The 55,900-nt window shown below is 66.5% G+C and carries 52 protein-coding genes (2 of these 52 running past the window's edge); 26 read left to right on the top strand and 26 right to left on the bottom strand.

The features are described from left to right. The 5 genes from arcD to fabY all read left to right on the top strand — a co-directional run. Positions 1-1,111 carry the 3' portion of an arginine-ornithine antiporter gene (arcD, locus tag FOC67_RS28070; RefSeq protein ID WP_009314462.1) on the top strand. It extends 338 nt beyond the left edge of the window, so only the last 1,111 of its 1,449 coding nucleotides appear in the window; the start codon falls outside the window, past its left edge; it ends in the stop codon at positions 1,109-1,111. 21 nt (positions 1,112-1,132) lie between these two features. Beyond that, a complete protein-coding gene (gene arcA, locus FOC67_RS28065; RefSeq protein WP_003111744.1) occupies positions 1,133-2,389 on the top strand; it encodes an arginine deiminase in 1,257 nt (418 codons plus the stop codon). A gap of 79 nt (positions 2,390-2,468) precedes the next feature. Further along, on the top strand, positions 2,469-3,479 hold the full coding sequence (locus FOC67_RS28060) for an ornithine carbamoyltransferase (RefSeq protein ID WP_003096197.1): 1,011 nt from the start codon (positions 2,469-2,471) through the stop codon (positions 3,477-3,479). 60 nt (positions 3,480-3,539) lie between these two features. Continuing rightward, positions 3,540-4,472: a carbamate kinase gene (arcC, locus tag FOC67_RS28055; protein WP_003096199.1), complete on the top strand. Its 933-nt coding sequence runs from the start codon at positions 3,540-3,542 to the stop codon at positions 4,470-4,472. 448 nt (positions 4,473-4,920) lie between these two features. After that, positions 4,921-6,825 (top strand): beta-ketoacyl-ACP synthase FabY, encoded by a 1,905-nt coding sequence (fabY, locus tag FOC67_RS28050; protein WP_009314463.1) that lies wholly within the window; start codon positions 4,921-4,923, stop codon positions 6,823-6,825. A 26-nt stretch (positions 6,826-6,851) separates the two neighbouring features. On the opposite strand, the gene FOC67_RS28045 is transcribed toward fabY, so the two are convergent. The 4 genes from FOC67_RS28045 to nudE all read right to left on the bottom strand — a co-directional run bounded on the left by FOC67_RS28045 (position 6,852) and on the right by nudE (position 9,634). Then, positions 6,852-7,103 carry a hypothetical protein gene (locus FOC67_RS28045; protein ID WP_223193920.1) on the bottom strand — a complete coding sequence of 84 codons (252 nt, stop codon included), beginning with the start codon at positions 7,101-7,103 and terminating at the stop codon, positions 6,852-6,854. A 59-nt stretch (positions 7,104-7,162) separates the two neighbouring features. Next, complete coding sequence (locus FOC67_RS28040) at positions 7,163-7,864, bottom strand: hypothetical protein (protein ID WP_009314464.1); 702 nt, start codon at positions 7,862-7,864, stop codon at positions 7,163-7,165. A 385-nt stretch (positions 7,865-8,249) separates the two neighbouring features. Then, positions 8,250-9,071 carry a 3'(2'),5'-bisphosphate nucleotidase CysQ gene (cysQ, locus tag FOC67_RS28035; protein ID WP_009314465.1) on the bottom strand — a complete coding sequence of 274 codons (822 nt, stop codon included), beginning with the start codon at positions 9,069-9,071 and terminating at the stop codon, positions 8,250-8,252. Further along, positions 9,068-9,634 carry an ADP compounds hydrolase NudE gene (gene nudE, locus FOC67_RS28030; RefSeq protein ID WP_003096206.1) on the bottom strand — a complete coding sequence of 189 codons (567 nt, stop codon included), beginning with the start codon at positions 9,632-9,634 and terminating at the stop codon, positions 9,068-9,070. The genes cysQ and nudE overlap by 4 nt, the downstream gene beginning before the upstream one ends. Before the next feature lie 125 nt (positions 9,635-9,759). Between nudE and yrfG the strand changes: the two genes are divergently transcribed. Then, entirely contained in the window at positions 9,760-10,425 is a 666-nt protein-coding gene (gene yrfG, locus FOC67_RS28025) for a GMP/IMP nucleotidase (RefSeq protein WP_003135990.1), read from the top strand. 51 nt (positions 10,426-10,476) lie between these two features. Here yrfG and lysM read toward each other — a convergent pair whose 3' ends face one another. Then, on the bottom strand, positions 10,477-10,914 hold the full coding sequence (gene lysM / locus FOC67_RS28020; protein WP_003096210.1) for a peptidoglycan-binding protein LysM: 438 nt from the start codon (positions 10,912-10,914) through the stop codon (positions 10,477-10,479). A 173-nt stretch (positions 10,915-11,087) separates the two neighbouring features. Between lysM and FOC67_RS28015 the strand changes: the two genes are divergently transcribed. The 5 genes from FOC67_RS28015 to FOC67_RS27995 all read left to right on the top strand — a co-directional run bounded on the left by FOC67_RS28015 (position 11,088) and on the right by FOC67_RS27995 (position 16,565). Beyond that, the gene (locus tag FOC67_RS28015) at positions 11,088-12,008 is read left to right on the top strand and encodes a LysR family transcriptional regulator (protein WP_003096212.1); all 921 of its coding nucleotides are present in this window, start codon (positions 11,088-11,090) and stop codon (positions 12,006-12,008) included. Positions 12,009-12,066: 58 nt separating this feature from the next. Then, positions 12,067-12,906, top strand: a complete 840-nt coding sequence (gene fdhD / locus FOC67_RS28010; protein ID WP_003135991.1) for a formate dehydrogenase accessory sulfurtransferase FdhD — start codon at positions 12,067-12,069, stop codon at positions 12,904-12,906. 7 nt (positions 12,907-12,913) lie between these two features. Further along, a complete protein-coding gene (locus tag FOC67_RS28005; protein WP_009314466.1) occupies positions 12,914-15,235 on the top strand; it encodes an FdhF/YdeP family oxidoreductase in 2,322 nt (773 codons plus the stop codon). Between the two features lie 309 nt (positions 15,236-15,544). Then, positions 15,545-16,060: a hypothetical protein gene (locus FOC67_RS28000; protein WP_003096217.1), complete on the top strand. Its 516-nt coding sequence runs from the start codon at positions 15,545-15,547 to the stop codon at positions 16,058-16,060. A 97-nt stretch (positions 16,061-16,157) separates the two neighbouring features. After that, entirely contained in the window at positions 16,158-16,565 is a 408-nt protein-coding gene (locus tag FOC67_RS27995) for a glycine zipper domain-containing protein (protein ID WP_003109974.1), read from the top strand. Between the two features lie 68 nt (positions 16,566-16,633). Here the strand turns inward: FOC67_RS27995 and FOC67_RS27990 are convergent, their stop codons facing one another. Beyond that, positions 16,634-16,849 carry a carbon storage regulator gene (locus FOC67_RS27990; RefSeq protein ID WP_009314467.1) on the bottom strand — a complete coding sequence of 72 codons (216 nt, stop codon included), beginning with the start codon at positions 16,847-16,849 and terminating at the stop codon, positions 16,634-16,636. A gap of 223 nt (positions 16,850-17,072) precedes the next feature. On the opposite strand from FOC67_RS27990, the gene FOC67_RS27985 reads away from it, so the two are divergent. Further along, complete coding sequence (locus FOC67_RS27985) at positions 17,073-17,630, top strand: chorismate mutase (RefSeq protein ID WP_003118024.1); 558 nt, start codon at positions 17,073-17,075, stop codon at positions 17,628-17,630. Here the strand turns inward: FOC67_RS27985 and FOC67_RS27980 are convergent. From FOC67_RS27980 to FOC67_RS27965, 4 genes are read right to left on the bottom strand one after another with little or no spacing between them, the layout of a single operon-like run. Beyond that, a complete protein-coding gene (locus FOC67_RS27980) occupies positions 17,612-18,055 on the bottom strand; it encodes a thioesterase family protein (RefSeq protein WP_003096230.1) in 444 nt (147 codons plus the stop codon). The two genes, FOC67_RS27985 and FOC67_RS27980, sit on opposite strands and share 19 nt — an antisense overlap. A 22-nt stretch (positions 18,056-18,077) precedes the next feature. Continuing rightward, complete coding sequence (locus FOC67_RS27975; protein WP_009314468.1) at positions 18,078-19,241, bottom strand: iron-containing alcohol dehydrogenase; 1,164 nt, start codon at positions 19,239-19,241, stop codon at positions 18,078-18,080. A gap of 26 nt (positions 19,242-19,267) precedes the next feature. Further along, positions 19,268-21,058, bottom strand: coding sequence for an acyl-CoA dehydrogenase C-terminal domain-containing protein (locus FOC67_RS27970; RefSeq protein ID WP_009314469.1), 1,791 nt, complete (start codon positions 21,056-21,058; stop codon positions 19,268-19,270). Position 21,059: 1 nt separating this feature from the next. Continuing rightward, complete coding sequence (locus tag FOC67_RS27965) at positions 21,060-22,295, bottom strand: 3-hydroxyacyl-CoA dehydrogenase (RefSeq protein WP_003109978.1); 1,236 nt, start codon at positions 22,293-22,295, stop codon at positions 21,060-21,062. Between the two features lie 142 nt (positions 22,296-22,437). On the opposite strand from FOC67_RS27965, the gene FOC67_RS27960 reads away from it, so the two are divergent. Beyond that, positions 22,438-23,346, top strand: coding sequence for a LysR family transcriptional regulator (locus tag FOC67_RS27960; RefSeq protein WP_003096239.1), 909 nt, complete (start codon positions 22,438-22,440; stop codon positions 23,344-23,346). Positions 23,347-23,360: 14 nt separating this feature from the next. Here FOC67_RS27960 and FOC67_RS27955 read toward each other — a convergent pair whose 3' ends face one another. Further along, positions 23,361-23,963 (bottom strand): nitroreductase family protein, encoded by a 603-nt coding sequence (locus FOC67_RS27955; RefSeq protein WP_003136000.1) that lies wholly within the window; start codon positions 23,961-23,963, stop codon positions 23,361-23,363. Between the two features lie 252 nt (positions 23,964-24,215). Here FOC67_RS27955 and FOC67_RS27950 point away from each other — a divergent pair, with 252 nt between their 5' ends. Beyond that, positions 24,216-24,572, top strand: coding sequence for a hypothetical protein (locus tag FOC67_RS27950; RefSeq protein WP_003141916.1), 357 nt, complete (start codon positions 24,216-24,218; stop codon positions 24,570-24,572). 57 nt (positions 24,573-24,629) lie between these two features. Here the strand turns inward: FOC67_RS27950 and FOC67_RS27945 are convergent, their stop codons facing one another. Continuing rightward, complete coding sequence (locus FOC67_RS27945) at positions 24,630-26,171, bottom strand: phosphoenolpyruvate carboxykinase (RefSeq protein WP_003141918.1); 1,542 nt, start codon at positions 26,169-26,171, stop codon at positions 24,630-24,632. A gap of 115 nt (positions 26,172-26,286) precedes the next feature. Further along, a complete protein-coding gene (hslO, locus tag FOC67_RS27940; protein ID WP_003109983.1) occupies positions 26,287-27,180 on the bottom strand; it encodes an Hsp33 family molecular chaperone HslO in 894 nt (297 codons plus the stop codon). 112 nt (positions 27,181-27,292) lie between these two features. On the opposite strand from hslO, the gene FOC67_RS27935 reads away from it, so the two are divergent. After that, the gene (locus FOC67_RS27935; RefSeq protein ID WP_003109984.1) at positions 27,293-28,096 is read left to right on the top strand and encodes a phosphatase PAP2 family protein; all 804 of its coding nucleotides are present in this window, start codon (positions 27,293-27,295) and stop codon (positions 28,094-28,096) included. Between the two features lie 37 nt (positions 28,097-28,133). On the opposite strand, the gene FOC67_RS27930 is transcribed toward FOC67_RS27935, so the two are convergent. Beyond that, positions 28,134-28,529 (bottom strand): RNA-binding S4 domain-containing protein, encoded by a 396-nt coding sequence (locus FOC67_RS27930; protein WP_003136003.1) that lies wholly within the window; start codon positions 28,527-28,529, stop codon positions 28,134-28,136. Between the two features lie 209 nt (positions 28,530-28,738). On the opposite strand from FOC67_RS27930, the gene FOC67_RS27925 reads away from it, so the two are divergent. The 3 genes from FOC67_RS27925 (at position 28,739) to FOC67_RS27915 (ending at position 31,324) form a co-directional block, all read left to right on the top strand. Continuing rightward, positions 28,739-29,173 (top strand): ATP-dependent zinc protease, encoded by a 435-nt coding sequence (locus FOC67_RS27925; protein ID WP_003123679.1) that lies wholly within the window; start codon positions 28,739-28,741, stop codon positions 29,171-29,173. Positions 29,174-29,304: 131 nt separating this feature from the next. Then, positions 29,305-30,210, top strand: coding sequence for a 30S ribosomal protein S6--L-glutamate ligase (rimK, locus tag FOC67_RS27920; RefSeq protein ID WP_009314470.1), 906 nt, complete (start codon positions 29,305-29,307; stop codon positions 30,208-30,210). Positions 30,211-30,400: 190 nt separating this feature from the next. Beyond that, on the top strand, positions 30,401-31,324 hold the full coding sequence (locus FOC67_RS27915; RefSeq protein ID WP_003109987.1) for an LD-carboxypeptidase: 924 nt from the start codon (positions 30,401-30,403) through the stop codon (positions 31,322-31,324). Positions 31,325-31,400: 76 nt separating this feature from the next. Here FOC67_RS27915 and amgS read toward each other — a convergent pair whose 3' ends face one another. Continuing rightward, on the bottom strand, positions 31,401-32,720 hold the full coding sequence (gene amgS, locus FOC67_RS27910; RefSeq protein ID WP_003109988.1) for a two-component system sensor histidine kinase AmgS: 1,320 nt from the start codon (positions 32,718-32,720) through the stop codon (positions 31,401-31,403). A 94-nt stretch (positions 32,721-32,814) separates the two neighbouring features. Then, on the bottom strand, positions 32,815-33,558 hold the full coding sequence (gene amgR / locus FOC67_RS27905) for a two-component system response regulator AmgR (protein ID WP_003096259.1): 744 nt from the start codon (positions 33,556-33,558) through the stop codon (positions 32,815-32,817). A 188-nt stretch (positions 33,559-33,746) separates the two neighbouring features. On the opposite strand from amgR, the gene FOC67_RS27900 reads away from it, so the two are divergent. From FOC67_RS27900 to gshA, 3 genes are all read left to right on the top strand, one after another. Then, positions 33,747-36,086, top strand: coding sequence for a Tex family protein (locus FOC67_RS27900; RefSeq protein WP_003109989.1), 2,340 nt, complete (start codon positions 33,747-33,749; stop codon positions 36,084-36,086). A 38-nt stretch (positions 36,087-36,124) separates the two neighbouring features. Further along, entirely contained in the window at positions 36,125-36,487 is a 363-nt protein-coding gene (locus FOC67_RS27895; protein ID WP_042115369.1) for a PaaI family thioesterase, read from the top strand. 206 nt (positions 36,488-36,693) lie between these two features. Next, positions 36,694-38,277 carry a glutamate--cysteine ligase gene (gene gshA / locus FOC67_RS27890; protein ID WP_003141926.1) on the top strand — a complete coding sequence of 528 codons (1,584 nt, stop codon included), beginning with the start codon at positions 36,694-36,696 and terminating at the stop codon, positions 38,275-38,277. 42 nt (positions 38,278-38,319) lie between these two features. Here the strand turns inward: gshA and argA are convergent, their stop codons facing one another. After that, on the bottom strand, positions 38,320-39,618 hold the full coding sequence (gene argA / locus FOC67_RS27885) for an amino-acid N-acetyltransferase (RefSeq protein ID WP_003096265.1): 1,299 nt from the start codon (positions 39,616-39,618) through the stop codon (positions 38,320-38,322). Positions 39,619-39,954: 336 nt separating this feature from the next. On the opposite strand from argA, the gene FOC67_RS27880 reads away from it, so the two are divergent. After that, positions 39,955-40,656, top strand: coding sequence for a MarC family NAAT transporter (locus FOC67_RS27880; protein ID WP_003096266.1), 702 nt, complete (start codon positions 39,955-39,957; stop codon positions 40,654-40,656). On the opposite strand, the gene argE is transcribed toward FOC67_RS27880, so the two are convergent. The 3 genes from argE to FOC67_RS27865 form a co-directional block, all read right to left on the bottom strand. Further along, on the bottom strand, positions 40,629-41,783 hold the full coding sequence (argE, locus tag FOC67_RS27875) for an acetylornithine deacetylase (RefSeq protein WP_003136032.1): 1,155 nt from the start codon (positions 41,781-41,783) through the stop codon (positions 40,629-40,631). The two genes, FOC67_RS27880 and argE, sit on opposite strands and share 28 nt — an antisense overlap. Before the next feature lie 99 nt (positions 41,784-41,882). Next, positions 41,883-43,151 (bottom strand): inorganic phosphate transporter, encoded by a 1,269-nt coding sequence (locus FOC67_RS27870; RefSeq protein WP_009314471.1) that lies wholly within the window; start codon positions 43,149-43,151, stop codon positions 41,883-41,885. Positions 43,152-43,197: 46 nt separating this feature from the next. Then, positions 43,198-43,875 (bottom strand): TIGR00153 family protein, encoded by a 678-nt coding sequence (locus tag FOC67_RS27865; protein WP_003096272.1) that lies wholly within the window; start codon positions 43,873-43,875, stop codon positions 43,198-43,200. A 113-nt stretch (positions 43,876-43,988) separates the two neighbouring features. Between FOC67_RS27865 and FOC67_RS27860 the strand changes: the two genes are divergently transcribed. The 4 genes from FOC67_RS27860 (at position 43,989) to FOC67_RS27845 (ending at position 48,310) form a co-directional block, all read left to right on the top strand. Continuing rightward, a complete protein-coding gene (locus FOC67_RS27860) occupies positions 43,989-45,353 on the top strand; it encodes an inorganic triphosphatase (protein WP_009314472.1) in 1,365 nt (454 codons plus the stop codon). Between the two features lie 37 nt (positions 45,354-45,390). Continuing rightward, positions 45,391-47,175 carry a GspE/PulE family protein gene (locus FOC67_RS27855; RefSeq protein WP_003096276.1) on the top strand — a complete coding sequence of 595 codons (1,785 nt, stop codon included), beginning with the start codon at positions 45,391-45,393 and terminating at the stop codon, positions 47,173-47,175. Between the two features lie 221 nt (positions 47,176-47,396). Next, on the top strand, positions 47,397-47,849 hold the full coding sequence (locus tag FOC67_RS27850; RefSeq protein ID WP_009314473.1) for an NfeD family protein: 453 nt from the start codon (positions 47,397-47,399) through the stop codon (positions 47,847-47,849). A 131-nt stretch (positions 47,850-47,980) separates the two neighbouring features. Beyond that, the gene (locus FOC67_RS27845; protein WP_003118034.1) at positions 47,981-48,310 is read left to right on the top strand and encodes a DUF2388 domain-containing protein; all 330 of its coding nucleotides are present in this window, start codon (positions 47,981-47,983) and stop codon (positions 48,308-48,310) included. 34 nt (positions 48,311-48,344) lie between these two features. Here the strand turns inward: FOC67_RS27845 and gcvP are convergent, their stop codons facing one another. The 6 genes from gcvP to FOC67_RS27815 form a co-directional block, all read right to left on the bottom strand. Then, entirely contained in the window at positions 48,345-51,221 is a 2,877-nt protein-coding gene (gcvP, locus tag FOC67_RS27840) for an aminomethyl-transferring glycine dehydrogenase (protein WP_031627610.1), read from the bottom strand. Positions 51,222-51,394: 173 nt separating this feature from the next. Continuing rightward, complete coding sequence (gcvH, locus tag FOC67_RS27835; RefSeq protein ID WP_003107397.1) at positions 51,395-51,784, bottom strand: glycine cleavage system protein GcvH; 390 nt, start codon at positions 51,782-51,784, stop codon at positions 51,395-51,397. 46 nt (positions 51,785-51,830) lie between these two features. Beyond that, positions 51,831-52,913 (bottom strand): glycine cleavage system aminomethyltransferase GcvT, encoded by a 1,083-nt coding sequence (gcvT, locus tag FOC67_RS27830; protein ID WP_009314477.1) that lies wholly within the window; start codon positions 52,911-52,913, stop codon positions 51,831-51,833. A gap of 150 nt (positions 52,914-53,063) precedes the next feature. Further along, on the bottom strand, positions 53,064-54,683 hold the full coding sequence (locus FOC67_RS27825; RefSeq protein ID WP_003099178.1) for an iron ABC transporter permease: 1,620 nt from the start codon (positions 54,681-54,683) through the stop codon (positions 53,064-53,066). 67 nt (positions 54,684-54,750) lie between these two features. Beyond that, the gene (locus FOC67_RS27820) at positions 54,751-55,749 is read right to left on the bottom strand and encodes an extracellular solute-binding protein (protein WP_003096289.1); all 999 of its coding nucleotides are present in this window, start codon (positions 55,747-55,749) and stop codon (positions 54,751-54,753) included. A gap of 67 nt (positions 55,750-55,816) precedes the next feature. Then, positions 55,817-55,900 carry the 3' end of a LysR family transcriptional regulator gene (locus FOC67_RS27815; RefSeq protein ID WP_009314480.1) on the bottom strand. 831 nt of this gene lie beyond the right edge of the window, so only the last 84 of its 915 coding nucleotides appear in the window; the start codon falls outside the window, past its right edge; the stop codon is at positions 55,817-55,819.

Here is a 55,900-nt window from a genome sequence, read left to right as displayed (position 1 = left end):
CCTCGGCTACTTCTTCCCGATCTTCGGCAAGGGCGACACCGTCGCCGCGATCGTCTGCGCCTCGGTCCTGCTCTGGGCCCTGCATTTCCTGGTGCTGCGCGGGATCAAGGAGGCGGCGTTCATCAACACCGTCACCACCGTGGCCAAGATCGTGCCGCTGTTCCTGTTCATCCTGATCTGCCTGTTCGCCTTCAAGCTGGACATCTTCACCGCCGACATCTGGGGCAAGAGCAACCCGGACCTGGGCAGCGTGATGAACCAGGTGCGCAACATGATGCTGGTCACCGTCTGGGTGTTCATCGGCATCGAGGGCGCGAGCATCTTCTCCTCCCGCGCGGAAAAACGTTCCGACGTCGGCAAGGCCACCGTGATCGGCTTCATCACCGTCCTGCTCCTGCTGGTGCTGGTCAACGTGCTGTCCATGGGCGTGATGACCCAGCCGGAACTGGCCAAGCTGCAGAACCCGTCGATGGCGCTGGTACTCGAGCATGTGGTCGGCCACTGGGGCGCCGTGCTGATCAGCGTCGGCCTGCTGATCTCGCTGCTGGGCGCGCTGCTCTCCTGGGTGCTGCTGTGCGCCGAGATCATGTTCGCCGCTGCCAAGGACCACACCATGCCGGAGTTCCTGCGCCGCGAGAACGCCAACCAGGTGCCGGCCAACGCCCTGTGGCTGACCAACATCTGCGTACAGGTGTTCCTGGTGGTGGTGTTCTTCACCTCGGGCGACCCGGACGGCATGGACCCGTACACCAAGATGCTGCTCCTGGCAACCTCGATGATCCTGATCCCGTACTTCTGGTCCGCCGCCTATGGCCTGCTGCTGACCCTGAAGGGCGAGACCTACGAGAACGATGCCCGCGAACGCAGCAAGGACCTGGTCATCGCCGGCATCGCTGTGGTCTACGCGGTCTGGCTGCTCTACGCCGGTGGCCTGAAGTACCTGCTGCTGTCCGCCCTGCTGTATGCGCCCGGCGCGATCCTCTTCGCCAAGGCCAAGCACGAGGTCGGCCAGCCGATCTTCACCGGAATCGAAAAACTGATCTTCGCCGCAGTCGTCATTGGCGCCCTGGTGGGTGCCTACGGCCTCTACGACGGTTTCCTCACCCTCTGATTACTCCACTGGAGACGTGAAATGAGCACGGAAAAAACCAAACTTGGCGTCCACTCCGAAGCCGGCAAACTGCGCAAAGTGATGGTCTGCTCGCCCGGACTCGCCCACCAGCGCCTGACCCCTAGCAACTGCGACGAGTTGCTGTTCGACGACGTGATCTGGGTGAACCAGGCCAAGCGCGACCACTTCGACTTCGTCACCAAGATGCGCGAGCGCGGCATCGACGTCCTCGAGATGCACAACCTGCTGACCGAGACCATCCAGAACCCGGAAGCGCTGAAGTGGATCCTCGATCGCAAGATCACCGCCGACAGCGTCGGCCTGGGCCTGACCAGCGAGCTGCGCTCCTGGCTGGAGAGCCTGGAGCCGCGCAAGCTGGCCGAGTACCTGATCGGCGGCGTCGCCGCTGACGACCTGCCCGCCAGCGAAGGCGCCAACATCCTCAAGATGTACCGCGAGTACCTGGGCCATTCCAGCTTCCTGCTGCCGCCGTTGCCGAACACCCAGTTCACCCGCGACACCACTTGCTGGATCTACGGCGGCGTGACCCTGAACCCGATGTACTGGCCGGCGCGACGACAGGAAACCCTGCTGACCACCGCCATCTACAAGTTCCACCCCGAGTTCGCCAACGCCGAGTTCGAGATCTGGTACGGCGACCCGGACAAGGACCACGGCTCCTCGACCCTGGAAGGCGGCGACGTGATGCCGATCGGCAACGGCGTGGTCCTGATCGGCATGGGCGAGCGCTCCTCGCGCCAGGCCATCGGTCAGGTCGCCCAGTCGCTGTTCGCCAAGGGCGCCGCCGAGCGGGTGATCGTCGCCGGCCTGCCGAAGTCCCGCGCCGCGATGCACCTGGACACCGTGTTCAGCTTCTGCGACCGCGACCTGGTCACGGTCTTCCCGGAAGTGGTCAAGGAAATCGTGCCCTTCAGCCTGCGCCCCGATCCGAGCAGCCCCTACGGCATGAACATCCGCCGCGAGGAGAAAACCTTCCTCGAAGTGGTCGCCGAATCCCTCGGCCTGAAGAAACTGCGCGTGGTCGAGACCGGCGGCAACAGCTTCGCCGCCGAGCGCGAGCAATGGGACGACGGTAACAACGTGGTCTGCCTGGAGCCGGGCGTGGTGGTCGGCTACGACCGCAACACCTACACCAACACCCTGCTGCGCAAGGCCGGCGTCGAGGTCATCACCATCAGCGCCAGCGAACTGGGTCGCGGTCGCGGCGGCGGCCACTGCATGACCTGCCCGATCGTCCGCGACCCGATCGACTACTGACAGACAACCCTCTCTCGAGCTGAACGGCGGCGTCCCCAGGAGGGGCGCCGCCCACCGACTTCCCACAAGGAGATCAATCATGGCTTTCAACATGCACAACCGTAACCTGCTCAGCCTGATGCACCACAGCACCCGCGAGCTGCGTTACCTGCTCGACCTGTCCCGCGACCTCAAGCGCGCCAAGTACACCGGCACCGAGCAGCAGCACCTGCAACGCAAGAACATCGCCCTGATCTTCGAGAAGACCTCCACCCGCACCCGCTGCGCCTTCGAGGTGGCCGCCTACGACCAGGGCGCCAACGTCACCTACATCGACCCGAACTCCTCGCAGATCGGCCACAAGGAGAGCATGAAGGACACCGCGCGGGTCCTCGGCCGGATGTACGACGCCATCGAGTACCGCGGCTTCAAGCAGGAAATCGTCGAGGAACTCGCGAAGTTCGCCGGCGTTCCGGTGTTCAACGGCCTGACCGACGAATACCACCCGACCCAGATGCTCGCCGACGTGCTGACCATGCGCGAGCATAGCGACAAGCCGCTGCACGACATCAGCTACGCCTACCTGGGCGACGCGCGCAACAACATGGGCAACTCCCTGCTGCTGATCGGCGCCAAGCTCGGCATGGACGTACGCATCGCCGCACCGAAGGCGCTCTGGCCGCACGACGAGTTCGTCGCCCAGTGCAAGAAATTCGCCGAGGAAAGCGGCGCCAAGCTGACCCTCACCGAGGATCCGAAGGAAGCCGTGAAGGGCGTGGACTTCGTCCACACCGACGTCTGGGTGTCGATGGGCGAGCCGGTGGAAGCCTGGGGCGAGCGGATCAAGGAACTGCTGCCCTACCAGGTCAACATGGAGATCATGAAGGCCACCGGCAACCCGCGGGCCAAGTTCATGCACTGCCTGCCGGCGTTCCACAACAGCGAGACCAAGGTCGGCAAGCAGATCGCCGAGCAGTATCCGAACCTGGCCAACGGCATCGAGGTGACCGAGGACGTCTTCGAGTCGCCCTACAACATCGCCTTCGAGCAGGCCGAGAACCGCATGCACACCATCAAGGCGATCCTCGTCTCGACCCTCGCCGACATCTGACCGCGCTCCTGCGCCCCGGCCCACGCGGCCGGGCGCAGCCGCCTTCCGGAGGTAACCTATATGCGTATCGTCGTCGCATTGGGCGGTAATGCCCTGCTACGCCGTGGCGAACCCATGACCGCGGACAACCAGCGGGAAAACGTGCGGATCGCCGCCGAACAGATCGCCAAGGTGGCGCCCGGCAACGAGCTGGTGATCGCCCACGGCAACGGCCCCCAGGTCGGCCTGCTGGCCCTCCAGGGGGCCGCCTACGACCAGGTCTCGCCCTACCCGCTGGACGTCCTCGGCGCGGAAACCGAGGGCATGATCGGCTACATGATCGAACAGGAGATGGGCAACCTGCTGCCGTTCGAAGTGCCGTTCGCCACCATCCTCACCCAGGTCGAGGTGGACGGTAAGGATCCGGCGTTCCAGAACCCGACCAAGCCGATCGGCCCGGTCTACTCCAGGGAAGAAGCCGAGCGCCTGGCCGCCGAGAAGGGCTGGAGCATCGCCCCGGACGGCGACAAGTTCCGCCGCGTGGTGCCCAGCCCGCGGCCGAAGCGGATCTTCGAGATCCGCCCGGTGAAGTGGCTGCTGGAGAAAGGCACCATCGTCATCTGCGCTGGCGGCGGCGGTATCCCGACCATGTACGACGAGGCCGGGAAGAAGCTCAGCGGCGTCGAGGCGGTGATCGACAAGGACCTCTGCTCCTCGCTGCTGGCCCAGGAGCTGGTGGCCGACATCCTGATCATCGCCACCGACGTCGACGCGGCCTACGTCGACTGGGGCAAGCCGACCCAGAAGGCCATCGCCCAGGCCCACCCGGACGAACTGGAGCGCCTCGGCTTCGCCGCCGGCTCCATGGGACCGAAGGTCCAGGCCGCCATCGAGTTCGCCCGCGCCACCGGCAAGGACGCGGTGATCGGTTCGCTCGCGGACATCGTCGCGATCACCGAGGGCAAGGCGGGAACGCGAGTCAGCACGCGCAAGGCGGGCATCGAGTACCGCTGATGCCCCCCAGGGCCGCTTCGCGGCCCTTCTTCATTCTCCTCCGCCGGCATCGGGCGTAGGGCGGATAGCGCCACGCGTCATCCGCCGCCTCCGCGGACGCCCCGGCGCCGCGCCTCTGCGCGCGGACTTTCAAGCAAGTCCCGCAACACTCGCCCACGCCCCACCTCCGCCAACAGCCCGCCCATGGGCGTCAATCCCCCCAAGGCAGACCGCCAGCACTTGTGGAAAGCCCACGCAACGCGGTATTCAGTAGGAAAATACGTGACTCGATAGTCATGATTCACGTCAGCATAGTCACCCTGATCATTTCAACGGCCACTGGCTCGTGCCCGGGTCCGTGAAGCTCGCCTCGCCGACGGGAAAGGCCGCCATCGCCGCCACGCGCTTCCCGCTCCGGACCAGGCAGCAGCCCGGCACGCGAACGACTATTCGAAGGAGTTTCTGAGTGATGTCTCGACTACCGGTCATTGTTGGTTTCGGTGGCTACAACGCAGCAGGCCGTAGTTCCTTCCACCACGGCTTCCGTCGCATGGTCATCGAATCGATGGACCCGCAGGCGCGCCAGGAAACCCTAGCCGGCCTGGCGGTCATGATGAAACTGGTCAAGGCCGAAGGCGGCCGCTACCTGGCCGAAGACGGCACGCCGCTGTCCCCGGAGGACATCGAGCGGCGCTACGCCGAACGCATCTTCGCCTCTACCCTGGTGCGGCGCATCGAACCGCAGTACCTCGACCCGGATGCCGTCCACTGGCACAAGGTCCTCGAGCTGTCCCCTGCCGAAGGCCAGACGCTGACCTTCAAGGCCTCGCCCAAGCAACTGCCCGAGCCGCTGCCGGCCAACTGGTCGATCGCTCCCGCGGAGGACGGCGAGGTACTGGTGAGCATCCACGAGCGCTGCGAGTTCAAGGTCGACAGCTACCGTGCGCTGACGGTGAAGTCCGCTGGCCAGCTGCCCACCGGTTTCGAACCGGGCGAGCTGTACAACTCGCGCTTCCACCCGCGCGGCCTGCAGATGTCGGTGGTCGCCGCGACCGACGCGATCCGCTCCACCGGCATCGACTGGAAGACCATCGTCGACAACGTCCAGCCCGACGAGATCGCGGTATTCTCCGGCAGCATCATGAGCCAGCTCGACGACAACGGTTTCGGCGGCCTGATGCAATCCCGCCTGAAGGGCCACCGGGTCTCGGCCAAGCAACTGCCGCTGGGCTTCAACAGCATGCCCACCGATTTCATCAATGCCTACGTGCTCGGCAGCGTCGGCATGACCGGCAGCATCACAGGCGCCTGCGCCACCTTCCTCTACAACCTGCAGAAGGGTATCGACGTCATCACCAGCGGCCAGGCCCGGGTGGTCATCGTCGGCAACAGCGAGGCGCCGATCCTGCCGGAGTGCATCGAGGGCTACAGCGCCATGGGCGCACTGGCCACCGAAGAAGGCCTGCGCCTGATCGAAGGCCGCGATGACGTGGACTTCCGCCGCGCCAGCCGGCCGTTCGGCGAGAACTGCGGCTTCACCCTGGCCGAGTCCAGCCAATACGTAGTGCTGATGGACGACGAACTGGCCCTGCGCCTGGGCGCGGATATCCACGGCGCGGTAACCGACGTGTTCATCAACGCCGACGGTTTCAAGAAGTCCATCTCCGCCCCCGGCCCGGGCAACTACCTGACGGTAGCCAAGGCGGTGGCCAGCGCGGTGCAGATCGTCGGCCTGGACACCGTGCGCCACGCCAGCTTCGTCCACGCCCACGGCTCCAGCACGCCGGCCAACCGGGTCACCGAATCGGAAATCCTCGACCGCGTGGCCAGCGCCTTCGGCATCGACGGCTGGCCGGTCACCGCGGTGAAGGCCTACGTCGGCCACTCCCTGGCCACCGCCAGCGCCGACCAGCTGATCTCCGCCCTGGGCACGTTCAAGTACGGCATCCTCCCTGGGATCAAGACCATCGACAAGGTCGCCGACGACGTCCACCAGCAGCGCCTGAGCATCTCCAATCGCGACATGCGCCAGGACAAGCCGCTGGAGGTGTGCTTCATCAACTCCAAGGGCTTCGGCGGCAACAACGCCAGCGGCGTGGTGCTGTCGCCGCGAATCGCCGAGAAGATGCTGCGCAAGCGCCATGGCGAAGCGGCCTTCGCCGCCTACGTCGAGAAGCGCGAGCAGACCCGCGCCGCCGCCCGCGCCTACGACCAGCGCGCGCTGCAGGGCGACCTGGAGATCATCTACAACTTCGGCCAGGACCTGATCGACGAGCACGCCATCGAGGTCAGCGCCGAACAGGTGACGGTGCCCGGCTTCAGCCAGCCGCTGGTATACAAGAAGGACGCGCGTTTCAGCGACATGCTCGACTGAGCGCCGCCACAACGGAAAAGGCCCGGCTAGAAGACCGGGCCTTTTCGTTTCAGTGCAGCGCGCGCCAGTTGGATCAGCTCGCTGCGCCACTCGGCGAGCCTATCTGGATGCGCTGGATCAGGTGATGGCCAGTTCCAGCGTTTCACCGACAGCCGCTGGAAGTTCACGGGTACGATGCCGATCTGGACTTCCAGCGTCCCATGGATGAACAAACAGCGACGAGGTTCCTGACGGAGCTGAAAAAGCACGGATCGGCCAATTTTGACATCAAGTTCCACGGTGAAGCTCCATTGAGTTATCAGGCACTGGATATCCGTTCTAATAGCCCTCGAAACACCTATTTATTGACAGGTGTTTTCTCATCGCTGGAGGAAAGTACATAGTAAAAAAATACGAACCCCAGCCATAGGGGAAGCATTGCCTCATAATCCCCACTGAAAAAAGAGCAGGCAAATCCTACCAGCCAAACCGCAAGAAGAATTCCACTCAACACCTGTGTGGTCTTACTGCGAAATATCAGTCCTCCAGAGGTTCTCCGCCAACCTAGAATCAGCAACGGCAGGAGCATAAAACAGACGGCAAAGGCGACCGCGCAAGAGATAAACCAAGAAACTACTATATTGTCCCTCCACGTTGGATACAGCATTCTATCCAGACTCAAAGAGGTTGCTAAAACTTCTGAAAGCACAATGGAAGCTGGAGTCGCCAAATAGAGAAAAACCAAAAGCACACGACTTCTTCTCACGACTACCGGCGATGGCAGGAAGAATATAGCGAGCGCCAAAATAAGCGCACAAATCGAATACCGCTCCAGATAGATCTTATCGGTAAGCTGCCGGAGCAACTCGCCTTGAAATTTCTCTTCAGCGGTCAGTCTTGAAGCATAGTCATTCATATTCTCAGGATAGATATCTGCCAACACCTCATAACTTTTTAAAACATCCATGCCCAACGAAGCTGAGAATAGATAAATCGATACGCTCGCCATCACAGCCGCAGCTAAAACACGAAAACGATAGATCGATGGATATGTTGGCATAGTGCCCTCCCGCAAACGCGAGAACTCTACGCTCTACATGCTCTCCCCGTGTGCGATTACGATGGAGTTTTCATGGAGCCCATGATCCTCCCCAGGCTTCGGAAAAAATCACACAGGAACTTACTCAGGCGCCACCCCTATCGGCACCGGCCGACAGCTCAACGAAAAGCCCCGCTCATGCGGTCATGCCGTTCACCAAAGTGAATATTTGGTGAGCCACTGCCGAATCCCGCTGTCAGTCATCTGCTGCGGGCTATTTGCATGTTTTCTGTCAGCCCGAGCGGGCAAAACATCGTAATCTCCCATAGAGACCAGAAAACAGATCAGAAAAACGCCGCGCCCCAATTGGGGCGAACAGCATTAGGGTTCGACCAGCTCTTTCGTTTCAGTGCAGCGCGCGCGCCAGTTGGATCAGCTCGCTGCGCCACTCGGCGGCGCGCGGCAGGGCCAGGAAGGAGCCGTTGAGGTAGTCCTCGCGCGGCTCGTAGGTGAATGGCGCGCCATGCAGATCGAGCACCTCGCCGCCGGCGCCTTCCAGCACACCCTGGGCGGCGGCCGTGTCCCATTGCGAGGTTGGCGTCAGGCGCGGATAGCAGTCGGCAGCGCCCTCGGCCAGCAGGCAGAACTTCAGCGAACTGCCGATGCTGGCTCGCCGCAGGTCGCCGAAGCGCTCGCTCAAGCCATCCAGCAGGCGCTCCTGGGCCGGGCTGCCGTGGCGCTTGCTGGCCACCACGGTGAAGGCCTCCTCGGGCTCCAGGCGCACACTGATCGGTTGCGCGCCGCCATCGGCCTCCTCGCGCCAGGCACCGAGACCGGCGCCACCGTAGTAGCAGCGGCCGCTCACCGGCACGCCGACCAGGCCGAACAGCACCCGGCCATCCTCGACCAGGGCCACGTTGACGGTGAACTCCTCGCTACCGGAGATGAACTCCTTGGTGCCGTCCAGCGGGTCCACCAGCCACCAGCGCCGCCAGTGGCCGCGCTCGCTCAGCGGTATCTCGCAATCCTCTTCGGAAAGCACCGGAATGTCCGGCGCCAGCGCCCGCAATCCCGCCTCCAATATATGGTGCGCGGCCAGGTCGGCGGCAGTCACCGGCGATTCGTCGGCCTTCGAGCGCACCGCCACGTCGGCGCGCCAGTGCGGCAGGATCGCCTCGCCGGCGCGCCGCACCAGCGCCACCAATTCGCCCCAAGGCACCGGCCTCATGCCTGGTACTCGCCGCGCTGGGTGAGCAGGTCGCGCACCAGGTACAGCGCGGCCAGGGCGCGGCCTTCGCTGAACTGGGCGTGCTGGGCCAGGCTCGAGAGTTCGCGCAGGCTGATGCGATCGACGCCCATCGGCTCCGGCTCGTCGCCCGGCAGGCGCTCCTCGTAGAGATCGCGCGCCAGCACCACCTGGATGCGCTGGCTCATGTAGCCCGGCGACAGCGACAGTTCGGTGATGTGCTCCAGTTGCCGGGCCCCGTAGCCCGCTTCCTCCTTGAGTTCGCGGTTGGCCGCCGCGAGGATGTCCTCGCCCGGCTCGACCAGGCCCTTGGGCAGCGACAACTGGTATTCGTCGACCCCGGCGCAATATTCCTCCACCAGCACCGCGTGCTCGGCATCGAGCATGGCCACCACCATCACCGCACCGTAGCCCTGGCCCTTGCCGACCAGACGCTCGTAGGTGCGCTCGACGCCATTGCTGAAGCGCAGTTGCAACTCCTCGACAGCGAACAGTCGGCTCTTCGCGACGATCTCGCTGGCGAGTACGGTGGGTTTCTGACGCATGTGGATAACTCCTTGGCGAAGCCGGCGGGTTATCATACCCCGGCTTTTCCGATTATCCCTGTCGGAGATTGATGGGAAGCGACAGATTTCCGCATCGATCGCGACGAACCGCGACAAGAGCCGCCATGCCCACCCTGCCCTGGTCCGCCATCGACACCGTGCTGCTCGACATGGACGGCACCCTGCTCGACCTGCACTTCGACAACCACTTCTGGCTGGAACACCTGCCCCAGCGCTATGCCGAACGCAACGGCCTGAGTCGCGCCGAAGCCGATGCCGTGCTCGAGCCGCTGTTCCGCGAACACGCTGGCCAGCTCAACTGGTACTGCCTGGATTTCTGGAGCCGGGAATTGGACCTGTCGATCCGCGAACTCAAGCACGAGGTGGCGCACCTGATCTCGCTGCGTCCGCACGCCGATACCTTCCTCGCCGCCCTGCGCCAGGCCGGCAAGCGCGTGGCGCTGATCACCAACGCGCACCGCGACTCGCTGTCGCTGAAGCTGGAACGGATCGAACTGGCGCCCTATTTCGACCGACTGATCAGCTCCCACGACTACGGCTACCCGAAGGAGGACGCGCGCTTCTGGAGCGCCCTGCAAGCCGATTTCGGCTTCGACCCGCAGCGCAGCCTGTTCATCGACGACAGCCTGCCGATCCTGCGCAGCGCCCGCGCCTATGGTGTCGCCCACCTGTTGGCGGTACGCCACCCGGACAGCCGTGGCCAGGTCCGGGACACCGAGGAGTTCGCTGCCCAGGAGGACTACCGGCGGCTGCTCGAAGGACTGCCGTAGCCGCGGAAACGAAAACCCCGCCACGCGGGCGGGGTTGGCGAAACGCCGGGATCACTCGGGAATGCGCAGGACCTGGCCGGGGTAGATCTTGTCCGGATGGCTGAGCATCGGCTTGTTGGCCTCGAAGATCTTCATGTAGGCGTTGGCATTGCCGTATTCGGCCTTGGCGATGGCGCTCAGGGTGTCGCCTTTCTTCACGGTGACGAAGCGCGCCTCCGGAGCGGCCTGGGCCACGGTGATCTTGTCTTCCACCGAGGAGACGCCGGCGACGTTGCCCAGCGCCAGCAGGATCTTCTCTTTCTCCTCCTGGCTGGCCACCTCGCCCGAGGCGATGACCTTGTCGCCTTCCACCGAAACCTGGATGTTCGGGTTGCCCAGGCCGACCTTGGCGACGTGCTCCTTCAGCGACTCGGCCGCCTGTGCCTCATGCCCCGTCAGCGTATCCCACAGCTTTTCACCGGCTTCCTTCACGAACGCGAAAATACCCATCTTTGGTTCTCCCTTTACGGTTACGGTTGCAAGCGGCCGGCGCAATCCCGATCCGCGACTAGCCAAGTCTAGACTGCAAAAACCGGCGAAATATCCCTAGCCTCCTTCGCCACCCCATAACACTGCGCCCATTCGCGTTAAGATTCGGCGACACCCCCGCCACGGAAGCGCCGATGGACATCAAGCAACTGAAATTCCTCTGCGCCCTCGACGAAACCCGCCACTTCGGCCAGGCCGCCGCACGCTGCCACGTCACCCAGCCGACCCTGTCCATGCGCCTGCGCAGCCTGGAAGAAGAACTCGGCCTGGAACTGGTGCGACGCAGCCAACGCTTCGAAGGCTTCACCGAGGCCGGCGAGCGCGTACTGGCCTGGGCACGCAGCCTGCTGGCGGCCCAGGAAGGGCTGTACGCGGAAGCCGCCGCCTGCCGCGGCCAACTGGTCGGGACCCTGCGCCTGGGCGTGGTGCCGCTGGCCAGCTTCGACCCGATGCGCCTGGTCCAGCACATGGCCGGGCGCCACCCGGAGTTGCGTTTCCAGCTCTATTCCCTGAGTTCGGAACAGGTACTCGAAGGCCTGGCGCGCAACCAGTTCGATCTCGGCGTCTCTTATCTGGACCGTCTGGACCGCAGCCATTTCGAGGGCATCGAACTGGCGGAGACCCGCATGGGCCTGCTCCATCATCCCAGCCATTTCCCGCTCGACGCCGCGCTGCTGAACTGGGATGCGCTGGCTGGCCTGCCGCTGGGCCTGCTCTCGGCGGGCATGCACTTCCGCCAATCCATCGACCACAACTTCCGCAGCCGCGGGCTGAGCCCCATCGCGCGCCTGGAAACCGACTCGGTGCAGCAACTGCTGCAGGCGGTGCAGCGTGGCTTGTGCTGCGCGATCATGCCGTTGGGCAGCGAAGTCGACGACGAGTTGCGCCTGGTCCCCATCGAGGACGCCCATACCCTGGCAGCGCTCGGCCTGATCATTCGCAGCGGACAGCCGCGCTCGGCGCTGGCCGAAGCCTGCTTCGAGGAGGCCCGGACCTGGCTGGCGCCCGCCGGCTTGATAGACCCTGTCGATCAGGGTATCGGCACAACCGATTAGACGCCGCTCCGCGACAGGCCTAGGCTGGCTCCACACCTAGAACGATAGGGCCCAGCCCATGCCTTGCCAGCCTGCATGCCCGGTATCCGCCGATACCTGGGCGCCTTCCGCCGTTCCCGACGTTTACCGCTACGCCGACCTGCACCTGCCGCAGCAGATCGGCCAGGCCTCCCTTGCCGCCGAGTGCGCCCTGGCGATCAGTTACAACGGACTGAACCAGGCGGTGATGATGGCCTCGCCCGAGGACATCGAGGATTTCGTCCGCGGCTTCAGCCTCAGCAGTGGCTTCGTACAGGCCATCGACGAAATCTATGAAATCCGCGTCAGCGGCCAGGGCGAATCCCTCCACGCCGAGGTCGAGATCAGCAGCCGCGCATTCTGGAACCTCAAGCGCCAGCGCCGGCAACTGGCCGGCACGTCAGGCTGCGGCCTGTGCGGCGTCGAAGCCCTGGAGCAGGCGCTGCCGCAACTGCCGGAGCGGTCGTCGCAGGCGCTGCCTCCCGCCGCCCATCTCGGCGCCCTGCGCCAGCGTATCGAGCAGGCCCAGCGACTGGCGCGCCATAGCGGCGCCCTGCATGCCGCGCTGTATTTCGACGGGCATGGCGAGCTGCGCCTGTGTCGCGAGGACATCGGCCGCCACAACGCCCTCGACAAGCTGATCGGCGCCCTGCATGGACAGGGACTGGACGCTGCGCAGGGCTTCGCCGTGGTCACCAGCCGCTGCAGCCTGGAGCTTATCCACAAGGCCGTACGCGCCGGGATCGGCACCCTGGTCAGCCTCTCCGCGCCAACCGCCCTGACCGTGCAATGGGCGCGCCGCCACCAGCTGAACCTGATCCACCAGCCCCATCACAGTGCCCCGCGGGTCTACAGCCCGGCGCCGGCCGCAACCGAGTGAGTCCGTCATGAGCCTGCAACCTCTCCAACCCCGCTACAAGCCCTACGCCGGTGCCGCCGCCGGCTGGGGCGCGCTGCGCAGCGTGGCGCACTTCTGGCTGGACAGCAAACAGCCGTTCAAGAACCTCCGCGCCCTGCTCAAGACCAACCAGAACGGCGGTTTCGACTGCCCCGGCTGCGCCTGGGGCGACTCGCCGGAAGACGGCCGGGTGAAGTTCTGCGAGAACGGTGCCAAGGCAGTCAACTGGGAAGCCACCAAGCGCCGCGTCGACACGGCGTTCTTCGCCCGCTACAGCGTCAGCGCCCTGCGCGAACAGAGCGACTACTGGCTGGAATACCAGGGCCGCCTCACCGGACCGATGCGCTACGACCCGCTCAGCGACCACTACCAGCCGATCACCTGGGACGCCGCCTTCGCCCTGGTCGCCGAGCACCTGCGCCGCCTGGATAGCCCCGACCAGGCGGAGTTCTATACCTCCGGGCGGGCCAGCAACGAGGCGGCCTACCTCTACCAGTTGTTCGTCCGCGCGTTCGGCACCAACAACTTCCCCGACTGCTCGAACATGTGCCACGAGGCCAGCGGCGTGGCACTGGGCCGCAGCGTCGGGGTCGGCAAGGGCAGCGTGACCTTCGACGACTTCGAACACGCCGACGCGATCTTCATCCTTGGGCAGAACCCCGGCACCAACCACCCGCGCATGCTCGAGCCGCTGCGCGAAGCAGTGAAGCGCGGCGCCCAGGTGGTCTGCTTCAACCCTCTCAAGGAGCGCGGCCTGGAGCGCTTCCAGCATCCGCAGAATGCGCTGGAAATGCTGACCAACGGGTCCTCGCCGCTGAACACCGCGTTCTTCCGTCCGGCACTGGGCGGCGACATGGCGGCGATCCGCGGGATCGCCAAGTTCCTCCTCGCCTGGGAGCGCGACGCCCAGGCCGAGGGCGGCGAGCCGGTATTCGACCACGCCTTCATCGCCGAGCACACCGACGGCCTCGAGGCCTACCTGGCCGAACTGGATGCCACCCCCTGGGAACACCTGGAGCGCCAGTCCGGGCTGAGCCTGGCGGAAATCGAACAGGCTGCGCGGATGTACCGGCGGGCGAACAGGGTCATCGTCTGCTGGGCGATGGGCATCACCCAACACCATCATTCGGTGGCGATCATCCAGGAAATCGTCAACCTGCAACTCCTGCGCGGCAACCTGGGCCGCCCGGGCGCCGGTCTCTGCCCGGTCCGCGGCCACAGCAACGTGCAGGGCGACCGCACCATGGGCATCAACGAGCGGCCGCCGGCGGCGCTGCTCGACGCACTGGAACGGCGCTTCGGCTTCGAAGTGCCACGCCACAACGGGCACAACGCCGTCGAGGCGATCGCCGCGATGCTCGCGGGCAAGTCGAAGGTCTTCATCGGCCTGGGCGGCAATTTCGCCCAGGCCACCCCGGACAGTCCGCGCACCCACGCCGCCCTGGCGTCATGCGACCTGACCGTGCACATCAGCACCAAGCTCAACCGCAGCCACCTGACCACCGGCCGCGACGCACTGATCCTGCCCTGCCTGGGGCGCACCGACATCGACCGCCAGGCCGAAGGCCCGCAGGCGGTCACGGTGGAAGACTCGTTCAGCATGATCCACGCGTCCTACGGACAACTGGAGCCCCTCTCGCAGCAGATGCGTTCGGAACCGGCGATCATCGCCGGCATCGCCAAGGCAACCCTGGGCAACCATCCGGTGGACTGGGACGCGCTGATCGCCAACTACGAGCGCATCCGCGAGCTGATCGCCGACACCATCCCCGGTTTCGCCGACTTCAACCGCCGCGTCCGGCATCCCGGCGGCTTCTACCTCGGCAACGCCGCCGGCGAACGACGCTGGAACACCGCCAGCGGCAAGGCCAACTTCGTCGCCAACCCGCTGCCCCGCGACCTGTTGCCGGCACAGGTACGCGACAGTGGCCTCGAACCCGACCTGATCCTGCAGACCCTGCGCTCCCATGACCAGTACAACACCACCATCTACGGCCTGGACGATCGCTATCGCGGAGTGAAGGGCCAGCGCGAAGTGGTATTCGCCAACGAGGCGGATATCCGCCGCCTGGGCTACCAGCCGGGCGACAAGGTCGACCTGGTCTCGCTGTGGAGCGATGGCATCGAACGCCGGGTACGCCGCTTCACCCTGCTCGCCTTCGACATCCCGGCCGGCCAGGCAGCCGCCTACTACCCGGAAACCAATCCCCTGGTGCCGCTGGAGAGCGTCGGCGTCGGCAGCCATACGCCGACTTCGAAGTTCATCGCGGTACGCCTGGAAAAGGCCACGGGCGACGGGCGCATTATCTGAAGCCCACGAAAAACGCCGCCTCCTGCAACAGGAGGCGGCGTCTTAAGGAAAAAGTCGATGAAAGGCCTTGAAGGCAGGCCGCTCGTCGGCGTTAGAATGGCCAGCATCCCGCCAGCAAAAATACCGATTTCGACCCTGAAATCGCGTTTCGCATTCGGTTTAAGACCGCCTCCGCCGAAGAAAGTTCCCCATAAAAAACAAGCACTTGGAATATTTCGAGTTTGTTCTACCAATCGTCGGCTGACGCTTGTCAGCGGTTTGGGCCAACCCCAGCATCGCAGCCGTCATCCCCACAGAGAGAAACTCTCTATGAAGTATTCCTCGATACTCCTGTTGTCCCTGAGTCTGGTCGGTGGTACCGCCTTCGCAGGCGACAACACCCGCGCGGCCATCGGCGGCGCCTTGGGCGGGGTGTTGGGTTCGGTCGTCGGCGATGCGGTCGGCGGCAGCACTGGCGCCGCGATCGGTAGCGGCATCGGTGGCGCTGCGGGCGGTGCAGTCGGCGCCGGACGCGGTAACAAGACCGAAGCGGCGATCGGAGGCGGCCTCGGTGCCGCAGGCGGCAACGTCATCGGCCGGCAGATCGGTGGCAGCACCGGTGGCCTGATCGGCGCGGCCCTCGGCGGCGCCGGCGGCGGCGCGCTGGGCAACCATTATGGCGACGGCAACCGCCGCTACGACGACGATGACGACTACCGCGACCGTCGCTACTACCGCCGCGCCGGCTATCGCGATGGCTATTACCGGCATGACAACGGCCATCACTATGGCCGGTACAAGAAGTGGAAGCGCCATAAGCATCATCGTCGCTACTACGACGACTGATTCCTCCGCTCCCCACGACGCAAAGGCCGGGCCTGATGGTCCGGCCTTTGTGCGAACGACCGTATTTCCCTCCTGATTCAACGATGAGGCACGCACGATGCGTAAATCTCTCCTGGTAATCGCGTTCGCCCTGCTGGGCGCACAAGCCGCGTTCGCCGGCGACTCCACCAAGACCGCCGTGGGCGGCGGCGTGGGCGGCGCCCTGGGCAACGTCGTGGGCAACGCCATCGGCGGTAGCACCGGTGCGGCCATAGGTGCCGGCCTAGGTGGCGCGGCCGGCGGCGCGATGACCGCCAAGGACGGGCGCAAGACCGAAGCAGCCCTGGGTGGCGGGCTAGGCGCAGCCGGCGGTTCGGTGATCGGCAACAAGCTGGGCGGCAGCACTGGCGCGACCATAGGTGCAGGCCTCGGCGGCGCAGCGGGTGGCGCAGTCGGTAACAACCTGGGCAAGGACAACGACAGCGGTCACCGCGGCAAGAAACACCGCAAGCACAAGCATCGTTGATCGGCATGCTTGCCGAAGCCGATGTGGAAAAGCCCCGCGACCGCGGGGCTTTTACTTTCTACCGTTCGTCAGCCTTTCGGTGCCGTCTTCAACTCGTCGCGAACGATCAGGACGCCACGCGGCGCCTCGATCCCGACCCGGGCCTGGTTGCCAATGATATCGGTGACCAGGATCCGGATGCCGCCTTCGCGCAATTGCTGAATCAGTTCCTCCGCCGGGTAGTCGGCCTTGAGGGACAGGGTGATGCCTTCGCCTTCTCGGCGGGAGAGTATCAGGAAACCCATGTTCCGCGTCCTTGCCAGTCATAGCAGGGGCAAACCGGCCCCTTTGGTGAATGAAATGGTGTGGAGGGATGGTCACAGAACATTGCTCCAGCGTCGAGACTGCAAACGTTCAATCAGAAATGTCCCATCCAGCGCTTCCTCATCGCCTCACGCCATGTCATGGATTGTCGCACCGGGCTCGCTTTGCTAGCGTGCCCGGCATCAATTCAATCGAGATTTCCAGATGCGCCCGTCGTTCGCCAGTTGGGGCCTGCTTGCCCTCCTGCTCCTGCAAGGCCCGCTGCTCCAGGCCCAGCCGCTGTCGCCGGCTCTCCAGCAACTGTTGAGCCTGAGCAGCCAGCGTTTGCAACTAGCCGATCAGGTAGCCCAGAGCAAGGCCCAGTCGGGCAAGGCGGTACAGGACAGCCCGCGGGAAGAACAACAGTTGCAGATGCTCGCCGGACAAGCCGGGAGCCACGGGGTCGGCGCCGAGCAGGTGCGCCTGCTGTTCGCCGCGCAGATCGAGGCGAACAAGCTGGTCCAGTACCGCCTGCTCAGCCGGCCGCTACCGGACGCTGGCCAGGCGGTCGACCTGGAGCGCATCCGCAGCCGCCTCAATCAGCTCAACCTGGAGCTGCTGCGCGGCTACGCCCCGGCGCTCGCCGAACTGCGCGTCGACGACTGCCGGCCGAGGCTCAACCAGGCGCTGCAACGGCAGGTACGCGACGATCGCCTGGACGAGCTGCACGCCATCGCCCTGTCACGGGCGGCGGGCGATCTCTGTCACTGGGCCGCGCTCTGAAGCGCGGCCAGCGCATCGCGTAGTCCCTGCGGAATGGCCACCGGGCGGCTGCTTCGGCGCTCCACGAAGACATGCACGAAACGCCCGGCCGCGCAGGCCTCCCGCTGCCCTTCGAGGAACAAGGCCAGTTCGTACTGCACCGAGCTGTTGCCCAGGCGCGCCACCCGCAGGCCCATCTCGATCCGCTGGGGGAAGGCCACCGGCGCGAAATAGTCGCAACTGGAACTGACCACCAGGCCGATCACTTCGCCGCCCTGGATATCCAGGCCGCCGCGCTCGATCAGGTAGGTATTCACCGCCGTGTCGAAGAACGCATAGTAGGTCACGTTGTTCACGTGTCCGTAGATGTCGTTGTCGTGCCAGCGCGTGGTGATCGGCTGGAAATGAAGGTACTGCTCGCGCAGCGGTCGCGGGGCGGTCGCCATGCCCGGTCCTCGTAGAAGGGATTCAGTATGCCGCGCGATAGATCGCCAGGGCGTCCGCCTCGCCGACCTCGCGTGGGTTGTTGACCAGCAGACGCTGCTGGAGCATCGCGTCGGCGGCCAGGCGCGGCAGCATCGCCTCGTCCACCCCGGCGTCGCGCAAGCGGCTCGGCAGGCCGTTGCGCGGACTGAGCTGGGCCAGTTCGTCGATCAGCTGCGCGGTAAGCGCGTCGCGATCGCCCGGACGCAAGCGGTCGCCCAGCAGCAGCGGCGCCAGCTCGGCATAGAGTCCAGCGGCAGCGGGAGCGTTGAAACGGATCACCTCCGGTAACACCAGCGCGTTGCTCAGGCCGTGGGGAATGTGGAAATGCCCTCCCAGCGGATAGGCCAGGGCATGTACCGCCGCCACCGGCGCATTGGCGAAGGCCTGCCCGGCCAGGCAGGCGCCCAGCAGCATGGCCTGGCGCGCCTCGCGGTCGCCGCCGTCGCCTACCGCGCGTTCCAGGTTGGCCGCCAGCAGGCGCAACGCCTCCCGCGCCAGCAGGTCGGACAGCGGGTTCTTCTTCAGTTTGCTGGTATAGCTCTCGATCGCATGCACCATCGCGTCGATACCGGTCGCCGCGGTGACCGCCGGCGGCAGGCCGAGGGTCAGGTCGGCGTCGAGCAGCGCCAGATCGGGCAGCAGGTAGGGCGAGACCACACCCATCTTGGTGGTCTCGCCAGTGGTGACGATGGCGATCGGCGTCACCTCGGAGCCGGTCCCGGCGGTGGTCGGCACCTGGATCAGCGGCAGGCGCGGCCCGCGTGCGTTGCCGACCCCGAAGACCTCGCCGAGCCCCTGCCCTGCCTCTGGATGGGCGAGCAGCGCGACCAGCTTGGCCACGTCCATGGAACTGCCACCGCCGAAACCGACCACCAGCTCGGCAGCCATGGCCCGCGCCCGCCCGAGCGCGGCCTCGACCACCGATTCAGGCGGATCGGCGAGCACCTGGTCGTACACCTCGACGGCCAGGCCCAGGCGCGGGAAGCCGGGCAGGATCGCATCCAGCAAGCCGAGCCGGGTGATCCCCGGGTCGGTCACGATCAACACGCGGCGCGCCCTTCGCTCGCGGCAGAGTTCAGCCAGGCGGATGGCGGAGCCGACCTCGCAGAGGATCTGCGCGGTAGTGGCGAAACTGAAAGCTTGCATATCGGTCTCCCTGGGCGAGACGCCCGTCAGAACGAGAAATGCTCCTCGGGCAGGGCCATCAGGCAGTCGGCGCCGCCGAGCAAGGCTTCGCGGTGCATGCTCGCCCGCGGCAGGATGCGCCGCAGGTAGAAATCGGCGCTGCGCAGCTTGGCCCGATAGAAATCGCCCTCGCCGGAGCCGCCGTCCAGCGCTTCCTGGGCTCGTGCAGCGGCTTGCAACCAGAGGGCCGCGAGCAATACGTAGGCGCTGTACTGGAGGAAGTCCACGGAAGTGGCGCCGATCTCCTGGGGATCGCGGGCGCAGGCCTCGAGTACCTGGCCGGTGAGCTGCCGCCACTCCTCCAGGCGTTGCAGCACCGGCTCGACCAGCGGCGCCAGCGCAGCACGCCCTTGCAGCGCCTCGCTGGCCGCCGCCAGTTCGCCTTGCAGCGCCAGCAGTTCGCCGCCCTGGTCGCCGAGCAGCTTGCGGCGGACCAGATCGAGCGCCTGGATGCCATTGGTGCCTTCGTAGATCTGGGTGATGCGACTGTCGCGCATCAATTGCTCCATGCCCCATTCGCGGATGAAGCCGTGACCGCCATAGACCTGTACGCCGAGGCTGGCGACTTCCTGGCCGACATCGGTAAGGAAGGCCTTGACGATGGGGATCAGCAGCGCTGCACGGCGCGTCGCCGCGCGCCGGCCGTCGGCATCCGGATGGCCGTGTTCCAGGTCGAGCTGGCGTGCACAGCAGGCCGCCAGCATGCGGCAGCCTTCGACCAAGGTCTTCTGGGTCAGCAGCATGCGCCGTACGTCGGGGTGCACGATGATCGGGTCGGCGGCCTTGTCCGGTGCCTGCGGGCCGACCAGGGCGCGCGACTGCAGGCGCTCGCGGGCGTAGCCGAGGGCGCCCTGGAAGGCCCGTTCGGCGATACCCAGGCCCTGCAGGCCGACCTGGAAGCGCGCGTCGTTCATCATCGTGAACATGCAGGCCAGGCCCTGGTTCGCCTGGCCCAGCAGCCAGCCCCTGGCGCCGTCGAAGTTCATCACGCAGGTGGAAGCGCCCTTGATCCCCATCTTGTGCTCGATGGCGCCGCACCCCAGGCTATTGCGCTCGCCCAGGGAGCCATCGGGATTGGCGACGAACTTCGGCACCAGGAACAGACTGATGCCCTTCACCCCGGCCGGCGCGTCCGCCAGGCGCGCCAGCACCAGGTGGACGATGTTCTCGGTGAGGTCCTGCTCGCCACCGCTGATGAAGATCTTGCTGCCGCTGATCGCGTAGCTGCCGTCGGCCTGCGCCTCGGCGCGGGTGCGCAGGAGGGCGAGGTCGGTGCCGGCCTGGGGTTCGGTCAGGCACATGGTGCCGGCCCATTCACCGCTCACCAGCTTGCCCAGGTAGTCGCGCCGCAACGCCTCGTCGCCATGCTTGTACAGGGCCAGCACGGCGCCCTCGGTCAGCCCCGAATAGACGCGGAAGGACAGGCTGGCGGCCATCAGCATCTCGTGGAAGCACGCGGAGACCATCTGCGGGAAGCCCTGGCCGCCGTACTCGGTGGGTCCGGTCATGCTCGCCCAGCCGTTTTCGCTGTACTGCCGGTAGGCTTCGCGAAAGCCGGTGGGGGTGGTCACCACGCCGTCCTTCAGCTTCGCGCCTTCCTCGTCGCTGTTGCGATTGAGCGGCGCCACCACCTGGCCGGTGTAGCGCGCGCCTTCCTCGAGCACGCCGTCGATCAGTTCGCGATCGATGCCGTTGCCCAGCAGTTCGCAATGCGCGCCGACATCGAACAGTTCATGGAGAACGAAGCGCATGTCGCGCAAGGGGGCCTGGTAATCCATCTCAGCGCGCCTCCTGCAGGTCGGCGAAGGCTCCGCCCTCGGCGGCCAGGCGCTCGACCAGGGACGCCGGCTTCCAGCGCGCGCCGTGGCGCTGTTCGAGGAAACGCAGGCGTTGCAGCAGCTCGGCCGCGCCGAGGCGATCGGCCCAGGCCATGGGACCGCCCTCCGCGGCGGGGAAGCCGTAGCCGTTCAGGTAGACAGTGTCGATGTCGGCGCTACGGGCGGCGATACCCTCGTCGAGGATCTTCGCGCCCTCGTTGACCAGCGCCAGCAGGCAACGCTCGAGGATTTCCTCGTCGGCGAAATCGCGCCGCGGGTAGCCCAGCGTCTCGGCAACCCGGAGCACCAGGGCATCCACCTCGGTATCGTGCTCCGCCTGGCGGCTGCCCGGCGCGTAGCGGTAGTAACCGGCACCGCTCTTCTGGCCGAAGCGGCCCAGCTCGCAAAGGCGGTTGTCCACCTGCACGGCCGGCTGGTCCTGACCGACCCCGGCCAACTCGCGGGCGCGCCACTCCAGGTCGATACCGACCACGTCGTACATGCGGAACGGCCCCATGGCGAAACCGAACGCCTGGAGAGCCCGGTCCACCTGGTACGGCAGGGCGCCTTCCAGCAGCATCAGGCGGGCCTCGGTGGCGTAGGGTTCGAGCATGCGGTTGCCGATGAAGCCGTGGCAGTTGCCGGCCACCACGCTGACCTTGCCCATCCGCTCGCCCAGCGCCAGGGCCGCCTCCAGCACCGCCGGCGCGGTCTGCGCGCCGCGCACGATCTCCAGCAGCCGCATGATGTGCGCCGGGCTGAAGAAGTGCAGGCCGAGCACCTGACCCGGACGCGCGGTGACCGCGGCGATGGCGTCGATGTCCAGGTAGGAGGTATTGCTGGCCAGCACCGCGGAGGGCTTCAGCGCCGCGTCCAGCTCGCGGAAGATCGATTGCTTGAGTTCCAGGTTCTCGTAGACCGCCTCGATCACTAGGTCCGCCTCGCGCATCGCGGCGAGGTGCTGGACCGGCGTGATGCGGGCGCGGCGCGCGGCCGCTTCCTCTTCGCCGATACGCCCCTGGCGCACGTTGTGCGCGTAGGTGTCGGCGACGGCGCCGAGCGCCTGGTTGAGCATCTGCGGGTTGCTGTCCAGCCACTGCACGTCGAGACCGGCGTTGGCCAGGCACATGACGATACCGCGACCCATGGTGCCGGCGCCGATCACCGCGGCCTGGCGGAAGGAAAAGTTCTGGCTCATGGTCTTGTCCTCGTTGTAGCGAGCGCAGGAGGAACGGTGGACGAAACCTGGGGCAGTCCGACCGCACAAAAAGCGACCACTACCTTAGGGGAAGGTCGTACTATTTTTGAAATTTAGTCTTGTGATAGCTGGAATTCAGGCAATGAATATCCAAACCTTCGACCTCAACCTGCTACGCGTCCTCGACGCCCTGCTGCGCGAACGCAACGTCTCGCGCGCGGCGGAGCGCCTGGCGCTGAGCCAGCCGGCAGTGAGCAATGCACTGAACCGCCTGCGCGAGCTGCTCGACGACCCGCTGCTGGTCCGCGCCGGTCGTGCGATGCAGCCGACGCCCCGGGCGCTGGCGCTGGAAGCGCCGATCCGCGCGGCGCTGCGGCAGATCGAACAGAGCCTGGGCGACGGCGAGGGCTTCGATCCCGGGCGCAGCCGGCAGCGCTTCACCGTAGCGGTGACCGACTACGTCGAACTGATCTGCATGCCCGCCCTGATGCGCCGCCTGAGTGAGCGGGCGCCGGGAATCTCCATCGCCATCCAGCACCTGACCCCGACCTTGCCGGCCGAGGCGCTGGACAAAGGCGAACTGGACCTGGTGCTAGGCCGCTTCGAAAACGTCCCGGCGCGCTTCCAGCGCCGCCATTGGGCCAGCGAGACCCTGCAACTGGTCGCCCGACGTCAGCACCCGCTGCTGGCGCAGGCTCCCGACCTGGCCACCTTTCTGGAGCTACAGCACCTGTGGGTGCACGGCGGGCAGACCAAGGGGATGGTCGACCAGTGGCTGGGCAGCCAGGGGCTCAAGCGGCAAGTGGCCTACACCACACCGAACTACCTGCAGGCAGCGCACATCGCCGCGTACAGCGACCTGGTCGGCGTCCTGCCGCGACAACTGGCGCACTACTTCGAACGATTGCTGCCCCTGCAATCGTTCGACCTGCCGTTCGACCTCGGCCCGTTCCACCTGGAACTGGTGTTTCTGGCCCAGCGCGAACGCGACATCGCCCTGCAATGGCTGGTCGAACAGATCCGCCAGGTCGGGGCCGCCGGACCGGACTAGGGGAATCCGGGCAGTCAGAAGCGGTCGCGGATGACCAGTTCTTCCCGCGGCAGCTTGCCGCTGCGCGGCCAGGGTTCAACGGCCTTTTTCCCGACCGCGACCATCAGGCCGATCACATGGTTGTCCGGCAGGTTGATCAGCCGGGCCACGGCATCGAAGTCGAAACCATCCATCGGACACGAATCCAGGCCCTGGCCGCGGGCGACCAGCATCAGGGTCTGCGCCAGCAGGCCGCAACTGCGCATGGCTTCGTCGCGCTGTACCTGGGGCTTGCCGCGGTAGTAGGTGTCGATGGCGCCTGCCATGAACGCCTGTACCGCCTCGGGAGCACCGTCCCAGACCCGCTGCGCGTTGCGCTCCCAACTGTCGAGCTGGGCACACACCACCACCAGCATCGCCGCGTCGGTGACCTGCGCCTGGTCCCAGGCCACTTCACGCAACTGCGTGCGCAATTGCGGATCGCTGACCTCGACCAGCCGCACGTGTTGCAGGTTGAAGGCGGAAGGCGCATGCAGTGCCAGGTCCAGGAGATGGTCCTTCTCTTCGCGAGTCAGGCTGAAGGATGAGTCGTAGCCCTTGATGGCACGGCGACTCCGAACGGCGTCTTCGATATGCATGGGGGAAATCCACTGCGAGGGAACAAAGGGGCGCCCACTCTAGAGCATTGGCGAGAAGATAAACCAGACTTCAATAAATCCGACGCAGCCCCACAGCAGCTACTTACAGAATCAGGACTAGGACTATTCCTAGGAAGGAATTTTCTTTAGGAATTGTCCTATATTCCACTCCAATGCCAGCGCCTGGGAGAGGGCCCCTCCCGGACGCACGAACGCAGAAAAATAAGGATGAACTCACGTAGGAGTAAGCTCATGAACAGGATGGGCCAACTGGCTTTGTTCGGTCTTCTTGTAGGAACTTCCAGCAACCTGTTCGCCGCCCCCGGCAGCATCAGCGGCGTCATTCGCTTCACCGGCGCCATTGTCGAGCCACCATGCTCGATGAGCGCTCCCCGCCAAGACGAAAGCAAGGGCAGTTTCCACCTCAGTGGCTGTCCCATGCAGGCGCGCACCGCGGAAGTCAGCATCCGTTCGATGAAGACCGGCGAGGTGCGCCACTTGCAACCCAGCGATACGGTCATCGGTGAACGGGATTTCTCGGCGCGCTATGAGCTGGCCGGAAGCGGTCGCCGCTCCGGCAACTACCTGATCACCGTCACCTACCCCTGACGTCCGGACATGAAAAAACCGCCCGAAGGCGGTTTTTTCATGGTGCCGAAACGTGGCTTACAGCTGCGGGCCGGCGGCCTTGATCGCGTCGGAAACCTCGAATTTCTTGAAGTTTTCGATGAACTGCTTGGCCAAGCCCTTCGCCGCCTCGTCGTAGGCAGCCTTGTCGGCCCAGGTATTGCGCGGGTTGAGCAGATTGGTCTCGACGCCCGGAACGACCTTCGGCACGTCCAGGTTGATGATGTCCAGGTGCTCGGTTTCCGCGCCGATCAGCGCGCCGCTCTGGATCGCCGCGATCACGCCACGGGTGGTCGGGATGTTGAAGCGCTTGCCGACGCCGTAGCCACCGCCGGTCCAGCCGGTGTTGACCAGGTAGACCTTGGAGCCGAAGGCCTTGATACGCTTGATCAGCAGCTCGGCGTAGACACCGGCCGGACGCGGGAAGAAAGGAGCACCGAAGCAGGTGGAGAAGGTCGACTTGATACCGCCGCCGGAACCCATCTCGGTGGAGCCGACCAGCGCGGTGTAGCCGGACAGGAAGTGGTAGGCCGCCTGCTCATTGTTCAGGATCGATACCGGCGGCAGTACGCCGGTCAGGTCGCAGGTCAGGAAGATCACCGCGTTGGGCTCGCCGCCGAGGTTCTTCTCCGAACGCTTCTCGACGTGCTCCAGCGGGTAGGCGGCGCGGCTGTTCTGGGTCAGGCTGTCATCGGCGTAGTTGGGCACGCGCTCTTCGTCGAGAACCACGTTCTCCAGCACGGCGCCGAACTTGATGGCTTTCCAGATGACCGGCTCGTTCTTCTCGGACAGGTCGATGCACTTGGCATAGCAACCGCCTTCGACGTTGAACACCACGCCCTCGCCCCAGCCGTGCTCGTCGTCACCGATCAGGTAACGGCTTTCATCAGCGGACAGGGTGGTCTTGCCGGTGCCGGACAGGCCGAAGAACAGGGTCACATCGCCCGCTTCGCCGATGTTGGCAGCGCAGTGCATCGGCAGCACGTCGCGCTCGGGCAGCAGGAAGTTCTGCACGGAGAACATGGCTTTCTTCATCTCGCCGGCATAGCGCATGCCTGCGATCAGCACTTTCTTCTGGGCGAAATTGAGGATCACGCAACCGTCGGAGTTGGTGCCGTCGCGCTCGGGCACGCATTCGAAGTTGGCGACATTGAGGACCTGCCACTCGTCCTTGCCGGCCGGGTTGTACTGCTCCGGCTCGATGAATAGGCAACGGCCGAACAGATTCTGCCAGGCGGTAGCGGTGGTCATCTTCACCGGCAGGTAGTAAGCCTCGGCGGAACCTACATGAACATGGGAAACGAAATGGTCCTGGGCGTTGTTGAACGCTTCCACGCGGGCCCACAGCGCATCGAACTTGTCGGCCGGGAACGGACGGTTGATGTTGCCCCAGGCGATCGCGTCCTTGGTGCTCGGCTCTTCGACGATGAAACGGTCGACCGGCGAACGGCCGGTGCGATGGCCGGTGCGTACGACCAGCGAGCCGTTGGCGGCCAGTTCGCCCTCACCGCGGCGAATGGCTTCTTCTACCAGTTGGGCGGCGCTGATATCGGTGTACACGGCGTTGTTGGCTTGCGTCATGTGGTTCCCCGTCGGCCAGAGGCCGAGTCCTCCAAACTTCGTAGCGCTTCAAAAAACTCACTACAGGAAAAAAGTGGCGGGATTATGCCAGAAAAGCCCGCTGGATGAAAAATCGTCAGTGGCGGGTCTCGGAAGGCCCCTGGCTGCCAGCGCCAGCGAACAACTGGGCGACGTCGGAGGCGTCGAACAGGTAGCGCTGGTTGCAGAACTGGCAGTCGATGGTGATCGAGCCTTCCTCCTCCTCGAGCAGCCGCTCGCAGTCGGCCTGCCCGAGACTGACCAGGGCGTTGGCCGAACGTTCCCGCGAGCAACTGCAATGGAAGACCAGCGGTTGCGGCTCGAACAGGCGCACGGTTTCCTCGTGGTAGAGGCGGTGCAGGACGGTCTCGTTGTCCAGCGCCAGCAGCTCTTCGGCGGTCAGCGTGTCGGCCAGGGTGGTCAGGTGCTGCCAACTGGCCTCGCGGGCCTCGGGGTCCTTCAGGCGGTCGGCGGGAAGCTGCTGCAGCAGCAGGCCGCGGGCGCGGCGGCCGTTGGCGTTGAGCCAGAAACGGGTCGGCAGCTGTTCCGAGCTGGCGAAGTAGTTGGACAGGCATTCCGCCAGGTTCACCCCCTCCAGGGCGACGATCCCCTGGTAGCGCTGGCCCTTGACCGGGTCCACGGTGAGGGTCAGCACGCCTTCGGGCATCAGTTCCTGCATGCCGGCGTCGGCGCCGATGGACTCCGCCGAATAGCGGGCCAGGCCACGCACCTGGCGGTCGCTGGAACACTCCACCATCAACAGCGGAACCGCGCCGCTGGAGCGCGCCTGCAATACCAGCAGGCCGTCGAACTTGAGCGTGCCGCAGAGCAGCGAGGCCGCCGCGAGCATCTCCCCGAGCAGTTGCGCGACCGGTTCCGGATAGGGATGTTTGGCCAGCACTTCGCTGTAGCTACGCTCGAGATCGACCATCTCGCCGCGCACGTCGGTATCGTCGAAAAGGAAACGCTGGCTCTGATCTGAATGGGACATGCGGGACACAACGCTACGAATGAGGGAATGACAAGTGAGTGACAAAGGCCTATAAAAGCGCGCTTCGTGACAGTCGTACGCCGACCCGGCGCCGATAGGGGGAAACGATTTTATGGATAATGCCTCTCCGTTCCAAGCGGCCTGGCAATGGCGCAAGTTCGCCACCTGTCATCTTCTGGCGCTCCTGCTGCTGATCCTGTGGCTCTGGGGCCCCACCCGCGAGCTGATGAACGGCTTCGACTTCTGGCTCTTCGACAAGCTCAACGGCTCCCTCGCCCTCAACGAAACCTGGCTGAAACTCTGGGGCCTGCTCAGTACCCGACCGTTCGACGCGGTGGTCGGGGTGATCCTGCTCTGCCTGCTGATTCGCGGCGACTGGCTGCTGCCAGCGAACCAGGTACGGCGGCTGACCTTCGGCTTCATCGTGACCCTGCTGATCCTGGTGGTGATCCGCGTGCTCTACGCCAAGATCGCCCACCACCTGCACTGGCAGCACGCCAGCCTGTCGATGCTGATGGACAAGGCCATCCACCTCAGCGACCACTTCCCGGACTGGGAACGCGTGTGGGAAATCAAGGACCGCTCCAAGCGCAGCTTCCCCGGCGACCACGCCTCGGTGCTGCTGGTCTGGGCGCTGTTCATGTCGCTGTTCGCCCGCCGCGCCGGGCAGTTCCTGCTGATCTGGACCCTGGCCGTGCTGTTCATGCTGCCGCGCCTGGTAGCCGGCGCGCACTGGGGCCAGGACGACTACATCGGCGGCCTGCAGATGGCCCTGCTGGCCCTCGCCTGGGGCTGCTACACACCGCTGGCGGCGAAGGCCAGCGGCTGGCTGGTGCAGGTGACCGAACCGCTGTTCCGCCTGCTGGCGAAATTGCCGCTGATCGGCCGCCTCGGCGTGGTCCGCGACTCGGCCTGAGGCCATCCCGGTCTCCCCTGCGGGAGATCGGCGCTTCTCAGTCCTGGCCGCCGCGCAACTGGTGGATCTGCCGCCGCTGCTTCTTGCTCGGCCGCCCCTCGGTCTGTACGCCCAGCGCCCCGGCCTTGCGCATGGCCGCCGCGCGCTCGCGGCTTTCCACGCTGTCCGCGGTTTCCTCGTAGAGAGCCTGGGCCTCCGGCGCGCCACGCCGGACTACGGAAAGCGCGCGAATCGTCACGGTTCGCTCGTCGAAGCCCGTACGAATGGTCAATTCCTCCCCTACCCTGGGTTCCTTGCTCGGCTTGCACCGCTCGCCCCGGCAATGCACCTTGCCGCCCTCTATCGCGGCCTTGGCCAGCGCCCGGGTCTTGAAGAAGCGCGCCGCCCAGAGCCACTTGTCCAGGCGCACCTTGTCGTCGTCTTTCTCGCTCACTGGCATTTCCCGTATTCGTTCCGCCGCTGTCTCGCGACTGTCATCGACAGCCGCTAGGTTCGTCTTCGGCATCCTCGGGCAGCCGTCTGGCGGCCGCCCATAGCCCTGCTAGAATGCCGGCAAAACGCCTGGAATGCCTACCCGTGAAGACATTCGACCAGCTTTCCGTCATCGGTCTGCGCGAGTGGATCGCCTTTCCCGAACTGGGCATGGTCGGGCTGCGCGCGAAGATCGACACCGGCGCCAGCACCTCCAGCCTGCATGCCTCGGACATCGTTCCCTTCGAGCGCGACGGCGAGAAGTGGGTGCGCTTCACCGCCCACCTCGGCACGCTGGTACAGCGCCGGCACCGTTGCGAAGCGCCGATGGTCGCGCGCAAGACCATTCGCAGCTCCAACGGCCAGGCCCAGACCCGCTACGTGATCCGCACCACCCTGGCGCTGGGCGATCGCATGTGGCCGGTGGAGTTCACCCTGGCCTGCCGCAAGTCCATGCGCTATCGCGTGCTGCTCGGCTCCAAGGCGCTGATCGCCGGGCAACTGGTGGTCAACCCGGCCCTGGCCTACGTCCAGGATCGTCCCGAGTCGCCGGCCGCCCTGCCCGCGGCGACGGGCATCAACCTGCTCGACGGGAGTCCGGTTTGAGCCATTCGCCGGCAGCACCTGTCCAACCTCCATCCATTCCCGAAACGGCCGGTCCAATGCCTGCCGCGACGACAACCCACAGCCTCGCCGCCGCTGCCCGCCAGCCGGTCCAACCCATCCACAGGTGCTGAATGAAAATCGCCGTGCTGTCGCGCAATCCCCGGCTCTACTCGACCCGTCGCCTGGTGGAGGCCGGGCGGGAGCGCGGCCATGAAATGGTGGTCATCGATACGCTGCGCGCCTACATGAACATCGCCAGCCACAAGCCGCAGATCCACTACCGGGGACAACCGCTGGAGGGCTTCGACGCGGTGATCCCGCGCATCGGCGCCTCGGTGACCTTCTACGGCTGCGCGGTATTGCGCCAGTTCGAGATGATGGGCGTGTTCCCGCTCAACGAGTCGGTCGCCATCGCTCGCTCGCGGGATAAGCTGCGCTCGCTGCAACTGCTCTCGCGCAAGGGCATCGGCCTGCCGGTGACCGGCTTCGCCCACTCCCCGGACGATGTCCCGGACCTGATCGAGATGGTCGGTGGCGCACCGCTGGTGATCAAGCTGCTGGAGGGCACCCAGGGCATCGGCGTGGTCCTCTGCGAAACCGAGAAGGCCGCCGAATCGGTGCTCGAGGCTTTCATGGGGCTCAAGCACAACATCATGGTCCAGGAGTACATAAAGGAAGCCGGCGGCGCCGACATCCGCTGCTTCGTGGTCGGCGACAAGGTGATCGCCTCGATGAAGCGCCAGGCAGCGCCCGGCGAGTTCCGCTCCAACCTGCACCGCGGCGGCACCGCCAGCCTGATCAAGATAACCCCGGAAGAACGCATGACCGCCATCCGCGCCGCCCGCGTGATGGGCCTGAACGTCGCCGGGGTGGACATCCTGCGCTCCAACCATGGTCCGCTGGTAATGGAGGTGAACTCCTCGCCGGGCCTGGAAGGTATCGAATCCACCACCGGCAAGGACATCGCCGGAATCATCATCCAGTACCTGGAAAAGAACGGCGGCCCCCACCTGGCCAGGACGAAGGGAAAGGGGTGAGCCGGACCAGACAACGCATGCGTTGTCCCAGCGCATCGGACGCACCGCATTACGCTGGCGATCCCGGCCTCGACAGAAGGTCCATGCCACGCTTGAATGAAGCACCGCCGCAACCGATGCCGGAAACCCCGCCGAACCCCGGGCTCTTCCGGCACTCGAATCCTTTCCTGACGCTTCATGGAATCGCCGCATGACCCCTCGTCCCTCCTCCGACCAGACCTGGCAGCCCATCGACGGCCGGGTGGCGCTGATCGCGCCAGCCTCGGCCATCGCCACCGACGTGCTGGAGGCGACCCTGCGGCAACTGGAAGTGCACGGCGTGGACTACCATCTCGGCCGCCACGTCGAAGCCCGCTACCGCTACCTCGCCGGGACCGTCGAGCAGCGCCTGGAAGACCTGCACAACGCCTTCGACATGCCGGACATCACCGCGGTCTGGTGCCTGCGCGGCGGCTACGGCTGCGGCCAGTTGCTGCCGGGCCTGGACTGGGGGCGCCTGCAGGCGGCCTCGCCGCGGCCACTGATCGGTTTCTCCGACATCTCGGTGTTGCTCAGCGCTTTCCACCGCCACGGCCTGCCTGCGATCCACGGCCCGGTGGCCACCGGACTCGGTCTGTCGCCGCTGAGCGCCCCCCGCGAGCAGCAGGAGCGGCTAGCCTCTCTGGCCTCGGTCAGCCGCTTGCTGGCCGGAATCGACCATGAACTCCCGGTGCAGCACCTCGGCGGACACAAGCAACGCGTCGAAGGCGCGCTGATCGGCGGCAACCTCACCGCCCTGGCCTGCATGGCCGGCACCCTCGGCGGCCTGCACGCCCCGGCGGGGTCGATCCTGGTCCTGGAGGACGTCGGCGAACCCTACTACCGCCTGGAGCGCAGCCTCTGGCAATTGCTCGAAAGCATCGACGCGCGCCAGCTCGGCGCGATCTGCCTGGGCTCGTTCACCGATTGCCCGCGCAAGGAAGTCGCCCACAGCCTGGAGCGGATCTTCGGCGAATACGCCGCCGCCATCGAGGTGCCGCTCTACCACCACCTGCCCAGCGGGCATGGTGCGCAGAACCGAGCCTGGCCTTACGGGAAGACCGCGGTGCTCGAGGGAAACCGGTTGCGCTGGTAGGGACGGGGCGCGCCCCTCTCCGTAAGCGCGAGAGGGGTTGGGAAGTGCCGCTGGAACGGCACAAACCCGTCGGGTATCAGGCCGCGCCGCGCGGTAGCAGCAACCCCAGCGGCAGGCAGACCCGCGCTTCCAGGCCGCCGCCATCGCGGTTGCGCAGTTCGACGCTGCCGCCGTGCTGGGCGGCGATGCGCTTGACGATCGCCAGGCCGAGGCCGGTGCCCTTGCCGCCACGCGCCTTGTCGCCGCGGATGAAGGGATTGAAGATGCTGTCCACTTCCGCGGGATCGATGCCCTGGCCGCGATCGAGCACACTCAGCACCACGTAGGGCGCCGCGCTTTCGCCGGCCACGTAGCTGGCCACCTCCACCGAGCCGCCACCGTGGTTCAGGGCATTGTCGATCAGGTTGCCCAGCAGACGCTTCATCGACACCCGCCGCAACGGCATCGCCGGTACCGGCTGCAAGGCCATGCGCACCTGCTCGCGAGTCTGGTTGAACGGTGCCACCACCTCGCGCACCAGGTCGGTCAGGTCGCCCTCCTCCACCGGCTCGTCGCGGCCGTCGCGGATGAAGGCGAGGAACTGGTCGAGGATCGCATCCATGTCCTCGATGTCGCGGACCATGTCCTCGACCATCTCCCGTTCGCTCTCCGGCAGCAACTCCAGCGACAGGCGCAGGCGTGTCAGCGGGGTGCGCAGGTCGTGGGAGACACCGGCCAACATCAATTCGCGTTCGCGCCCGCCCTGCTCGATGTCCTCGGCCATCTGGTTGAAGGCGCGATACACCTCGGCCATTTCACTCGGCGTCTCCGGCCCCAGCGGCAGACGCACGCTGCGCCCCTGGCCGAACTGGCGGGCGGCGACCACCAGGCGCTTGAGCGGCTGGCTGAGCTGGCGGACGAAGATCCAGGCGGCAGCGGTGGAGAGCAGGCCGATGCCGAGGAACCAGCCGAGCACGCTCCAGATCCGTTGGCCACGCAAGGGATGCGGATACAGCGGCACCGCCAGCCAGCCTTCGCCGAGGCTCGGTGCGCGCACCCAGAGCTGCGACGGCTGGTGGATACGCAGGCGGGTCTCGGTGTCCGGCCCCAGCTCCATCTGCATCTGTCGCTGGAAGATTTCCGTGTACGGCCAGTGCTGCTCGCCGGGCTGGTCGGCGCTGCTCGGCACCCAGCGCAGGCCGGAAGCCTTGGCGATGGCCGCGCGCGACTCCTCGTCGGCAGCCCAGAACGCGCGGATGGTCAGCGCCGCGCCGTGGCTGTACTGGCGGTCGACGATCACGTCCTCGTTCATCAGCAGGTAGACCAGGGTCAGCGCCTTGGAGAACAGCACGACGATCAGCACCAGCCAGAGGGTGCGGGCGAAGAAGCTTTGCGGGAACCAGAGCGGCGTTTTCATCGATCGGACCGGTTGCGCGCCGGCGGACGGGGCCGACGCCTGTTGCGGGTAAGACGACGCGGCCGGTGCATCGCTGCACCGGCCGCGCGGAGACTCAGGCCTTGCGCGCGTTGCCGTCCGGCACGAACACGTAGCCGACGCCCCAGACCGTCTGGATATAGCGCGGCTTGGACGGATCCGGCTCGATCAGCCGGCGCAGGCGCGAGATCTGCACGTCGATGGAACGCTCCAGGGCATCCCACTCGCGGCCACGGGCGAGGTTCATCAGCTTGTCCCGGGTCAGCGGTTCGCGGGCGTGCTGCACCAGGGCCTTGAGCACGGCGAACTCGCCGGTGGTCAGCATGTGTACCTCGTCGCCCTTCTTCAGTTCGCGGGTGGCGAGGAACAGCTGGTAGTCGCCGAAGGTCACCACCTCGTCGGCACCGGCAGGCGCGCCGGGCACCAGCGGTGCCTGGCGGCGCAGCACGGCCTTGATCCGCGCCAGCAGTTCGCGCGGGTTGAACGGCTTGGCCAGGTAGTCGTCGGCGCCCAGTTCCAGGCCCTGGATGCGGCTGCCCTCGTCGCCCTTGGCGGTGAGCATGATGATCGGCACCTGGTTGTTCTGTTCGCGCAGGCGGCGGCAGGCAGTGAGGCCGTCCTCGCCGGGAAGCATCAGGTCGAGCACAACCAGCTGGAACAGTTCGCGGGATAGAAGGCGATCCATCTGCTCGGTGTTCTCCACCGCGCGGACGCGGTAGCCCTGTTCGTCGAGGAAACGTTCGAGCAGGCGGCGCAGGCGGGCGTCGTCGTCGACGACGAGGATCTTTTCACCTTCGGCCAGGGCGGCAGGGTTCGACATAGAAACTCCCAGAATGAGTCAGGCGGGCATTATCGCCCAGGTAGCGGCTGGGCCGGACTGTCCATTGTTAGCAGATTTTTCCCCGACCAGCCGCCCTCCAAGGCGAAACTTGGCAGGTATAATGCGGCGCTTTTGCGGCGGGGCGTTGTCTACACGGCCCGTTTTCGTTCGTTTTACCAGGTGGATCAATGGACAGCATCAACACCCGTATCGCCGAAGAGCTCTCCGCACTGCCCTCCGGCCGCGTTCAACCGCAGCAAGTCGCCGCTGCCGTCGCCCTGCTCGACGAAGGCTCCACCGTTCCCTTCATCGCCCGTTACCGCAAAGAGGTCACCGGCAGCCTCGACGATACCCAGTTGCGCATGCTGGAAGAGCGCCTGCGCTATCTGCGCGAACTGGAAGAACGCCGCGGCGCGATCCTCGCCAGCATCGAGGAACAGGGCAAGCTGACCCCCGAACTGGCCCGCGACATCAAGCTCGCCGACACCAAGACCCGTCTCGAAGACCTCTACCTGCCTTATAAGCAGAAGCGCCGCACCAAGGGCCAGATCGCCCTGGAAGCCGGCCTCGGCGCGCTGGCCGACGCACTGTTCGACGACCCGACCCTGGTCCCGGAAAGCGAGGCCGCGCGTTTCGTCGACGCCGAGAAAGGCTTCGCCGACGTCAAGGCGGTGCTGGAAGGCGCCAAGTACATCCTCATGGAGCGCTTCGCCGAAGACGCCACGCTGCTCGACAAGCTGCGCGTGTTCATGAAGAACGAAGCGACCCTGACCGCCCGCGTGGTCCCCGGCAAGGAACAGGAAGGCGCCAAGTTCAGCGACTACTTCGAACACGACGAGCCGCTGAAAAGCGCCCCGTCGCACCGCGCCCTGGCAATCTTCCGCGGACGCAACGAAGGCGTCCTCAGCGCCTCGCTGAAGGTCGGCGAGGAAGCGCCGGGCACCCTGCACCCATGCGAGGTCATGATCGCCGAGCGCTTCGGCCTGTCCAACCAGGGCCGCGCCGCCGACAAGTGGCTGGCCGAGGTGGTGCGCTGGACATGGAAGGTCAAGCTCTATACCCACCTGGAAACCGACCTGTTCGGCGAGCTCCGCGACGGCGCCGAGGACGAGGCGATCAGCGTGTTCGCGCGCAACCTGCACGACCTGCTGCTGGCCGCCCCGGCCGGCCCGCGCGCCACCCTCGGCCTCGACCCGGGCCTGCGCACCGGGGTCAAGGTCGCGGTGGTCGACGCCACCGGCAAGCTGCTGGACACGGCCACCGTCTACCCGCATGCGCCGAAGAACCAGTGGGACCAGACCCTCGCCGTGCTCGCCGCGCTCTGCGCCAAGCACCAGGTCGAGCTGATCGCCATCGGCAACGGCACCGCCAGCCGCGAGACCGACAAGCTGGCCGGCGAACTGATCAAGAAATATCCGGGCATGAAGCTGACCAAGATCATGGTCAGCGAAGCCGGCGCATCGGTGTATTCCGCCTCCGAACTGGCGGCGAAGGAGTTCCCCGAGCTGGACGTGTCCCTGCGCGGCGCCGTGTCCATCGCCCGCCGCCTGCAGGACCCGCTGGCGGAGCTGGTGAAGATCGAGCCCAAGTCGATCGGCGTCGGCCAGTACCAGCACGACGTGTCCCAGCTGAAGCTGGCGCGTAGCCTGGACGCGGTGGTCGAGGATTGCGTGAACGCCGTCGGCGTCGACGTCAACACCGCCTCCGCCGCCCTGCTGGCACGCATCTCCGGCCTCAACTCGACGCTGGCGCAGAACATCGTCGCGCACCGCGACGCCAACGGCGCGTTCCGCACCCGCGACGAGCTGAAGAAGGTCAGCCGCCTGGGCGAGAAGACCTTCGAGCAAGCCGCCGGCTTCCTCCGCGTGATGAACGGCGACAACCCGCTGGACGCCTCGGCGGTGCACCCGGAAACCTATCCGCTGGTGCAGCGCATCGCCGCCGACACCGAGCGCGACATCCGCTCGCTGATCGGCGACTCGGCGTTCCTCAAGCGCCTCGACCCGAAGAAGTTCACCGACGAGACCTTCGGCCTGCCGACCGTCACCGACATCCTCAAGGAACTCGACAAGCCCGGCCGCGACCCGCGTCCGGAGTTCAAGACCGCAGAGTTCCAGGAAGGCGTCGAGAGCCTCAAGGACCTCAAGCCGGGCATGGTCCTGGAGGGTGTGGTGACCAACGTCACCAACTTCGGCGCGTTCGTCGACATCGGCGTCCACCAGGACGGCCTGGTGCACATCTCGGCGCTGTCCGAGAAGTTCGTCAAGGATCCGTACGAAGTGGTCAAGGCCGGCGACATCGTCAAGGTCAAGGTCATGGAAGTGGACATTCCGCGCAACCGTGTCGGCCTGTCCATGCGCATGAGCGACACCCCCGGCGAGAAGGTCGAAGGCCAGCGCGGCGGGCGTCCCGCCGGCGGCGGCCAGCCACGCCAGGAGCGTGGCGCCCCGCGCGGACAGAGCGCGCCGCCGGCGAACAACGCCATGGCCGCGCTGTTCGCCAACGCCAAGCAACTGAAGAAGAAGTGACGGAGCCGTCCATGAGCGAGATGCCCGCCCGCGAGCAGATGATCAGCGCCTACAGCGAACTGGTCGGCCTGGACCCGGTCAGCCTCGGCGACGGAGTCGCCGAGGTACGCCTGCCGATGGCCGCGCACCTGCGCAACCGCGGCGGGGTCATGCATGGCGGCGCGCTGTTCTCGCTGATGGACGTGACCATGGGGCTGGCCTGCTCCAGTTCCCATGGTTTCGACCGCCAGAGCGTCACCCTGGAATGCAAGATCAACTACATCCGCGCCGTCGCCGACGGCGAGGTGCGCTGCGTCGCCCGCGTCCTCCATGCCGGGCGCCGCAGCCTGGTGGTGGAAGCCGAGGTGCGGCAAGGCGACAAACTGGTCGCGAAAGGACAAGGTACCTTCGCCCAGTTGTAAACCGGCGAGGCCGCCATGCGGCAGAGTGGCGCGCAACGGCGATCCCGATCCGTGCCGGGCGCCCGCCTCGACGGCTCCCGCCGAAGGCGCGGCGACCGGCCCCCGGACGAAGCGAAAACGCATTTACGTCCTCCCTCTTGTAGACCGCTCGGTCCACCCTCATATTGGGGCGACCGATCTGGGACGCGATCACAAGGAATCCCGACTTGAGCGATCTTCTCTCCCGCCGCCTGGCTCTGCTCGGCGCCGCAGCCAACCTGCCCCTGCTGACCGAGTGCCTGCATGGCATCGAGCGCGAATGCCTGCGAGTCGATAGCGACGGCAAGCTGGCACTCACCCCCCACCCCCGGGCCCTGGGTTCGACCCTGACCCATCCGCAGATCACTACCGACTACTCCGAGGCCTTGCTGGAGTTCATCACGCCCACGGAAACCGACGTCGCCGACACCCTGGGCGATCTCGAGCGCATCCACCGCTTCGCCAGTTCGAAACTGGACGGCGAGTACCTGTGGAGTCCATCGATGCCCTGCGAGCTGCCGGACGAGGAGAGCATCCCGATCGCCCGCTACGGCAGCTCGCTGATCGGCCGCCTGAAGTACGTCTACCGCAAGGGCCTGGCGCTGCGCTACGGCAAGACCATGCAGTGCATCGCCGGCATCCACTACAACTTCTCCCTGCCGGAGAGGCTCTGGCCGCTGCTGCGCCAGGCCGAAGGCAGCGAGCTATCGGAACGCGACTACCAGTCCGCCGCCTACATCGCCCTGATTCGCAATTTCCGCCGCTACAGCTGGCTGCTGATGTACCTGTTCGGCGCCTCGCCGGCCCTCGACGCCGGCTTCCTGCGTGGCCGCCCGAGCCAGTTGGAGCGCCTCGACGAACACACGCTCTACCTGCCCTACGCCACCAGCCTGCGGATGAGCGACCTGGGCTACCAGAACAACGCCCAGGCCGGCCTGACGCCCTGCTACAACGACCTGCAGAGCTACATCGACAGCCTGCGCCAGGCGGTCAGCACGCCCTACCCGCCCTACGAGAAGGTCGGCACCAAGCAGGATGGCGAATGGGTGCAACTGAACACCAACATCCTGCAGATCGAGAACGAGTACTACTCGAGCATCCGGCCAAAGCGCGTCACCTACACCGGCGAGCGTCCGGTGCAGGCCCTGGCCGCTCGCGGCGTGCAGTACGTGGAAGTGCGCTGCCTGGACATCAACCCGTTCCTGCCGCTGGGCATCGACCTGGACGAGGCGCGCTTCCTCGACGCCTTCCTGCTGTTCTGCGCGTTCAGCGACAGCCCGCTGCTGAACGGCGAGTGCAGCGACGCCACCGACAACTTCCTCGCCGTGGTCAAGGAAGGCAGGCGGCCGGGCCTGCAATTGCAACGTCGCGGCCAGCCGGTGGAATTGAAGGTCTGGGCCAACGAGCTACTCGAACGAATCGCCGATACCGCGGCGCTGCTCGACCGCGCACGCGGCGGCGAAGCCCACGCGGCGGCGCTGGCAGCGCAGCGGGCTAAGGTGGCCGATGCGGAACTGACGCCTTCGGCGCAGGTGCTGAAGGTCATGCGCGAGCGCGGCGAGAGCTTCGAAGCGTTCTCCCTGCGCCAGAGCCGCGAACACGCGGAGTATTTCCGCCAGCATCCGCTGGCCGCCGAAGAGCAGGCACGCTTCGAGAAGATGGCCAGCGACTCCCTGGCCGAACAGACGGAGCTGGAACGCGACCAGGATGGCGACTTCGATACCTTCGTCGCCGCCTACCAGGCGAGCATCCTCGGCCTGATCAGCAACTGAGCGAAGCCGGCGCGCCCCTGCGCCCAGGGACGCGCCGGCGGATCACAGGCTCTTCTCGAATACCTGCGAATTGCGCTGGAAGTTGTACAGCGAGGCCCGCGCCGCCGGTAGCCGCTCTACGCTGCTGGGCTGGAAGCCGCGCTCGCGGAACCAGTGCGCGGTCCGCGTGGTGAGCACGAACAGGGTCTTCAGGCCGAGTCCGCGCGCGCGCTCCTCGATCCGCTCCAGCAGTTCGTCGCCACGCCCGCCGTGGCGGTACTCCGGGTTGACCGCCAGACAGGCCAGCTCGCCCGCCTCGGAATCGGCGATCGGGTAGAGCGCGGCGCAGGCGATGATCAGCCCTTCGCGCTCGACGATGCTGAACTGTTCGATCTCGCGTTCCAGCACCTCGCGGGAACGGCGTACCAGGATGCCCTGCTCTTCCAGCGGGCGGATCAGCTCGATCAGCCCGCCAACGTCCTCGATGCCCGCCTCGCGCAACTGTTCGAACTGCTCTTGGGCGACCAGGGTGCCGTTGCCGGTGCGGGTGAACAGCTCGCTGAGCAGCGCGCCGTCCTCGGTGTAGCTGACGATATGGCTGCGCTTGACCCCGGCCCGGCAGGCCTGCGCCGCGGCGTCCAGCAGCTCGGCCTGGTAGCTGTTGCCCAGCCGTTGCAGGTGCGCGGGCACCTGCTGCGGGCGCAGTTCGCGGACCAGCTTGCCGGATGCGTCCAGCAGGCCCTGTTCGGCGCCGTAGAGAATCAGCTTTTCCGCTTCCAGGTCGATGGCGGCGCGCATGGCCACGTCTTCGCAGGCCAGGTTGAAGATTTCCCCGGTCGGCGAGTAGCCCAGCGGCGAGAGCAGGACGATGCTGCGCTCGTCGAGAAGGCGGCCAATGCCCTTGCGGTCGATGCGACGGACCTCGCCGGTATGGTGGTAGTCGACACCCTCGACCACGCCGATCGGCCGCGCGGTGACCAGGTTGCCGCCAGCGACCCGCAGGCGCGCGCCCTGCATCGGCGAGGCGGCCATGTCCATCGACAGCCGCGCCTCGATGGCGATGCGCAGACTACCCACGGCGTCGATGACGCATTCCAGGGTCGGCGCATCGGTCACTCGCAGGTCGCGGTGATAGCGCGGAGCCAGGCCGCGCGCGGCCAGGCGCGCCTCGATCTGCGGGCGCGAACCGTGCACCAGCACCAGGCGCGCGCCGAGGCTGTGGAGAAGGACCAGGTCGTGGACGATATTGCCGAAATTGGGATGCTCCACCCCTTCGCCGGGGAGCATGACCACGAAGGTGCGGTCCCGGTGCGAGTTGATGTAGGGCGAAGCGTGACGTAACCAGTTGACGTAGTCGGGCATGGTGGGGAAAGCCTGTCGTTTCGTGAGCGAGAGCAAAGCGTGAGCGGCCGGGACGGCCCGAAGGGCGCCGTTATCGTCGTCGCAGCAACATCGACAGGCTTCTCCTCACTTTCTGGTTAACGAGACGGATGGATCACGCGCGAGTTTAAACCCTCGGCGGCCCCGCAGCGGCGGGATTCGACCATGGTACGGGGCCTGGGGCCGGAACGAACCGTTTTACCACTATTTCTGAAAAAAACTATCCGAAAACCCCGGTTAACTCGCGCAGCGCTTTTTCGCTAGGCTGCCTCGTTCGCCGTGCCGTCCGGCGCGCAACCACGCGAACGAGGAAAATCCATGAGCGAATACTTCCATCACGTCCTGGTCGGCCTGCTCGCCGTGCTCCCGGTAGCCAACCCGCTGACCAGCGTCTCGCTGCTGCTTGGCCTCGGCGGCAGCCTACCGCCGGCGGAGCGCAACCGGCAGATATTCAAGGCCAGCCTCTACGTGGCGCTGATCATGCTGGTCAGCTTCTACGGCGGCAGCCTGGTGATGCAGGTGTTCGGCATCTCCATTCCCGGCCTGCGCATCGCCGGCGGGCTGATCGTCGCCTATATCGGCTTCACCATGCTGTTCCCCGCCACCACGCCGGACGAGACCGAAGTCCAGCACGACCTGCTGTCGGACGAGGAAAAGATCACCCCGCACTTCCGCGACCTGTCCTTCGTTCCGCTGGCCCTGCCGGGTACCGCGGGGCCGGGGACCATCGCCCTGGTGGTCAGCTCGGCGTCGACGCTGCAATCCACCTACGGAAGCATTCCGCTGTTCATCCACCTCGCGGCGATCACCGTCACCCTGCTCACCGCGCTGATCTTCTGGATCGCCCTGCAAAGCTCCGGGCGCATCATGAAGTTCCTCGGCGAATCCGGGATCGACGCCATCTCGCGAGTGGTCGGCTTCCTGCTGGTGGCGATGGGCGTGCAGTTCGTCATCAACGGCGGCTTCGAGCTGGTCGCCGGCCACGCCGCGCTTCAGTCGGCGGCGGGCGTCAGGCAGTAATGCTGGATCAGCCGGCGCAGCACGCCGACCATCGGTTCGATACGCGCCAGTTCGAGGTGCTCGTCGGGCTGGTGGGCACAGGCGATGTCGCCGGCACCGAGGACCAGGGTCTCGCTGCCCAGGCGCTGGAAGTACGGCGCCTCGGTACCGAACGCCACGGCCTCGGCGCGATGCCCGGTCAGGCGTTCGGCGACGCGTACCAGTTCGCTGTCCTGCGCCTGTTCGAACGGCGGCACGGCAGGGAACAGCGGCTGGTAGTCGATGCTCACCTTGTGCCGTTCGGCCAGCGGCCGCAGGCGCTGGCGGATCGCCTCGCGCAACTGCTCAGGCTGCATGCCGGGTAGCGGGCGCAGGTCGAATTCCAGCGAACACTGGCCGCAGATGCGGTTGGGATTGTCGCCGCCGTGAATGCAACCGAAGTTCAAGGTCGGCTGGGGCACGCTGAACTGCGGGTTGTTCCAGGCCTGCTGCCATTCCCCGCGCAGCGCCATCAGCTCGCCGATGGTCGCGTGCATCGCCTCCAGGGCGCTGCGCCCGAGGTTCGGATCGGACGAATGGCCGCTCTGCCCGAGAATCTCGATGCGCTCCATCATCACCCCCTTGTGCAGGCGGATCGGCCGCAGGTTGGTCGGCTCGCCGATCACCGTGGCGCGACCCAGCGGTCGCCCGCTTTCGGCGAGGGCACGGGCGCCGGCCATCGAGCTTTCCTCGTCGCAGGTGGCGAGGATCATCAGCGGCTGGCGGAACGGCTGGTCGAGCAGCGGCAGCAGGGCCTCGATGGCCAGCGGGAAGAAGCCCTTCATGTCGCAACTGCCGAGGCCGTACCAGCGGCCGTCGCGCTCGTCCAGGCGCAGCGGATCGCTGCTCCACAGCGCTTCGTCGTAGGGCACGGTATCGGTGTGGCCGGCCAGCACCAGCCCGCCGGGACCGCTGCCGTAGCTGGCCAGCAGGTTGAACTTGCCCGGCGAGACTTCCCGGATCTCGCAGCGGAAGCCTAGATCGCCCAGCCAGGAGGCCAGCAGGTCGACCACCGGGCGGTTGGTCTGGTCCAGCTCGGGCTGGGTGCAACTGACGGAAGACGCGGCGATCAGCGCGCCGAACTGGTCTTTCAGAGACGGCAACGGCATGGGACTCTCCACACGGATCGAGCCCCATCATGGCCTATCGCGGCAGTGGATAAAACCGTCCGTTCCGGTTCCGCCTGCGCCAGCCGACGAAGACCGCGCTCAGGCACCGAACAGCGCGCGCAGGACCAGGAAGAACAGGATCGCCAGCAACGCGCCGGCCGGCAGGGTCACTACCCAGGACAGGAAGATCGAGCCGATCACCCGCAGGTTGAGCGCGCCGATGCCGCGCGCCATGCCGATGCCGAGCACCGCGCCGACCAGGGTATGGGTAGTGGACACCGGCAGGCCGATGGCCGAGGCGCCAACCACCGTGGAGGCGGTCGCCAGCTCGGCGGCGAAGCCGCGGCTGGGGGTCAGCTCGGTGATCTCCCGGCCGATGGTGGCGATCACCCGGTAGCCATAGGTAGCCAGGCCGATGACGATGCCCACCGCGCCCAGCAGCAGTACCCAGGACGGCACCGGTGAGCGGGTCACCAGTTCCAGGTCGCCGCCGGCCTGGACCACTGCGACGACCGCCGCCACCGGGCCGATGGCGTTGGCCACGTCGTTGGCGCCATGGGCGAAAGCCATGGAGCAGGCGGTGAAGATCATCAGCACCGCGAAGACCCGCTCGACGCTGGCGAAGCCGCCACGCGGATCGGCTCCGCCAGTGGGTCGGATGCGCAACAGCAGGACGATGCCCAGGCCCATCACCAGGCCACCGGCGAGCAACGCCAGGCCCAGCGTCTGGATGCCGGAAAGCTCCAGGCCGACATGCTTCAGGCCCTTGCCGACGGTCATCAGCGCGACCATGAAGCCCGCCAGGAACATGTACAGCGGCACGTAGCGGCGTGCGCTGCGGAACGGGTCCTCGGCATGCAGTACCAGCCACTGCACGCTCCTGAACAGGGCGAAGGCGAGCAGCCCGGACAGCACCGGCGTCACCACCCAACTGGCGACGATCGGGCCGATCGCGCCCCAGTGCACCGCGTGCACCGAGACACCGACCGAGGCGAAGCCGATGATCGCGCCGACGATGGAGTGGGTGGTCGACACCGGCCAGCCCTTGATCGTCGCCAGCAACAGCCAGACCCCGGCGGCCAGCAAGGCCGAGAGCATGCCGAAGACCAGCAGGTCGGGGGTCATGTACTGCGGATCGACGATGCCGCTCCTGATCGTTTCGGTGACCTCGCCGCCGGCGAAGTAGGCACCGCAGAACTCGAAGACCATCGCCACCAGGATCGCCTGGCGGATGGTCAGCGCCCGTGAGCCCACCGAGGTGCCCATGGCGTTGGCGACGTCGTTGGCGCCGACGCCCCAGGCCATGAAGAAACCGAACAGGCAGGCGAGTACGAGGAAGGCGAAGCCGTGGTCGGCGATCAAGGACATGGGCGGGGATCCGTATGCGGGCAGAAGGCGGAAAGAAACCTGGCGCTCAACGCGCCAGCAATTGCTCCAGGCGGTTGCCGACCCGCTGGGCGCGGTCGGCGACATCGCCGATCCATTCGATGATCTGGTAGAGGAACATCACGTCCACCGGCGGCAGCTCGCTTTCCAGACGGAACAGCTCGCGGCGTACCTCGACCTGGATGCGGTCGGTATCGTTCTCGATCGCCTCGAGTTCCTCCACCATGCTCTCCACCAGACTGGTCTCGCGCCCGCCGAAGCCGGTCTCGAGCAGTTCGTTGAGTTCGTTGACCACCCGCAACGCCTGGGCGCTGGCGTCCACCGAGCGCTGCACGTAGGCGAGCATCTGGCCCTGCAGCGGCAGCGGGATGCGCATGCGCCGGCCGAGCATCAGCCCGGCGATGTCCTTGGCGCGATTGGCGACTTTGTCCTGTACACTGAGCAGCTCCAACAGATCGGAGCGCGGCACCGGAAGGAACAGGCTCTTGGGCAGGTGCATCCGGACGTTCTTCTTCAGCCGATCGGCTTCCTGCTCCAGTCGCACCATGTCCTGCTGAACCTGTTCGACCTGCGCCCAGTCCTCGGCGATCACCGCGCGGAAGAACGGCAACAGGCCGGCCGCGCATTCGTGGGCCTTGGCGATGTGCTGCTGCATCGGCCCGATCGGCGAACGGCCGAACAGGCTGATGAACGGATTGGTCGGCATGGAACGCCTCCCTGATGGAAATGCCGAAAAGTATAGGCCACCCACCCCGCGCGCCTTTGATCTGGAACACCTTCACCCGCGGACGCCTGGCGTCCCGAGCCGGACATCGCCCCATGCAGAAAGAAACCGAAATCAAACTCCGCGTCAGCCGCGCCACCCTGGAAGCCTTGCAGGAGCACCCGTTGCTGAAGAAGCGCAACAAATCGGGCTGGGAGCGCCGCGAACTGTACAACCAGTACTACGACACCCCCGGCCGCGAGCTGGCCCGGGCCAAGGTCGCGCTGCGCATGCGCCGCGACGGCGAGCAGTACATCCAGACGCTGAAGAGCCGCGGGCAGAGCGTGGCCGGGCTGTCCGAACGCAACGAGTGGGACTGGTACCTGGAAAAGAACAAGCTCGACCTGAAGAAACTCGACGACAAGTGCTGGCCGGCGGCCCTCAAGGACCTCGACAAGAAGCAGCTCAAGCCGATCTTCAGCACCGACTTCGTCCGCCAGCGCGCCGAGATCGCCTGGGGCCGCGGCAAGGCCAGGGTAGTCGTGGAGGCGGCGCTCGACCTGGGCAAGGTGGTCGCCGGCGACAACCAGGAGGAAATCTGCGAACTGGAGCTGGAACTGCGCCAGGGCGATGCCGCCGCGCTGCTCGAGCTGGCCGCGGAACTGGCCGCCGACCTGCCGCTGATGCCCTGCGACATCAGCAAGGCCGAGCGCGGCTACCGCTTGTTCGACCCGAACAGCTACGAGGTCGATCCCCCGGCGCAGAAACTGCTGGCGGAAACCCCGCTGGACGGTGCCTTCGCCGCCATCGCCTGGTACCTGCTCGGCAGCAGCCAGCGACTGGCCGAACAGTATCGCTTCAACGGCCACTGGCGCCTGCTGGAGGACTGGCTGCAACACCTGCAGGACCTGCGTACCCTGCTCGGCAGCCTCGGCCAGGCGGTGCCACGCGCCAGCAGTCGCGAGCTGCGCGAAGCGCTGGACGCTCTCCTCGCCGACTGGGCGCCGCGCATCGAGCGCGGCCGTGACGACGAGACGCTACGCCAGCAGGCGCCGCAACTGTTCCGCGGCGAACTCGACGAGACCCGCTGGGGCCTGTTCTCCCTGAATGCCTCGCGCTGGCTGCTGGCCAAGGCCTGGACCGAGTCGCGCAACGAGCGCGGCAACCGCCAGGGCGCCGCCGCGCTGGGCAAATGGCTGCTGCGCAGCCTTGCCGAAGAAGCCCAGGCCACGCCGCTGGCGCGCGCCCACCAGCATCCCGAGCTGCTTCCCGACCAAGCGCCGCGCCTGCAGCGCATGCTTACCTGGTTGCGCCTGGCGCGCGGCGTGCTCGACCTGCCGGAAGCCGACCGCCTCTACGGCGAACTGGCCAAGTTGCTGGAGCTGCTGCGGCAACCTGTCGATGCCGAGCGCCTGGCTGACCGCGCCACGCAGGCCCATACTGTGCTGACGCTCAAACCCTGGAAGGCGCTGATGAAATAAGCTTCGCCGCTACCGCCATCATCCGAAGGGAGTCTGCATGTCCGTGTTCGCCACCGCCGCCCAGGACCGCCTGCTGGACCTCGGCGACCTGCTCCGCGAGCTGGTCGCCCAGGGCCGGGTCGGGCAGGAGCAGGCCGAACAGTGCCTGGCGATCCGCCGCAGCGCGGTGCGCAACCAGCAGCATCCGCTGGAGTTCCTCGCCGCGCAGCAGGTCGAGGATCTCAAGCGCCCCGGACGCAAGCTCGACCTGGAGACCCTCACCCAGTGGCTGGCCGAGTACGCCGGCCAGCCCTACCTGCGCATCGACCCGCTGAAGATCGACGTCGCCGCGGTGACTCCGCTGATGTCCTACGCCTTCGCCCAGCGCCATGGCATCCTCGCCGTCGCGCTGAGTCCGGAGGAAGTCACCATCGCCAGCGCCCAGCCCTTCGTACAGGGCTGGGAAAGCAACCTGGTGCATGTGCTCAAGCGACCGATCAAGCGGGTGGTGGCGAACCCGGCGGACATCCAGCGCTACACCGTCGAGTTCTTCCGCCTGGCCCGCTCGGTCAGCGGCGCCACCTCGCCGGACCAGAAGATCAGCGGCGTCGGCAACTTCGAGCAGTTGCTCAACCTCGGCGCCGCCGACCAGGAGCCGGACGCCAACGACGCGCACATCGTCACCATCGTCGACTGGCTGTTCCAGTACGCCTTCCAGCAGCGCGCCAGCGACATCCACATCGAGCCGCGCCGCGAGCAGGGCACCGTGCGCTTCCGTATCGACGGCGTGCTGCACAACGTCTACCAGTTCCCGCCGCAGGTGACCATGGCGGTGGTCAGCCGCCTGAAGTCGCTGGGACGGATGAACGTGGCGGAGAAACGCAAGCCGCAGGACGGCCGGGTCAAGACCAAGACCCCGGACGGCGCCGAGGTGGAGCTGCGCCTGTCGACCCTGCCCACCGCCTTCGGCGAGAAGATGGTGATGCGCATCTTCGACCCCGAGGTGCTGCTCAAGAGCTTCGACCAGCTCGGCTTCTCCGCCGACGACCTGCGCCGCTGGCAGAGCATGACCAGCCAGCCCAACGGCATCATCCTGGTCACCGGCCCCACCGGCTCGGGCAAGACCACCACGCTCTACACCACGCTCAAGCAACTGGCCACCGACGAGGTGAACGTCTGCACCATCGAGGACCCGATCGAGATGATCGAGCCCTCGTTCAACCAGATGCAGGTCCAGCACAACATCGACCTGACCTTCGCCAGCGGCGTACGCGCCCTGCTGCGGCAGGACCCGGACATCATCATGGTCGGCGAGATCCGCGACCTGGAGACCGCCGAGATGGCGATCCAGGCGGCGCTCACCGGGCACCTGGTGCTCTCCACCCTGCACACCAACGACTCGCCCACGGCGATCACCCGCCTGCTCGAACTGGGCGTGCCCTACTACCTGATCCGCGCCACGGTGCTCGGGGTCATGGCCCAGCGCCTGGTGCGCACGCTCTGCCCGCACTGCAAGGCGCCGATGCAACTGGCGGACAGCGACTGGCACGAACTGACCCGCCCCTGGAGCGCCCCGCCGCCCAGCGGCGCGCATCAGGCCGTGGGTTGCCTGGAGTGCCGCGACACCGGCTATCGCGGGCGCGCCGGCGTCTATGAAATCATGCTGCTCAGCGATAGCCTGAAAGAACTGATCACCGCCGACACCGACCTGGTCGCCCTGCGCCGCCAGGCGTACAAGGAAGGCACCCGCAGCCTGCGCCTGTCCGGCGCGCAGAAGGTCGCCGCGGGTATCAGTACGCTGGAGGAAGTACTGCGGGTGACCCCGCAGAGCGAACAGAAGTAGCGGCACATCCCGTCGGCGGAGTTCCGACGGTTGCACGGCACAACGCCGGACGGGCCTGCCAGGCCCACAGACAAGGATGTAGACGATGACGAGCGCTCCACCCGCCGTCCCCGCGCCGACGCTCCCCAGCCCCGGCGCACCGCACCTGCGGCGAGCCGCGAGCGGCGTCCCTGGCTCGATGTGGCTCGGCCGGCCGCCGAGCCGGCGCTGAGGGCCGGCCGATGGAAATCCTGCTGCTACGCCTGGACTTCTGGGACTGGCTGGCCTTCGGTACAGTCCTCCTGCTCCTGGAAATCTTCGGTGCCGGCGGCTATCTGCTGCGGGTCGGTCTCACCGCCGCTTGTGTCGGTGCGCTCGGCGCGCTCCTGCCGGGACTGGCCTGGCCTTGGCAGGTAGGGCTGTTCGTCCTGCTCTCCGGGCTGGTCGCCGCCTTGCATCGACGCCGTCGCCGCAAGGCCGGTAGCGTCGAGGAAACGCCAGGGTTGCAGCGACGCGGCGACGACCTGTTCGGCCGCACCTTTCCCTTGCACCGGGCGATCGTCGGCGGGCTCGGCGAGCTGCGCGTCGAGGACGCGTTGTGGTTGGTCAGCGGTCCCGACCTGCCGCGCGGCGCCCTGGTCCGGGTCACCGGCCAGGACGGCGCCCTGCTGCACGTCGAGCCTGCCGTTCCCTGAATCGCTGTAGCTCCCGGCCGGCGGGGGCTGTACGGCAGCGGAAAAAGCGACCGGACGGTCATCCCCGCTGGAACTCCGGGACGCCAAACGCGATCTGATGTAACACGCAGCCCCCTATCAGGAGTTCCCCCATGCGTTCCGTCAAACTCGCCGCCACCACCCTGGTCATCGCCGCCCTGCCGCTGGGCTCGGCCATGGCCGATACCTTCTGGCGCAACATCATTTCCTCGGGTGCCACCACGGCCTCCACCTACCTGACCTTCCGCCACGACCACAAGCTGATCGTCGCCGCGCAGGACGACGCCGGCAGCTACATCGCCAGCGACGGCGCGATCCGCGGGCCGTACCTGGAAGCCGCCCTGCAGAAGCTGCGCAACGACAACCCGGACCTGCAGGCCAGCGACATGGAACTGGCCAGCGCGATCCTCGCCGGCGGCGAGCAGTCCGCCGTCCAGCAGTAGGCCCCGGCGACCTCGCCTCCGCCCGGAGGCGAGGTCACTCGCGGTAGTCGTCCAGCGGCACGCAGGCGCAGAACAGGTTGCGGTCGCCGTAGACGTTGTCCACCCGGTTAACCGCCGGCCAGTACTTGAACGCCCGCGCATGTTCGCTCGGGGTCACCGCCTCGGCGATCTCGTAGGGTCTCTGCCAGATCCCGGTAACGTCGGCCAGGGTATGCGGCGCCCGTTTCAGCGGGTTGTCCTCCGCCGGCCAGTCGCCGCTTTCCACCTTGCCGATCTCGGCCCTGATGCTCAGCATCGCCTCGACGAAGCGATCCAGCTCCGCCTTCGACTCGCTCTCGGTCGGCTCCACCATCAGCGTGCCCGGCACCGGGAAGGACATGGTCGGGGCGTGGAAGCCGTAGTCCATCAGGCGCTTGGCCACGTCTTCCTCGGTGATCCCGGTCTGCGCCTTGAGCGGTCGCAGGTCGAGGATGCATTCGTGGGCGACGCGCTCGTTGCGCCCGCGATAGAGCACCGGGAACGCCCCGTCCAGGCGGTTCGCCAGGTAGTTGGCGGAGAGGATCGCCACCTCGCTGGCGTCGGCCAACTGCGGGCCCATCATGGCGATGTACATCCAACTGATCGGCAGGATGCTGGCGCTGCCCCAGGGCGCCGCGCTGACCGCGTCGTTCAGCGGGTTCGGCCCTTCGACGCGGATCACCGGATGGTTGGCGACGAACGGCGCCAGGTGCCGCTTGACCCCGATCGGCCCCATGCCCGGTCCGCCACCACCATGGGGGATGCAGAAGGTCTTGTGCAGGTTCATGTGCGAGACGTCCGCGCCGATGTCCGCCGGTCGCGCCAGGCCGACCTGGGCGTTGAGGTTGGCGCCGTCCATGTAGACCTGGCCGCCGTGGCGGTGGACCACTTCGCAGATCTCGCCTATCCCCTCCTCGTAGACGCCGTGGGTCGAGGGATAGGTGATCATCAGGCAGGACAGCCGGTCGCCCGCCTCGGCCGCCTTGAGGCGCAGGTCGTCGAGGTCGACGTTGCCGCGGGGATCGCACTCGACGATCACCACCCGCATGCTGGCCATGATCGCCGAGGCCGGGTTGGTGCCATGCGCCGATGCGGGAATCAGGCAGATGTCGCGCTGGCTATCGCCGCGGCTCTGGTGGTAGCGGCGGATCGCCAGCAACCCGGCATATTCGCCCTGTGCTCCCGAGTTCGGCTGCATGCAGATGGCGTCGAAGCCGGTGATCGCCCGCAGCCAGGCTTCCAGTTCGTCGATCATCCGGCGATAGCCCTCGGCCTGCTCGCGCGGCACGAACGGATGCAGTTCGACGAATTCCGGCCAGGTGATGGGGATCATCTCGCTGCTGGCGTTGAGCTTCATGGTGCAGGAGCCGAGCGGGATCATCGCCTGGTTCAGCGCCAGGTCCTTGCCTTCCAGCTGGCGCAGGTAGCGAAGCATCTCGGTCTCGCTGTGGTGGGCGTTGAACACCGGATGCTGCAGGTAGGCCGAAGTGCGTTGCAGGACCGCCGGAATGCCGTCGTCCACCGCCCCGCCATCCAGGTGCGCGACATCCAGCCCGTGGCCGGCACCGAGGAAGATCTCGAACAGGGTCGCCAGGGTCGCCGCGTCACAGGTTTCGTCGAGGCTCAGGGCCAGCCGCCGGTCGTCGACCACGCGCAGGTTGACCCGCGCCGCCCGCGCCCGCTCGAGGATCGCCGCCTGACGCTCGCCGACCTCGTAGGTCAGGGTGTCGAAGAAGTGCCGGTTGAGCCGCCGTAGTCCCTTGCTTTCCAGGCCCGCCGCCAGCAGCGCGGTCAGGCGCTGGACGCGTTGGGCGATGCGTTTCAGCTCCTGCGGCCCATGGTAGACGGCATACAGCGAAGCAATGTTGGCCAGCAGCACCTGGGCGGTGCAGATGTTCGAGTTGGCCTTTTCCCGACGGATGTGCTGCTCGCGGGTTTGCAGGGCCATGCGCAACGCCGGGTTGCCGCGGGCGTCGCGGGAAACGCCGATGATCCGCCCCGGCATTGCCCGCTTGTACCCTTCGCGGGTGGCGAAGAACGCCGCGTGCGGCCCGCCGTAGCCCATCGGTACGCCAAAGCGCTGGGCGCTGCCGAGCACCACGTCGGCACCGAGTTCCCCCGGCGGGGTCAGCACCAACAGGGCGAGCAGGTCGCTGGCGACGCAGGCCAGCGCCTGTTGACCGTGCAACGCCTCGATAAGCGGGCGCAGGTCGCGGATCTCGCCACGACTGTCCGGGTATTGCAGCAAGGCGCCGAACACCGCGTGGGCGGCAAGATTGTCCGGCTCGTCGACGACCAGCTCGAAACCGAACGCCTCGGCGCGGGTACGCAACACCGAAACGGTCTGCGGATGGCAATGCGCATCGACGAAGAACCGGTTGCTCCTGGCCTTCGCCACCCGCCTGGCCAGGGCCATGGCCTCGGCGGAGGCGGTGGCTTCGTCGAGCAGCGAGGCGCTGGCCAGGTCGAGTCCGGTGAGGTCGATGGTCAGTTGCTGGAAATTCAGCAGCGCTTCCAGGCGGCCTTGGGCGATTTCCGGCTGGTAGGGCGTATAGGCGGTGTACCAGCCGGGATTCTCCAGCACGTTGCGGAGGATCACCGGCGGCGTCACGGTGCCGTAGTAGCCCATGCCGATCAGGCTGGTCCAGCGCTGGTTGAGCCCGGCGTAGCCGCGCAGGCGCGCCAGGGCGGCCTGTTCGTCGAGCGCGGCGGGCAGTTCCAGCGGCCGGTTGAGGCGGATCGCCGGCGGCACCGTCTGCACGATCAGTTCGGCGCGAGTGGAAACTCCGAGGAAATCCAGCATGGCCTGCTGTTCCGCCGGATCGGGGCCGAGGTGGCGGCGCAGGAAGGCATCGGCGGGCTGGAGCTGGGCGAGGGACGGCGTCTGCGACATGGCTTCGGTCTCGTTGGGGGCGGCATCGCCCTGCCAGCGATCGTCGCCGAACGGATATCGAATGAGAAAGCAACGACGGCGAAAACGCATTTCGCCGCTGCAAAAAGAACAAAGCCTCGAATGATCGAGGCCTTGTCCAAGGATAGCGGGTTTTGTCGCGACTACGCGGCGGCTCAGCCTTCCGCGTCGACGGCGGCCTGGTAGCCAGCGGCGTCGAGCAGCTTGTCCAGCTCGGCCGGATTGCTCGGCTTGAGCTTGAAGAACCAGGACGCGTACGGGTCGTTGTTGACGTCTTCCGGGGTGTCGGCCAGGGCTTCGTTGATAGCGATGACTTCGCCGCCGATCGGCGAATAGATGTCGGAGGCGGCCTTCACCGACTCGACCACGCCCGCTTCCTGACCGGCGGCGAGGGTCTTGCCCAGCTCCGGCAGCTCGATGAAGACCACATCGCCAAGGGCTTCCTGGGCATGGTCGGAAATGCCCACGGTAACGCTGCCGTCGGCTTCCAGACGCGCCCATTCGTGGCTCTGGGCGTAACGCAGTTCGGCGGGAATATTGCTCATCTTGTTTTCCTCGAAGTCGGGGGCGACGGCGGTCGCCATTGCCAGGTTAGATCAGGGGCTTGCCGTGACGCACGAAACTGGGCTGGACCACCCGTACCGGGTACCACTTGCCGCGGATTTCCACCTCGGCGCGGTCGCCGGTGGCGGCCGGCACGCGGGCCAGCGCGATGGACTTGTTCAGGGTAGGCGAAAAGCTGCCGCTGGTGATCTCCCCCTCACCAATGCCAGCTACCCGCACCACCTGGTGGGCGCGCAGCACGCCGCGCTCCTCCAGAACCAGGCCGACCAGCTTCGGCTGGTCGCCGGCGGCCTTCTGCGCTTCCAGCGCGCGGCGGCCGACGAAGTCCCGCGCAACCGGCTCCCAGGCTACGGTCCAGCCCATGTTGGCGGCAAGCGGGGAAACGCTTTCGTCCATGTCCTGGCCGTAGAGATTGAGCCCGGCCTCCAGGCGCAGCGTATCGCGCGCCCCCAGGCCCGCCGGGGAGATCCCGGCGCCAACCAGCTCGTTGAGGAAGCCTGGCGCCTCGGCGGCCGGCAGCATGATTTCCAGGCCGTCCTCGCCGGTGTAGCCGGTGCGGGCGATGAACCAGTCGCCCTCGGCACGGCCCTGGAACGGCTTGAGTTCGCGTATCAGCGCGGCGCGTGCCGGGGATACCAGTTCGGAGCTGTGCACGCGGGCGTTGGGGCCCTGGATGGCGAGCATCGCCAGGTCGCCGCGTTCCTGCAGGTCGACCTTGAAGCCGGCGGCCTGCGCCTGCATCCAGGCGATGTCCTTGTCGCGGGTGGAGGCGTTGACCACCACCCGGTAGCCGTTCTCGGTCAGGTAGACGATCAGGTCGTCGACCACCCCGCCCTCTTCGTTGAGCATCGCGCTGTAGAGCGCCTTGCCGGTCTCGCCGAGGCGCGCCACGTCGTTCGCCAGGAGATGCTGCAGATAGGCCGTGGCCTGCTCGCCGGAGACGTCGACCACGGTCATGTGGGACACGTCGAAGACGCCGCAGTCACGCCGAACCTGATGGTGCTCCTCGACCTGCGAACCGTAGTGCAGCGGCATGTCCCAACCGCCGAAATCGACCATCTTGGCGCCGAGCGCGACGTGCAGCTCGTAAAGCGGGGTGCGCAATCCCATGGGTATTCTCCTTCCGGGCGTAGCGGGTGCCGTCGGCAGGGACCGCCGGCACGAAATCGCGCGCATTGTAGCCGCAAGCCCCGGAGCAGGACACCATGGAAGCGTGCCGCGATCCGTGCATAGACCCTACGACCTGCATGGATACTGGGCTCAACGATCGGAATGATGGGCAGAACGACGAATCAACCCGACCACCGGTAGCAGGCCGACCAGCACCAGGGTCAGGGCCGGCAGCGAGGCGCGCGCCCATTCGCCCTCGCTGGTCATCTCGAAGATCCGTACGGCCAGGGTGTCCCAACCGAAAGGACGCATCAGCAGGGTCGCCGGCATCTCCTTGAGCACGTCGACGAAGACCAGCAGCGCGGCGCTCAGCGAGGCCGGCAGCAACAGCGGCAGGTAGACCCGCAGGAACAGCAGCGGGCCGCCCACGCCGAGGCTGCGCGAGGCTTCCGGCAGCGACGGGCGGATCCGCGCCAGCCCGCTTTCCAGCGGCCCGTAGGCCACCGCCATGAAACGGATCAGGTAGGCCAGCAGCAGGGCGAACAGACTGCCCAGCAGCAGCGGCTTGCCGGCGCCGCCGAGGGCGCTGGAAAGCGGGATCACCCAGTGATTGTCCAGCCAACTGAAGGCCAGCATGATCGAAACCGCCAGGACCGAGCCCGGCAGCGCATAACCGAGGTTGCCCAGGCCCACCGCGCCGCGGATAGCGCGGGTCGGCGCCAGGCGCACGGCGAAGGCCAGCAGCAGGGCCACGGCGACCGTCGCCAGTGCGGCGATGCCGCCCAGCGTCAGGGTATGGCCGATCAGGTCCCAGTAGCGCTCGTCGAGGTCGAAACGGCCCTGGCGCCAGAACCAGACAACCAGTTGCGCCACGGGAATCACGAAGGCGCAGAGGAACACCAGCCCGCACCAGGCGCTCGCCGCCAGCGCCCTGGCGCCGCGCAGGCGGTACAGCGGCGCGCCGCGCGGACGCTCGCTGGCGGCCTTGGCCCGGCCTCGCGTGTGGCGCTCGCCGAGCAGCACCAGGCATACCCCGAGCAACAACAGGCTGGCCAGCTGGGCGGCGCTGGAGAGGCTGTAGAAGCCGTACCAGGTCTTGTAGATAGCGGTGGTGAAGGTATCGAAGTTGAACACCGATACCGCGCCGAAGTCGGCCAGGGTTTCCATCACCGCCAGCGCCAGGCCGGCGCCGATCGCCGGCCGCGCCATCGGCAGGGCGACCCGCAGGAACGCCTGCCAGGGCGACAGGCCGAGGACCCGCGCGGCTTCCATCAGGCCCTTGCCCTGGGCGATGAAGGCGCTGCGCGCGAGCAGGTAGACATAGGGATAGAACACCAGCACCAGGACCAGGATCACCCCGCCGGTGGAGCGTACGCGCGGCAACCGCAGGCCGCTGCCGAACCACTCGCGCAGCAGGCTCTGCACCGGTCCGGCGAAATCCAGCAGGCCGACGAAGACGAACGCCAGGACGTAGGCCGGGATCGCGAACGGCAACATCAGCGCCCAGTCCAGCCAGCGCCGTCCGGGGAATTCGCAGAGGCTGGTGAGCCAGGCCAGGCTGACCCCGAGCAGAGTCACGCCGATGCCGACGCCGAGCACCAGGGTCAGGGTGTTGCCGAGCAGGCGCGGCAACTGGGTATCCCACAGGTGGCTCCAGATTTCCCGGTCGATCTCCAGCCAGCTCAGCAGCAGCACGCTGAGCGGCAGCAGCACCAGCGCGGCAACGGTGAAGGTGATGGGGTACCAGCGGCGGGGAGCGGGATGGGCCACGAAATCCTCGGTGCGGAACGAACGACGCCCCGCTCGGACGAGCCGGGGCGCCGAGTATAACCGGCGGTCAGTTCCAGCCGGCGCGGTCCATCAGGCGAATCGCCTCGGCCTGGCGCTTGCCGGCGACTTCCACCGGGATGCTGTCGGCCTTGAAGCTGCCCCAGCTGGCGACTTCGGCTGACGGCGCGACCTGCGGGTTGGCCGGGAATTCCTGGTTGATCCCGGCGAACAGCGCCTGGGCGTCGGGCCCGGTCATCCATTCCACCAGCGCCTTGGCTGCCTCGGGATGCGGTGCGTGGCGAGTCAGGCCGATGCCCGACAGGTTGACGTGGACGCCGCGGTCGGCCTGGTTCGGCCAGAACAGCTTGACCCGCAGGTTCGGGTTCTGCTTGTGCAGGCGTCCGTAGTAGTAGGTATTGACGATGCCGACGTCGCACTGGCCGGCGTCCACCGCCTGGATCACCGCGTTGTCGTCGGCGAATACGTCGGTGGCCAGGTTGTTCACCCAGCCCTGGAGGATTTCCTCGGTCTTCTGCGCCCCGTGGGTCTCGATCAGGGTCCCGGTCAGCGACTGGTTGTAGACCTTCTTCGCCGTGCGCAGGCACAGGCGGCCTTCCCATTGCTTGTCGGCCAGGGCTTCGTAGGTGCTCAGCTCTTCCGGCTTGACCCGCTCGGTGGAGTAGACGATGGTCCGCGCGCGCAGCGACAGTCCGGTCCAGCTATCGGTGCTGGAACGATACTGCGAGGGAATGTTCCGTTCGATGGTGGCCGACTTGAACGGTTGCAGCAGGCCCATCTGCTCGGCCTGCCAGAGGTTGCCGGCGTCCACGGTGAGCAGCAGGTCGGCCGGGGTGTTCGCGCCTTCGGCCTTGATCCGCGCCATCAGCGGCGCTTCCTTGTCGGTGATGAACTTGACCTTCACGCCGGTCTTGCTGGTGTAGGCATCGAACACCGGCTTGATCAGCTCGTCGATGCGCGAGGAATACACCACCACTTCGTCGGCGGCCTGGGCCAGGCCGGTGATGCCCAGAGCCAGGGCGGCGAGTAGAGCTTTGCTTGCCTGCATGAAGAACAGCCTCGTCAGCGGAACGTAGGCACGAATGATAAGAAATCTCGCTTGCGAACCCGCGCGACTAAATGTGTCGGGGTGTTTCGCCTGCGTCCAGGCCGCCGAGGATGGCGAGAAACGCCTCCACCGCGGCGCTGCGGCCATGGCG

Source organism: Pseudomonas sp. FDAARGOS_761 (genome assembly GCF_013343155.1).
Classification (GTDB): Bacteria; Pseudomonadota; Gammaproteobacteria; order Pseudomonadales; family Pseudomonadaceae; genus Pseudomonas; species Pseudomonas aeruginosa.
Note: the sequence above shows the minus strand (reverse complement) of the source record. Positions and strands in the feature narration are given on the sequence as shown.

Excerpts from the sequence above, each read along its gene's own strand:
- arcA (WP_003111744.1), top strand. The coding sequence starts at position 1,133 with ATGAGCACGGAAAAAACCAAACTTGGCGTCCACTCCGAAGCCGGCAAA.
- FOC67_RS28060 (WP_003096197.1), top strand. The coding sequence starts at position 2,469 with ATGGCTTTCAACATGCACAACCGTAACCTGCTCAGCCTGATGCACCAC.
- arcC (WP_003096199.1), top strand. The coding sequence starts at position 3,540 with ATGCGTATCGTCGTCGCATTGGGCGGTAATGCCCTGCTACGCCGTGGC.
- fabY (WP_009314463.1), top strand. The coding sequence starts at position 4,921 with ATGTCTCGACTACCGGTCATTGTTGGTTTCGGTGGCTACAACGCAGCA.
- FOC67_RS28040 (WP_009314464.1), bottom strand. The coding sequence starts at position 7,864 with ATGCCAACATATCCATCGATCTATCGTTTTCGTGTTTTAGCTGCGGCT.
- cysQ (WP_009314465.1), bottom strand. The coding sequence starts at position 9,071 with ATGAGGCCGGTGCCTTGGGGCGAATTGGTGGCGCTGGTGCGGCGCGCC.
- nudE (WP_003096206.1), bottom strand. The coding sequence starts at position 9,634 with ATGCGTCAGAAACCCACCGTACTCGCCAGCGAGATCGTCGCGAAGAGC.
- yrfG (WP_003135990.1), top strand. The coding sequence starts at position 9,760 with ATGCCCACCCTGCCCTGGTCCGCCATCGACACCGTGCTGCTCGACATG.
- lysM (WP_003096210.1), bottom strand. The coding sequence starts at position 10,914 with ATGGGTATTTTCGCGTTCGTGAAGGAAGCCGGTGAAAAGCTGTGGGAT.
- FOC67_RS28015 (WP_003096212.1), top strand. The coding sequence starts at position 11,088 with ATGGACATCAAGCAACTGAAATTCCTCTGCGCCCTCGACGAAACCCGC.
- fdhD (WP_003135991.1), top strand. The coding sequence starts at position 12,067 with ATGCCTTGCCAGCCTGCATGCCCGGTATCCGCCGATACCTGGGCGCCT.
- FOC67_RS28005 (WP_009314466.1), top strand. The coding sequence starts at position 12,914 with ATGAGCCTGCAACCTCTCCAACCCCGCTACAAGCCCTACGCCGGTGCC.
- FOC67_RS28000 (WP_003096217.1), top strand. The coding sequence starts at position 15,545 with ATGAAGTATTCCTCGATACTCCTGTTGTCCCTGAGTCTGGTCGGTGGT.
- FOC67_RS27995 (WP_003109974.1), top strand. The coding sequence starts at position 16,158 with ATGCGTAAATCTCTCCTGGTAATCGCGTTCGCCCTGCTGGGCGCACAA.
- FOC67_RS27990 (WP_009314467.1), bottom strand. The coding sequence starts at position 16,849 with ATGGGTTTCCTGATACTCTCCCGCCGAGAAGGCGAAGGCATCACCCTG.
- FOC67_RS27985 (WP_003118024.1), top strand. The coding sequence starts at position 17,073 with ATGCGCCCGTCGTTCGCCAGTTGGGGCCTGCTTGCCCTCCTGCTCCTG.
- FOC67_RS27980 (WP_003096230.1), bottom strand. The coding sequence starts at position 18,055 with ATGGCGACCGCCCCGCGACCGCTGCGCGAGCAGTACCTTCATTTCCAG.
- FOC67_RS27975 (WP_009314468.1), bottom strand. The coding sequence starts at position 19,241 with ATGCAAGCTTTCAGTTTCGCCACTACCGCGCAGATCCTCTGCGAGGTC.
- FOC67_RS27970 (WP_009314469.1), bottom strand. The coding sequence starts at position 21,058 with ATGGATTACCAGGCCCCCTTGCGCGACATGCGCTTCGTTCTCCATGAA.
- FOC67_RS27965 (WP_003109978.1), bottom strand. The coding sequence starts at position 22,295 with ATGAGCCAGAACTTTTCCTTCCGCCAGGCCGCGGTGATCGGCGCCGGC.
- FOC67_RS27960 (WP_003096239.1), top strand. The coding sequence starts at position 22,438 with ATGAATATCCAAACCTTCGACCTCAACCTGCTACGCGTCCTCGACGCC.
- FOC67_RS27955 (WP_003136000.1), bottom strand. The coding sequence starts at position 23,963 with ATGCATATCGAAGACGCCGTTCGGAGTCGCCGTGCCATCAAGGGCTAC.
- FOC67_RS27950 (WP_003141916.1), top strand. The coding sequence starts at position 24,216 with ATGAACAGGATGGGCCAACTGGCTTTGTTCGGTCTTCTTGTAGGAACT.
- FOC67_RS27945 (WP_003141918.1), bottom strand. The coding sequence starts at position 26,171 with ATGACGCAAGCCAACAACGCCGTGTACACCGATATCAGCGCCGCCCAA.
- hslO (WP_003109983.1), bottom strand. The coding sequence starts at position 27,180 with ATGTCCCATTCAGATCAGAGCCAGCGTTTCCTTTTCGACGATACCGAC.
- FOC67_RS27935 (WP_003109984.1), top strand. The coding sequence starts at position 27,293 with ATGGATAATGCCTCTCCGTTCCAAGCGGCCTGGCAATGGCGCAAGTTC.
- FOC67_RS27925 (WP_003123679.1), top strand. The coding sequence starts at position 28,739 with ATGGTCGGGCTGCGCGCGAAGATCGACACCGGCGCCAGCACCTCCAGC.
- rimK (WP_009314470.1), top strand. The coding sequence starts at position 29,305 with ATGAAAATCGCCGTGCTGTCGCGCAATCCCCGGCTCTACTCGACCCGT.
- FOC67_RS27915 (WP_003109987.1), top strand. The coding sequence starts at position 30,401 with ATGACCCCTCGTCCCTCCTCCGACCAGACCTGGCAGCCCATCGACGGC.
- amgS (WP_003109988.1), bottom strand. The coding sequence starts at position 32,720 with ATGAAAACGCCGCTCTGGTTCCCGCAAAGCTTCTTCGCCCGCACCCTC.
- amgR (WP_003096259.1), bottom strand. The coding sequence starts at position 33,558 with ATGTCGAACCCTGCCGCCCTGGCCGAAGGTGAAAAGATCCTCGTCGTC.
- FOC67_RS27900 (WP_003109989.1), top strand. The coding sequence starts at position 33,747 with ATGGACAGCATCAACACCCGTATCGCCGAAGAGCTCTCCGCACTGCCC.
- FOC67_RS27895 (WP_042115369.1), top strand. The coding sequence starts at position 36,125 with ATGATCAGCGCCTACAGCGAACTGGTCGGCCTGGACCCGGTCAGCCTC.
- argA (WP_003096265.1), bottom strand. The coding sequence starts at position 39,618 with ATGCCCGACTACGTCAACTGGTTACGTCACGCTTCGCCCTACATCAAC.
- FOC67_RS27880 (WP_003096266.1), top strand. The coding sequence starts at position 39,955 with ATGAGCGAATACTTCCATCACGTCCTGGTCGGCCTGCTCGCCGTGCTC.
- argE (WP_003136032.1), bottom strand. The coding sequence starts at position 41,783 with ATGCCGTTGCCGTCTCTGAAAGACCAGTTCGGCGCGCTGATCGCCGCG.
- FOC67_RS27870 (WP_009314471.1), bottom strand. The coding sequence starts at position 43,151 with ATGTCCTTGATCGCCGACCACGGCTTCGCCTTCCTCGTACTCGCCTGC.
- FOC67_RS27865 (WP_003096272.1), bottom strand. The coding sequence starts at position 43,875 with ATGCCGACCAATCCGTTCATCAGCCTGTTCGGCCGTTCGCCGATCGGG.
- FOC67_RS27860 (WP_009314472.1), top strand. The coding sequence starts at position 43,989 with ATGCAGAAAGAAACCGAAATCAAACTCCGCGTCAGCCGCGCCACCCTG.
- FOC67_RS27855 (WP_003096276.1), top strand. The coding sequence starts at position 45,391 with ATGTCCGTGTTCGCCACCGCCGCCCAGGACCGCCTGCTGGACCTCGGC.
- FOC67_RS27850 (WP_009314473.1), top strand. The coding sequence starts at position 47,397 with ATGGAAATCCTGCTGCTACGCCTGGACTTCTGGGACTGGCTGGCCTTC.
- FOC67_RS27845 (WP_003118034.1), top strand. The coding sequence starts at position 47,981 with ATGCGTTCCGTCAAACTCGCCGCCACCACCCTGGTCATCGCCGCCCTG.
- gcvP (WP_031627610.1), bottom strand. The coding sequence starts at position 51,221 with ATGTCGCAGACGCCGTCCCTCGCCCAGCTCCAGCCCGCCGATGCCTTC.
- gcvH (WP_003107397.1), bottom strand. The coding sequence starts at position 51,784 with ATGAGCAATATTCCCGCCGAACTGCGTTACGCCCAGAGCCACGAATGG.
- gcvT (WP_009314477.1), bottom strand. The coding sequence starts at position 52,913 with ATGGGATTGCGCACCCCGCTTTACGAGCTGCACGTCGCGCTCGGCGCC.
- FOC67_RS27820 (WP_003096289.1), bottom strand. The coding sequence starts at position 55,749 with ATGCAGGCAAGCAAAGCTCTACTCGCCGCCCTGGCTCTGGGCATCACC.